We start from the raw sequence: 57,208 nt of genomic DNA, 5'->3' as shown, positions 1-57,208 counted from the left end.
GCCACTTGCTCGGCGTGGCGTTGCGCATTGCACGGAACAAGGCCCTGGCCGAAGACATCGTGCATGACGCATTCATCAAAATCTGGCGCGGTGCCGGCAGTTTCGACCCCGCGCGCGGCTCGGCCCGTGGCTGGGTATTCAGCGTGACCCGGCACCTGGCGCTGAACGGGGTGCGCAACCATTACCGGGAAGTCCCGCTGGGCGAAGAGCACGAGCAAAGCACCACCGATACCTTCGAATTCAGTGCACGTACCGGGCAGATTCACACCTGCCTGGCGCAGCTCGACCCGGTCCGTCGCACCTGTATCCTGCATGCCTATGTCGACGGTTATTCCCACAGCGAAATCGCCCGGAAACTCGACACCCCGCTGGGGACCGTCAAAGCCTGGATCAAACGTAGCCTCGCCGCGCTGCGGGAGTGCATGGCATGAACAGCCCGTTGGATGAACTCGCCAGTGAATATGTGTTGGGCACCCTGCCCGCCGAACAGCGCGCCGAGGTGGAACGACGCCTCACCCACGACGCCGAATTACGCGCGGCGGTGGATGCCTGGGAGCAGCGCCTGCTGCCCCTGACCGCGTTGGCCGAGCCAGTGCCTCCCTCCGCCGAGCTGTGGCGCCGCATTGAGCGTGCCATCGGCCAGGCCCCCGCTCGTTGGTGGGACCTGATTGTCGTGTGGCGCGGACTGGCTGCTGCCGGACTGGTGGCCACCCTCACTTTGGCCACACTGCTGATGATCCGCCCGCCCGCCGCTGAGCCGTCCTTTGTAGTGGTGCTGATGGCACCGCAAAGCCAGGCACCGGGCTGGGTGATCCAGGCCAGCGATGACCAGCGAATTCAGTTGATTCCGTTGAGCGTGATGGAAGTGCCTGCCGACAAGGCCCTGGAGTTCTGGACCAAGGCGGATGGCTGGCAGGGGCCGGTGTCCCTGGGGCTGGTCAAGCCGGGGCAGACGCTGTCGCTGCCGCTGGACAAACTGCCGCCGCTTACCCACGACCAGTTGTTCGAGATGACCCTGGAAGACGCACGCGGCTCACCGACCGGCAAGCCCACGGGGCCGATCCAGGCGATCGGCCGCGCGGTCAAGGTGCTTTGATCAGCTGACGCTGGGCAACCACACCCGAAAGCGCGCGCCACCCAAGGGCGACGCCAGGGCCGTCAACGTACCGCCCTGGGCTTCCAGGGCGCGTCGGCTGATGGCCAGGCCCAGGCCGAAGCCGCCCGTGGCGCGGTCGCGGCTGCGGTCGAGACGGTAGAACGGTTCGAAAATGCGTTCGCGCTGGTCCGGCGGAATGCCGATACCGTCGTCATCCACCCAGATTTCACAGCCCCTGGGACACACCTTCACGCCCACCTGGATGCGTTTTTCGCAGTAGCGCGTGGCATTGCGCAGCAGGTTCTGCAGGGCACGGGCCGTCAGGCGCGGGTCGAGGCTGAAACGCTCTACCGCGCAGTCGAGGACCACGTCGATGACGATCTCGGGGTTCTCCAGTTCGTCATCGACACTGCCCAACACGCTGTCGATAAATTCATCGAGCATCACCTCGACCCGTTCCGGCAGTTGCGCGGGGTTTTGCAAGCGGCTGTAGGACAGCAATTCCAGCACCAACTCGTCCAGCTCGCGAATATGCGCCACCAGGCTTTGCAGGCGCTCGCGGCTGGCGGGAGGCTGGTCTTCGGACAACGCCAGGGCCAGGCCGAAGTCCAGGCGCGTCAGCGGCGTGCGCAGTTCGTGGGACACCGCATTGAGCAAGTCGCGCTGCTGGTTGAGCAGGCGCTCGATGTCGTCGGCCATGGTGTCGAACACCGACGCCAGGCTACCGATGCTGGAACTGGCCGGAATGCGTGTGCGCTCGGTCAGGTTGCCCTGGCCCAAGTGCGCGGCGGTGCTCTTCAGGCGCTCCAGGTCCCGCCAGTGCGGCCGCAGCCACGCCAACAGGCAGGCCAGCAGCGCGGCACCGATCAAGACATTCATCGACCAGTACAACAGGTTCATGTCCAGCGGATCGGGCGGAATGGTCAGCTTGACCACGAACTGCTGGTTGATCGGCGAACTGACTTCCTCCATCCAGCCCCAGTCGCCCAGGCGAATCACCGGTTTGCCCTGCTCCAGCAGTTGCTCTTCTTCCGGGGTGTAGCTGGCATCCTGACGCAACAGCAACTGCACTTTCAGCGGCGCAAAGTCGCGGCCCAACTGCTCGGTCACCTGGGACCAGCGCTCCACCGGCGCACGCAGGTATTGTTTGACGATGAGCTTTTGCGTCCCGCGGGACTGCTCGACGTTGTAGTCGAGGTAGCGATGTTGGAAGACCTGGATCACCAGCTTGGGGATCAGGAAGATCGCCGCACTGTAAGTCACGATGGTGATGAGGTAGAGCCGCAGCAGCACACGAAACATGGATCAGCATTCCCACTCGGAGCGGCTGAACAGATAGCCCTTGCCCCACACCGTCTTGATCTTGCGCGCTTCGCCGGCATGGTCGTCGAACTTGCGGCGCAGCTTGGAGATGGCCACGTCCACCGAGCGGTCGGTACCGTTGAACTCGATACCGCGCAGGCGTTGCAGGATCTGGTCGCGACTGAGCACTTCACCGGCATGCCGCGCGAGCACCACCAGCAGGTTGTATTCGCCGCTGGACAACTCCACCGGCTGGCCGCGCCAGGTCACCGTGCGCTCCGACAGGTCGATGCACAGGTTGCCCATCAGGATCTGGTCATTGGCCACCTGCGGTTCGGACAGGCTGCTGCGGCGCAGCAGCGTTCGCACACGAGCCAGCAGCACACGGGGCTCGCAGGGTTTGGTCACGTAGTCATCGGCGCCCATCTCCAGGCCCAGCACCTGGTCATGGCTGTCGTCGCGGGCGGTGAGCATCAGGATCGGCAGGCCCGCCGAGTCGGCGCGCAACAGACGGCACACCTGCAAGCCGTCGAGGCCGGGCAACATCAGGTCGAGGATCACCAGGTCCGGCGGGTCGAGCCGCGCACGTTCGCGCACATGGTCGCCCCGGCTGAGCACGCTGACTTGATAGCCATTGCGCTCCAGGTAGCTGGCAATCAGCTCGGAGAGTGCGGCGTCGTCTTCCACCAGGAGGATGTTGGGCATACAGATGTTTCCAAAAAATACGATTTTGCAGGATTGTGCAAGGATATACGCCCGCAGCCGGCTGTGGGCCTTGCCTTACATTTCTTCACAGACGCTGTACACAGCTTCACAGCACCCCGATAACCACGACCTTAGGATGCACCGGTCACTATCGGGATAAGAGCATGTCGAAGAATCTGTTTGCGCCGTTTTGCCTGCTGGCCTTCACGCTGGCCTTGACGGGCTGTGGCCGTTCCGACGCCGAGGCGCCGCAAATGCCCCTGGCCAAGGTGCGCATCGAAACCCTGCAAGCCAAGCCGCTGTCCATCAGCAGCGAACTGAGCGGGCGCATCGCCGCGCCGCGCATCGCCGAAGTACGTGCACGGGTGGCGGGCGTGGTGATGCAGCGGGTGTTCAAGGAAGGCCACGATGTGAAACAGGGCGACGTACTGTTTCGCATCGACCCGGCGCCGTTCAAGGCCGACCTGGACAGTGCCCGGGCGAATTTGAGCAAGGCCGAGGCCAACGCGTTCCAGGCACGCCTGCAAGAGCAACGTTACAGCCAGTTGGTGGAAGACAACGCGATCAGTGGCCAGGACTACGACAACGCCCGCGCCGCCGTGCGCCAGACCAACGCCGAGGTCGCCGCCAGCCAGGCCGCCGTCGAACGCGCCCGGCTGAACCTGGGCTACGCCACCGTGACCGCACCGATTTCCGGGCGCATCGGCCGGGCGCTGGTGACCGAAGGTGCACTGGTGGGCCAGAACGAAGCCACGCCCCTGGCGATCATCCAGCAACTGGACCCGATCCACGCCGACCTCACCCAGTCCACTCGCGAATTGAATGACCTGCGGCGCGCCTTCCGCGCCGGCAGCCTGAAACAGGTGGGTCAGGACCAGGCCAAGGCCACATTGATCCAGGACGACGGCAGCCTGTACCCGTTACCGGGCAAATTGCTGTTCGCCGAGATCAGCGTCGATCCGGGCACCGGGCAGATCATCCTGCGCAGCGAGTTCCCCAACCCGGACCTCGACTTGCTGCCCGGCAGTTTCGTGCGGGTACGCCTGGAACAGGCGGTCGACAAGCAGGGCCTCAGCGTGCCGCAACGCGCCATCACCCGCGACAGCGCCGGTGTGCCCATGGTGCTGTTGCTGGACGCCACGCAGACCGTGAGCCAGCAACCGGTGGAACTGGGCGCGGTGATCGACGACCGCTGGGTGGTCAGCAGCGGCCTCAAGGCCGGCGACCGCATCGTCGTCGAGGGTTTGCAGCACGCGCGCCCCGGCGACAAGGTCGAGGTGGATGACAGCCCCGCCCCGCTTGCCCAGGCCACCGGCCATTAAGGATCATTGACCATGCCGCAGTTCTTTATCGACCGCCCGATCTTTGCCTGGGTGGTGGCCCTGTTCATTCTGCTGGCCGGGGTGCTGGCCATCCCGCAATTGCCGGTGGCCCAGTACCCCAACGTGGCGCCGCCGAAAGTGGAAATCTACGCGGTGTACCCGGGCGCGTCGGCCCAGACCCTGGATGAAAGTGTGGTCAGCCTGATCGAGCAGGAGCTCAACGGTGCCGATCATTTGTTGTATTTCGAATCCCAGAGCAGCCTGGGTTCGGCCACCATCACCGCCACGTTCCAGCCGGGCACCAACCCGGAAATGGCCCAGGTGGATGTGCAGAACCGTCTCAAGGCGGTGGAGCCACGCCTGCCACAGGCGGTGACCCAGCAAGGCTTGCAGGTGGAGAAGGTGTCCGCCGGTTTCCTGTTGCTGGTGACGCTGACCTCCAACGACGGCAAGCTTGATGACGTAGCGCTCAGCGATTACCTGGCGCGCAACGTGATGAACGAACTCAAGCGCGTGGAAGGCGTGGGCAAGGCGCAACTCTATGGCGCCGAACGCGCGATGCGCATCTGGATCGACCCGCAGAAGCTGATCGGCTTCAACCTGACCCCGGCGGATGTGAACGCCGCGATCAGCGCGCAGAACGCCCAGGTATCGGCAGGCAGCATCGGTGATCTGCCGGGTACCCACACCCAGGAAATCACCGCCGCGATCCTGGTCAAGGGCCAGTTGTCGACCCCGGCGGAATTTGCCGAGATCGTACTCAAGGCCAACCCGGACGGCTCCACCGTGCGCATCGGCGATGTGGCGCGGGTAGAAGTCGGCAGTCAGGAATACCAATTCTCCACGCGCTTGAACGGCAAGCCGTCCACGGCGGTCAGCGTGCAGCTGTCGCCCGGGGCCAACGCGTTGAACACCGCAACGCTGGTGCGCGCGAAGATGGACGAGCTGTCGCGCTACTTCCCGGCCAACGTGGAATACAAGATTCCGTACGACACCTCGCCGTTCGTCAAAGTCTCGATCACCAAGGTGGTCTACACCCTGCTGGAAGCGATGGCGCTGGTGTTTGCGGTGATGTTCCTGTTCCTGCAGAACGTGCGCTATACGCTGATCCCGACACTGGTGGTGCCGATTGCACTGATGGGCACCTTCGCCACCATGCTGTTGCTGGGCTTCTCGATCAACGTGCTGACCATGTTTGGCATGGTGTTGGCGATCGGCATCCTGGTGGACGATGCGATCGTGGTGGTGGAAACGTCGAGCGGATCATGGCCACCGAGGGGCTGTCGCCCAAGGACGCGACCAAGAAAGCCATGGGCCAGATCACCGGGGCGATCATCGGCATTACCCTGGTGCTGGTGGCGGTGTTTCTGCCGATGGCGTTCATGGCCGGCTCGGTGGGGGTGATCTATCAGCAGTTCTCGTTGTCGATGGCGACGTCGATCCTGTTCTCGGCGTTTCTCGCCCTGACCTTGACCCCGGCCCTGTGCGCCACCCTGCTCAAGCCGATAGCCCCAGGCGAACACCACGCCAAGGGCGGCTTCTTCGGTGCGTTCAACCGGCGCTTCGAACAACTGACCGACCGCTATGAAGGCTGGGTGGCCTACGCCCTCAAGCGCAGTGGCCGTTACTTGCTGATCTATCTGGTATTGCTGGTGGGCCTGGGCTGGATGTTCAGCCGCCTGCCCTCCTCGTTCCTGCCGGTGGAAGACCAGGGTTACACCATCACCGATATCCAGCTACCGCCGGGCGCCAGCAAGAACCGCACGACGCAGGTGGCCGAGCAGATCGAGGCGCATAACGCCAGTGAGCCTGGAGTGGGCGATACCACCATGATCATGGGCTTCAGCTTTTCCGGCTCGGGGCAGAACGCGGCGCTGGCGTTTACCACGCTCAAGGATTGGTCACAGCGCAGCAGCCAGGATTCCGCCTCGGCGATTGCCGACCGCGCCAACGCAGCCTTCAGCGAACTCAAGGATGCGATTGCCTATGCGGTGCTGCCCCCGCCAGTGGACGGCCTGGGCACCTCCAGCGGTTTCGAGTTCCGCTTGCAGGACCGTGGCGGCGTTGGCCATGCGGCATTGATGGCGGCCCGTACCGAATTGCTGGCGGCTGCCGAAAAAAGCCCGATCCTGGCCAACGTGCGTGAAAGCGCCCTGGCCGACGCCCCGCAAGTGCAGCTGGAAGTGGACCGCAAGCAGGCCAATGCACTCGGCGTGTCCTTTGCCGATGTGGGCAATGTACTGTCGTCGGCCATCGGTTCGAGCTACATCAACGACTTCCCCAACCAGGGCCGTATGCAGCGGGTGGTGGTGCAGGCCGAAGGCGACCAGCGCAGCCAGGTGGCCGACCTGATGAAGATCCACGTACGCAACAATGCCGGGAAGATGGTGCCCTTATCGTCCTTCGTCGAAGCCCGCTGGACCCAGGGCCCGACGCAATTGACCCGCTACAACGGCTACCCCGCCATTGCGATCTCCGGCGAAGCGGCGCCGGGGCACAGCACCGGCGAAGCGATGGCGGAGATCCAGCGCCTGGTCAACCAGTTGCCGGCAGGGCTGGGTCAGGAGTGGACGGGCCTGTCATTGCAGGAACGCCTGTCGGGCAGCCAGGCGCCGTTGCTCCTGGGCTTGTCGTTGCTGATCGTGTTCCTGTGCCTGGCGGCCTTGTATGAAAGCTGGTCGATTCCCACATCGGTGCTGCTGGTGGTGCCGCTGGGAGTTCTCGGTGCGGTCATCGCGGTGGCATTGCGCGGCATGCCCAACGATGTGTTCTTCAAGGTGGGCTTGATCACCATCATTGGCCTGTCGGCGAAGAACGCGATTCTGATCATCGAATTCGCCAAGGATCTCTATGACCAGGGCGAAGACCTGCTCGACGCCACATTGAAAGCCGCGCGCTTGCGCCTGCGGCCGATCATCATGACGTCGCTCGCCTTCATCCTCGGCGTAGTGCCCCTGGCAATCGCCACCGGCGCCAGCTCGGCGAGCCAGCAGGCGATTGGTACCGGGGTGATCGGAGGGATGATCACGGCGACCCTGGCGGTGGTGTTCGTACCGGTGTTCTTTGTGGTGGTGATGAAACTGGTGAAGAAACGCCCCCGCCAGCCTCATTCTTGAAGAGGACACGGTCAACAATGTGGGAGCGGGCTTGCCCGCGAATGCGTAGTGTCAGGCGATACCTATGTCACTGGCCCTCCGTCTTCGCAGCGATGCGGCGACCCGACAAGCCAGCTTCCAAAGGGGATCTCCGTTGTTGAGGAGAAAGTGCCCGGCGCGATGGACCTGCTGACGGTGTTTTTCCAGCCGCTGCAAGCCCCCTGTGGGAGTTGTCGAGCCCCGGCGAGGCTACGAAGGCGGTGGGTCAGGTGGCATCTGTGCCAGTAGTGCCGCCGTCTTCGTAGGCGAGCCAGCTCCCACAGAGGTTATGGGTCGTGTTCGGGATCAGGTACAGTCTGCTGACACATAGTCAGTTGTGAGCCGCCATGTCCTTCCTCGCCCGCACCCATCCTCGCCTCTCCGCCGCTGCCGTACTGGGCATTGCCGTGGGCTTGCTGGCGCCGGCCGACACCGTCATCAGCAAAATTCTCATCGGCTGGAACGCCGGCGTCTGGACCTACCTGCTGTTGATGCTGTGGCTGACCATTCGCGCCAAGGCGCCGGACGTCAAGCGCATCGCCGAGGTAGAGGACGAAAACGCCGGGCTGGTGCTGTTCATGGTGTGCATCGCCGCAATTGCGAGCCTGGCCACCATCACCTTCGAACTGGTGGGCAGCAAGGACCTGGCAACCTCCGAACGCCTGTTGCATTACGGCTTTACCGGGTTGACGGTGATCGGCTCGTGGCTGTTGATCGGGGTGATCTTCAGCGTGCATTACGCCCGCCTCTATTACACCTGGGACGGCAAGGAACCCGCCCTGCGGTTTGCCGAGGGCCTGACGACCCCCAACTACTGGGACTTCCTGTACTTTTCCTTCACCATCGGCGTGGCCGTGCAGACCTCCGATGTGGGCGTCGCCACCCGGGATATGCGCAAGGTGGTGCTGGGGCAATCGTTGATCGGCTTTCTGTTCAACACGGCGATTTTGGGTTTCTCGATCAACATCGCCGCCGGGCTGTTCGGCTGACGCTGCACAAACCTTCTAGACGCCTGACGAATGCCCGGCGCCCAATAGCCTCACGTATTCCCGACCCGGTGATTTATGGCCGCGCACAATTGGATCGACCTGTCCCAGGACGCCGACACCGGCATCGAGACCCTGCGCGCGCATTTCGAGGGTCACGCCTACGACCCGCACTGGCACGACAGCTATCTCATCGGCGTCACCGAGCAAGGCGTGCAGCAGTTCAATTGCCGTCGCATCCGCCACCACAGCGTACCCGGCCAGGTGTTTCTGGTAGAACCCGGCGAACTGCACGACGGCGACGCGCCCACTGTCGACGGTTTTACCTACCATATGCTCTACCTCGACCCGCAGTGGTTGTCGCGGGAAGTGAGTGCGGTGTTCGAGAAGGCACCGGCGAACAGCCTGCTGAGTGTTGTCAGCACGTTGATCAATGATCCACGCCTGGCACACGCCACCAGCCATGCCTTCCAGACCCTGCACAGCGGTGAACTGCGCATCGTGCGTCAACGTGCCATGGACCAGTTGTTGGAACAGCTCACCGGGCAACTCCATTGGCGCTCTCGCTACCGCGACGACCCGCGTCTGCCGCTGGTAGCCCATACGGCTCGAGAATACCTGCATGCGCACCTGCACCAGGACGTGGGCATGGATGACTTGGCGCTGGCTTGCGGTGTCGATCGCTTCCGCCTGACCCGTGCATTCAAGAGCGCATTTGGCCTGCCGCCCCATGCTTATCTGGTGCAATTGCGCCTGGCCCGCGCCCGGCACCTGCTGGCCAAGGGGGAGCAACCCGTCGACGTGGCGATTGCCTTGGGTTTTGCCGACCAGAGCCACCTGGGCCGCTGGTTTGTGCGTGCCTATGGCCTCACGCCCGCTGCGTACCGCAAGCGCTGCTCAAATCTTCCAGACAGGTGACACGCCCGCTTGTGAAAATCGACGCCCTCGATGATCTTGCGGAGTCTCCTGCGATGCTGGCGTTTATCTTGTTCGCCTTTGTTGCTTCAATTACCCCCGGCCCCACCAATATCCTGGTGTTGAGTCACAGCGCACGTTACGGCTTCAAGGCGGCGTTGCCGATCATACTGGGGGCTTGCGCGGGTGCAGCAGGGATCGTGCTGTTGGTGGGCAGCGGCGTCGGCCAATCCCTGGTGCAGGCGCCCCGGGTACACGCTGCGATGCAATGGCTCGGCGTGGCCTGGTTAAGCTACCTGGCGTGGCAGATATTCAGCGCACCCGCGCAGGCCATTGATGTACCGTCCGCGCAAAAGCGACTGGGTCTGAGAAGTGGCGCCAGCCTGCAGTTGATCAACCCCAAGACCTGGATGATGGCCTTGGCGGTGGTCAGTGTGTTTGCGAGTAACGGAGCGGGTCGCCAGGAGCAGGTGTTAACGTTGTCGCTGGTATTTTTTTTGACTGCCTTGCCCTGTCTCATGACCTGGGCAGTACTGGGCGCGAGTTCGAGTAGGGCGTTGCGCTCGACAACGGCCATGCAATGTTTCAACCGTTGCATGGGTTTGCTCCTGCTGGGTTCAACTTGGCTGAGCGCACTCCTCTCATAATAAAAAAGACCGCGTTATCAACTTACTACGTCAACCTGCGCAAAAAGGAGCAACAGGCACGGATTGCCATGGTGTGTACCTGTTAGATCTAACAGTTTACAGGGCCGGCACGCTGTTATCTGATGCTCGTACAGAGCCCTCGATGACTCTGGAACGCCTACATCATCGGCCAAGGAGAAGTCATCATGCCCGCAACTGCCCAAGCACTAACGTCAGCCCAACAAGCGAAAATACTGCCTAAAAAACGCTCGGCAATCGGTAAGTATGAAGTCATCATCAATTCACAGCCTGAAATCTTTCAAACAAAAACCCTGGTGCATGATGCCCAATACGCCATCTATAAGCTAAAAGGACGGCAGGCGGACAACACGACAATCATCAAGGAAATACTCATTCAGTTACCCAACACCACTCGCCCCGCCAGCATAGATCTGGCCAAGCAGGATGAGCATGGTGCGCAGGTTTGGTTCTCGGCCAAATCACCCGACGGGCATTACACCTTGAAGTGCATTTCAGGGACATTGATCATTTCAACGATATCCGGTGGTCCCCTTGCGATGAAAGGTTCACTGGCTGCGCTTACTGAGAAGACGACCTTCGGGCAAGAATTTTTCGTCCAGGTTTCCTTTGACCTAACGACCTGATGATGTCACTGCACAAGCAAACAAACGCCCGTCTCTTTCGAGACGGGCGTCATAAACGGGTAAGCGCTTACCAGGTGTAACGAACACCAACGTTGGCGCCCCACGGCTGTTCTACTTTACCGCCGCTGCTGTGTTCGAGGTCCGCATGCAGTTGCAGGTTTTTCGAGAGTTTCACCGCGACACCCGCTCCGAATTCAGCGCGAGAGCCGGAAAGGTCGTTGTTGAACACATTGTTGTTCACCTCAACCTTATTGTTATTGGCAAACTCATGCACCATCGCTGCACGTAAGTAAGGCTGCAGTACACTGCCGCTGTCGAGCTGGATATCACGCCCTACTGTCGCACCTGCCTTGGCCATGATCGAACGCGTACGCTCACCGTTGGCTTTGAGACCGTTATCCAGGTTGTAATTAGCCCCCTGGATCACTACCGTAGACATCTGGGCGTAAGGTTCTACGAAGAAACCATCGTCCAATTTGATGTTGCGACCCACTTCAGCGGACAGCCCACCCCCCGTGTTGCTGTAGGAGCCTTTGGTAGTGGTGCGGTCGCTCAAGCCCACCTTGGACTCGTTGTTGAATCGGTTGACCTTCGCCACCGCATCAAAGTAGAAACCACTCTCTTCGTCCATCCAGGTGGCATAAGCACCCACGTAGTAACTCTTCACGTTGCCGGAAGTACCACGGTTGAGGTCCAGATCCGAGGTACTGTGACCGGCCATCACACCTACCAGCCACTGGCTGTCGGTTAGCGGCATATCGGCACCCAGCGTGAAGCCTTGCTGATTCTGTTTGTAGCCCACGCCTGTGCCCTCGGCGACTGTGTATTTATTGCCGTAAGCACGTACCCACATGCCAGCCTGACCAGGCTCGAAACGCAACTCACCCATACGCGTACGCAAAGACGTTGCTTCGCCATACCAAACGGTCGGAGCCGTGTTGAACAGTGCCAGGACCGAACGGGTGCCCGGGCTGATCACGCGATTGTTAGGGTCGAGGAACCAGTCGGTACCTTCCTTCTTCAAACCGTACGAATAGGCCCCTACGTCCACCACATCACCGACCAGGGAAAAGTTCGCGTCACCGCCGCCGGTATGCACCACGCGGATTTCTTCCGGGTTGACCGGCTCAGCACCACTGGCCGCGAGCAACAGGCTGTGATCGCCCGTGGCGTTCCCGGTGATGTTCAGGAAGTCGGTGGTGCCATTGGCAAAATCGGTCCCCATTACGAAGGTACCGTTGCCATCGAGGCTATCCAGATCCAACTGGTAAAACGCATCGGTATCACCGAATTTAACCGTACCACCTGCCAGGCTGAGAGCGCCTACCTGGCTGTCGCCGGTCATCTCCCAATAGGAGGCGTCGCCCACGCTGAGCGTAGAGACATTCTGCAACTGCCCCGTCAGGCTGGCGTTATTTTGCAGGCTCAGATGCGCAGTGCTGCCGGCCTCGACTATCACATTTCCCGTCAAGTGGCTGTTGTTTACGTTCATGGTGGCCGTTGCGCCGCCATCCACTTCCAAAATCGTGCCATTGCCGCCGGTCAAGGTGGACCCATTGCGCACCTCAATCTCGACAGTCGGCATATCCCACGGACTACCGCTGACCAGAATGGCCGAACCGCTGCGCCCTTCGACATGGGAATTATCCAGCACCAAATGGCCGACATCGTCGCCGTTGGGTTGGTTGCCCACCACAACACCGTTCTTGCCACCGATCACAGTGCTTTGACTGGCAGTTACCGTCGCCGCACCGTCCAGCCAGATACCAAAACTGTCAGCGCCGGTGCCTTCCACCAACGTGTTTTGATTGAGGTGCAACTCACTGTTGCCAAAAACCAATGCGCCGCCGAGCGCGCCCTTGATCGTGCTATTGAATACGTTTGCAACGCCCCCCTTGAGGGAGTCGTAGCTCTGAAATGCCTGCAGACCGAAATTCGAATGGCTGATCAGGTTACTGTTGGTAATCGTCGCATTACTATCATCCAGGCGCACTGCGCCCCACAACGTATTGTTCGACTCAACGTGCGCGCCATTCAGGTCGACGGTGGAGCCCTGGGTGGCGCGAATGTCGTCCACTCGGCTGCCAGCATTTACGATCAGCGCCGAATCATTGACCACAATACGATCTGCAGTAGCGCCATTGAGCGTTAATACAGATTTGTCATCCAATTGCCAATCATTGACAACTTCGCTGCTATCAATGGTTTTTTCTTCGCCGATTAAATGGCCTGCCTGTGCAGTCGTTTGAACCGATACAAACATAAAAAACGAAAGTGTTGGAACTTTCATCATCTTGCTCAAGGGTTTGAGCTCGAAGTTAGCTAACATAGACATGGTGTTCACTCTTTGGGTAGAGCCTCTGAAAACGGTTTGGCTCGTTCTCTCGGAATGGAGCCTTGCCGGTGCGACGCAGAGGTTACGCAGCGAACATACCCAACACTGTAGGAATAATCTGAGTAACAAAATTGAACGTACTGAAGTGATAAAAGCACTGACCCCATCAGGTGAAACACGCAGGAACAGCCAATCCAGACAATGAACAACTGGCAGATGCACAACAGGGAAGCCAATGCTTCCCTGTTGTTTTTCATTTGAGTAACGTTAAGGGAACGCAATACCGTCGCAATACGAGTCAGCCTCCGAAAAAATCGTATACACCTCTGCCATAGCCCCGTGACCGGTCGCCCCACTCGAAAGTACTGTCGTATAAGTCATCTCGATCGGCCCATAAACTGCCTGCGCCAGGAATGGGCGGTAAGGCACCCGGACAACCCGGTCGGTGGTCAAGTCAGCGGTGTTGACTGTAATGGGGACAGCCAGCGTGAATGGGCCTGTCGGAAGCGCCGGGTGCTGGTTAGTCAAGGTAAGGTTTATCGTCAATGTATTACCCGCCACCAACCTTGTGTCGGCAGGAATCACGACCTCGACATAATGGGTCGTGGCCGGCGATGGGTCGGCTCTCAACGATGCACACGTCCAAAGACCAAAGGCGAGGTTACCGAACTCAGCAGCATCGAGTTCTTCCGTCACTGCGTCGATCACGTCCACAAGGGTGTCAAGGGACAGGTTCTCATTGGTCGTGCCGGGGCCGGTAACAATGTAACGCACCGGTATGTCCAGGCCATTGCCGTGATTGACTACCAGGCTCCAAGGCACCGTGAAGGTGAAATCCCCGGTTATCGTGCCACCCAGGTTGAACGGTCCGACTCGCTCGCGGCTGGCGCCCCACTCCACCCAGATATCGTTCATGCCGTGGGGCAGCGCAGCGACGGTCCAGAGTGGAATGGTGATGGTGACCGGTTGATTCGCATGGGCGATTCGCAGCGTGTTCAATTCGGTGGATCCTGCACCGAATACCTGCAGCAGATTCAAATTGGGGTTTGGGTCACCTGGCTCAAGAGTGCCTGGCAGTGTTGCCCCTTCCACCGAAAAATCAATTCGCCGGGTGATCGGGGGAATAGGGATAAACAGGCCATTGCGTTCAATGCGACCGTCAAACGTGACTGGCATCGGGCCCAGTGTCGCCGTGTAGGCGGCCTTTAGCGCAGCGTTCAGACCGTAACCAGTATTATCGAAGGTCACCGGGAACGTAATGAGCGCGGGAGATTGCGCGAGATAGGGTTGTGCTGCCACGCGCATTTCGTACAGGTCCAACCCTGGAACAGCATTGGGGTGATCAATGACTAAAGCTGTAATTCCCGCGACATAGTCATCTATATCGAGCAAATCATCCGTACTACCGCCATCGGGTGCATCAGCCAAGGGGAAGAACAAGGGAAAAGGCACCGGATCGGGCAACAGGAGCACCGTGCGAGAGTCTGCAATAGAGGGCCGACTGAGGTTACCGGCAAAGTCTTCAATGACGTAAATAAGGTAATACAGCCCACCGAGGACAATCGTCGAAGAAGGTATCAAAAAAGTGGCACCTGCCGCGGTCATGGGCACCCCGGCACCGCTGACCAGGCTAGCGGGAGTCGGGAACATATCCGGACCAAAGTAAATATGGACACGATCGCCGTCTTCGAATCGGCCGCTCACAGGGCCGTAGGAATTCGCAGGGATACCTACCTCCACGCCGTCATGAGTTGCCAGAAAAGCACTGTCAATTACCGTTCCCACAGGAACGTTGTCGAAGGTGGGAACGTCCGGTTGCTCCCTCGTCAGCGCTACGGCGTAAGGGGCAATGACATCCACATTCAGTGGGCAAGGGAAGGATTCCTCGCCGGTTGGACCTGGCACGCCTCCCGCATTTCGGTACTGAACCGTCCTGAGTTCGTAGCGGTTGTGAGCAAACTCCGGCGCGGGTGCAGGCACAAACTTGTCAATCGTTGTGATCGGGGGATTCGGCGGAGCGGGTGTGCTACCTGGTTCAATCTGGAAGGGAGGCAGGAGAACAGTCCAGGGCCCTGTGCCACCCGAGGTTGTACGCCACTCGATACTGATCCAGTCATTTCTTAGCGTAACAGCTCCGACACGGCACTCCACGGTGATGCCAACACTCGCATTCGAATGATGAATCAGGCCGTCCGCGGTCCTGATTGTCTCAGCAATGGTGGGCGCATTAACAATCAGCGGCGCTTTGGGGCTAGTGACGATTGGATTGCTGCTCATTTTTTGCTCTCCTATGCATTTTAAGTAGGCGTCGCCTAAACACTCCAAAGTCCCCAAGGGCCGACATCATTGTTTCAACCCGATGAACAACTGACCGATATCCAAACTGCGGCAACACTGCTCCAACTGCCAGTGATTCAGATCCTGGTCGAAGGCTTTAAGAACGCTGCGGCCACGCTCCTGCGGTGATAGCGGCCGGATCAAGGCTCCGGTGCATCGCCATCAATCCAGCAATACAGCGTGGGTGGATCCGTTGTAATTACCACCCGATCAAATCTCGTGTATCTGAACGCAGATATCCCCACCACGATCTCTCCCCTGGACACCACGAAGCAGGCCCTGCCCCCCGCAGTGTCTTTCAGTGGTCGAATCACACGTTCGACGTCGAGGATGTCGAACGTGTAGCCCCCCGCGTCGGCCACTGCATCCCAAAAATGCGTGAGGGTCAGCGCGGTATCGGAAATTGGGTTTTGATCTGGCGCGCGGGCATACCCCTGAAACCGCATCGTGAGCAAATCCCCGTGCGCGAAAGCAGGATCCGCATCAATAAGAACCTGGACCCTGGTCCACATCGGCGGCTGGCTGGTGCACGTTATGTAATACGCGTGATGCGTTTCTGCCTGCGGAAAACGTGGGCGGGCAAATAGGATGGGGGGCCCCGTCAGCTGAAGCGTCGCCTGTGCTACTTGAGAGAATTGCGGGTTGAGATTGCCCGCATAGTCCTGCAAGCGATAGAAACAAAAAATCAGCAGGGCACCCGGGAAACTGCGAAATACATCCGCAGGAACAAGCACACTGATCGGCCCGGTTGCATTCGCAATTGGAGGAGAAATCAGGGTTGGAGCACCTGTTGGCAGCGTGTCCATATCTGAAAAATAAAGCAGGACTCGGTCATTTGCTGCCCGCCCTGAGTAGGCCTCTGGAATTTGCATCGGCACAAAAGGGTTACTGATCAAATAGGCGTCGGTAATGGGATCAGCGGGATAAATGGCGGGGGCAAGCAGACCGACTCCGGGGAATTCCCGGTCGATCGTAAACGTTATGCTCTCAGACGGTTCAAACGTCGGGTTGGACGGGTCCAGGTTGTGGACGCGAAAGCTTAATTCAACCACTGCACTGCTCAACAAGTAACTGGCAGGGATGGTTGCGTAAAGTGGAAACGGTGTGGTGTCTAGCACCTCAATGGTTGATTCCGGGACATCAATGGGGTTCGCACCGACCACATGCCAGACAAATACAACGTATTGACGCATTCCAGGCGGTCTGATGGGCCATGGTATTTCAATTTCTACTTCCAAGTCAGTGTCGTTATACAACGCAGGAAGCACATTGCCCGGCAGTAGGCGAATCACGTCTGGCGCATCCAGAACCAACACCCCGCCTGAAGGGGGTCCACCAACATTTGCCTGGCCTGAGCTTGAAGCTTTCATCCCAACCTCCTGTCCATTCACATCGTGCTTGCAGCAACAAAGTGAGGGTGTTTGAGGTTGATTGAATACCTGAAGCACGCTTGCGGATACTGTCAGAACTCACAGGTAGCTCTACCGTTTGTCGCGGTCCATCAAAAGGATGAGCTTTCTTCTGGTTCGAGATTGTTTTGACAACCCGGCCCGACCGATGCGCTTCTGAAACCGGTTTCAAGCCTGGTGGCGTGCAACACCGAAGGCTTAATCGCAAATACCCTGGGCCATCACCTCGACCAATTGCTCGAACTGCAAAGGGAGATGTTCCTGGTGCTGGTGGATCGTAAGGTCGACCCCTTGCAGGAGTCGACTCCTACAAGGGGGGGCTGTCAGATCACGAACCGCGCCACCATCGCGTTCAGGTCCACCGCCAGGCGCGACAGCTCATGGCTGGCCGCACTGGTCTGGTTGGCACCGGCTGCCGACTGGGTCGCCAGGTCACGGATGTTCACCAGGTTGCGGTCCACTTCGCGCGACACCTGAGCCTGCTCTTCCGACGCGCTGGCGATCACCAGGTTGCGCTCGTTGATCAGGCTGATGGACTGGGTGATCTGCTCCAGGGCCACACCGGCGGCACGGGCCATTTCCAGGGTGTTCTGGGTGCGCTGGTTGCTCTGCTGCATCGACTGCACCGCTTCGCCGGTGCCGTTCTGGATGCCGGCGACCATCTTCTCGATCTCCTGGGTCGACTGCGCCGTGCGATGGGCCAGGGCCCGCACTTCGTCGGCCACCACCGCAAAGCCGCGCCCGGCCTCGCCTGCCCGTGCCGCTTCGATGGCGGCGTTGAGCGCCAGCAGGTTGGTCTGTTCGGCAATCGCGCGAATCACGTCCAGCACTTTGCCGATGTCACGGCCCTGGGTGGCCAGACCTTCGATCAGGGTGGCGGTGTTTTGCACGTCCTGGGTCATGGTCTGGATCGCGCCGACGGTTTCCACCACGCGATCACGCCCTTCCCGCGCGGCCTGGTTGGACTGGCCGGAGGCTTCGGAGGTCGACACCGCGTTGCGCGCCACTTCTTCCACGGCTGCGGTCATCTCGTTGACCGCCGTGGCGGCCTGGTCGATTTCGTTGTTCTGTTGTTGCAGGCCCTTGGAGGCTTCTTCGGTCACGGCGCTCAGTTCTTCCGCTGCCGAAGCCAGTTGCGTGGCCGAACCGGCGATGTGCTGGATGGTCTGGCGCAAGTTGGCTTGCATGGTAGCCAGGGCGCCCAGCAAACGTGCCGGTTCGTCCTTGCCATCCACGTCAATAGTTTTAGTCAGGTTGCCGCTGGCGATGGTTTCGGCCACCTCCACCGCTTTGCGCAATGGCGTAACGATGCTGCGCGTCAGCAACCAGGCCAGCAGGACAGTCAGCAGCGCGGCAACCACCGACACGGCAATCACGCCGCTGATCGCACCCTGGTAGCTCTGCCCGGCCTCCTCGTCGGCCTCCTTGGCGTCGGCGGCGTTGATGGCGATCAGTTTGTTCAGTTGTTCGCCCATCTGGTCGGTGCCGTCCTTGATACGGGAATTGATCAGGGCGCGCATCTCATCGACCTTGTTCTGCCTGGACAGCGCCAGCATCTCGGCCTGGGCCTTCAAGTAGTTCTCCAGCGTGGCCACGAACGTCTTGTATAACGCCGCTTCTTCGGTGCCGGCAGGCAGTGCCGCATAGCCGGCCTGGGCGGTTCTGACCTTGTCGGTCAAGACGCCCATGCGGGTTTCGGCCTCCTGCAGGCCGGCAGGCTCGCGGTTGACCAGCACACGGAACGACAGGATGCGCAGGCGCAGGACGTTTTCCGTGATGTTGCCAAGGTAGGTGACGCTGGGCAGTTGTGTGGCGCTCATGTCCACCGAAGACTGACGAATCTGCGTCATGCGGTTGACCGCAAACACCCCCAACAAAACCACTAACAACGCAATGAACGCGAAACCGAGGAAGGCTCGAGGGGCAATATTCAACTGACGGAGGGACATAGGGGCTGCTCTCAAGAAGTAGTGTTTGCGAGCTTCCCTGCCGCGAAACGCTCAGTCAGCGTCAACGCGCCGCTCTGAGCTTTGGTCGCCACTGTTGTCATTGGTCTGTGGGCCTAAACCAGATATCGGCAGGGCCCGGGATTTTATGCAGGGTCTTCATAAATAATTTTTTACACTTCTGACGACCGGTCATTTCTGGCATCCTGCGCCTCCATTTTCTGACCCGAGCCCGCATTTTGTCTGACGCTCAAGCCCCCCGCCCGCGCTATAAATCCGACCTGATCTACGGCCTGGAAGACCGCCCACACTTCACGGCGGCGATTTTTGCCGCGCTGCAACACGTGCTGGCCAGTTTTGTCGGCATCATCACCCCGACCCTGATCGTCGGCGGTGTACTTGGCCTGGAAAGCGAAGTGCCGTACCTAGTGAGCATGGCGCTGTTCGTATCGGGGTTGGGCACCTTCGTGCAGGCGCGCACGTTCGGCCCGGTGGGCTCAGGGCTGTTGTGCCTGCAAGGCACCAGCTTTTCGTTTATCAGCGTGATTCTCAGCGCCGGATTCATGGTCAAGGCACGAGGCGGCGGCACCGATGAAATCCTCTCGACCATTTTTGGCATCTGCTTTTTTGCCGCGTTTATCGAAGTGGTGCTCAGCCAGTTCATCGGCAAACTGCGCAAGCTGATCACCCCGGTGGTGACCGGCACCATCATTACGCTGATGGGCCTGTCGCTGATCAAGGTGGCGGTCACCGACATGGCGGGCGGTTTCGGTGCCAGCGACCTGGGCGCCGCCGGCAATATGGGGTTGGCGGCCCTGGTGCTGCTGACCATCGTGGTGCTCAACCGCTTCAACAACGCGTTTTTGCGCCTGGGCTCGATCGTGATCGGCCTGACCCTGGGGTTCGTGGTGGCCTGGTGGCTGGGCGGTGTGGACATGGCGGCGTTGCCCCAGGTGCCGCTGATCAGCGTGCCCGTACCGTTCAAGTACGGTTTTTCGTTCGACTGGGTGGCGTTTATCCCGGTGGCGGTGATTTTCCTGATTTCCCCGCTGGAAGCGGCCGGTGACCTGACCGCCAATTCGATGATTTCCCAGCAGCCTGTCAAGGGCCCGCTGTACATCAAGCGCATCAAGTCGGGCCTGTTGGCCGACGGCCTCAACTCGGCGATGGCCGCCACCTTCAACAGCCTGCCGATGGTGACCTTCGCCCAGAACAACGGGGTGATCCAACTGACCGGTGTGGCCAGCCGCTACGTGGCGTACTTCATCGCCGGCCTGCTGGTACTGCTGGGCCTGTTCCCGGTGATCGGCGCAGTGCTGCAACTGATGCCCAAGCCGGTATTGGGAGGCGCGACGCTGATCATGTTCGGCACCGTGGCGGTGGCCGGGATCAAGATCCTCGCCGAAGCCGGGTTGCACCGACGCAACGTGCTGATCGTGGCGATTTCCCTGGGCATGGGCCTGGGCGTGGCCGCGGTGCCGGAAGTACTGCGCGAACTGCCCAAGGCGCTGCATAACATTTTCGAATCGCCGATCACCGTGGGTGCGTTCTGTGCAATCCTGCTGAACATTTTCCTGCCGGAAGAGTTCATAGAGCTGGAAGAGGATGAATTCGATCCGGAGTCCTCTACCCTCAAAGTGATGCAGGATCCGGACGTCACAAAATAGGAGCACCCCGTCGATGCGCAAGCTCATGGTTCTATCGTTACTGCTGCTGACCCTGAGCGCCTGCGCCCTGTTCCCCAATCGCGACCCGGTGAACATCAACGTGGTGGGCATTGAGCCCCTGCAAAGCCAGGACCTGGAAGTGCGCTTCGCCGTCACCTTGCGGGTGCAGAACCCGAATGAAACGGCGATCGACTACAACGGCGTGGCGCTGGACCTTGAGGTCAACGGCCGGCCTCTGGCCTCCGGGGTAAGTGACCAGAGCGGTACCATACCGCGCTTTTCCGAGGCGACGTTGAAAGTACCGGTGAGTGTTTCGGCGTTTTCCGTGCTGCGTCAGACCCTGGGGCTCAGCCAGACCCAGAGTTTGAACAACCTGCCCTACGTGCTGCGCGGCAAGTTGGCCGGTGGCCTGTTTGGCACCCAGCGTTTTGTCGACCGTGGCACGCTTGACCTGCCGAACACAGCCACTTGGTGATCGCCATGCAACCGACGCTCTACACCGAACGATTGATCCTGCGCCCACTGACCCTTGACCATGCCGACGCCATCCAGCAGATATTTCCCCACTGGGAAGTGGTGCGCTACCTCAACGACAAAGTGCCCTGGCCTTACCCCGCTGACGGTGCGCGCAGCTTTCTGGAAAACGTGGCCTTACCCGGCATGGCACGAGGCGAACAATGGCACTGGGCGATCAGCCTGAAGGACTCACCTGACACGTTGGTCGGCAACATCAGCCTGTTCGATACCGAAGACGACAACCGTGGCTTTTGGCTCGGCCAGCCATGGCACGGCCAAGGGTTGATGACCGAGGCTTGCGCGGTGGTGACTGACTATTGGTTCGGCGTGCTCGAACGCCCGGTGTTGCGCGCGCCGAAGGCAGCCCCTAACCAGGGCTCGCGGAGGATTTCCGAACGTGGCGGCATGCGCTTGGTCAAGACGGTTGAAGGCCACTTTGTCGAAGGCAGTTTCCCACGGGAAATCTGGGAAATTACCCGCGAAGAATGGCTGAACTCCAAATCCTCCAATCCATGAAGATCCACTCTGTGGCTTGTCGGATCGCCGCACCGCTGCGATGACGGCGGCATTGCCAAAAGATATGTCGGCTGACCCACCGCTTTCGCGGGCAAGCCCGCTCCCACAAGGGATTGATGGTGGTTGGAAAAACGCTGCCAGCAGCGCCATCGCGCCGGGCGCTTTCTTGCCAACAATAGAGCGCCCACATTTTCCCCACCCTATTGTCAGTCCTTGATGAAGCGCACGCCCGGTTTGGCCCGCTCATCCACACTCAACTCGAACACATCCGGCCGCGCATAGTGCCCCACCACGTCATAGTCATACCGCGCCCGCACCAATTCATCGGTGTCGATCCGCGCCGTCAACAGCCCCGCTTCCCCCACCAGTGGCCCGGCCAGGATGTCGCCCATGGGCCCGACAATCACACTACCGCCGGCAATCAATGGACGGTCTGACGGCCAATTGGCAATGTCTACACCCAGCGCGTCCGGCGAAGCCTGCACCTGGCACGCGCTCACCACAAAGCAGCGGCCTTCATGGGCCACATGGCGCATGCTCACCTGCCACATTTCGCGTTCATCCACGGTGGGTGCACACCAGATGTCCACGCCTTTGGCGTACATGGCCGTGCGCAGCAGCGGCATCATGTTTTCCCAGCACACGGCGCCGCCGATACGCCCTACCGCCGCGTCGATCACTGGCAATGTCGAGCCGTCGCCCTTGCCCCAGATCAGACGCTCGGTGCCGGTGGGCATCAACTTGCGGTGCTTGGCCACCAAGCCACCGGTAGGCTCGAAATACAGCACCGTGCAATACAGTGTGTTGCCACTGCGTTCGATCACACCCACTACCAGGCTTGCGCCCGTGCGAGCCGACAAGCCGGCCAAGGCGTCGGTCTCGGCGCCGGGCACATCGATGGCATTGGCAAAGTAGCGAGCAAAGGCTTCGCGGCCTTCCGGCAGGCGGTAGCCCAGTTGAGTGCCGAAGGCTTCACCTTTGGGATAGCCGCCCAGCAGCGCTTCTGGCATGACCACCAGTTGCGCGCCGCTACGGATTATTTCGTCCTCGTAGCCGAGGATTTGCGCCAGGGTCTCGCCCTTGCCGCCCGGCAAGGCACCGATTTGCAAGGCCGCCACAGTAGATACAGGCATTACGATCACTCCAACATCGGGGGGGGTTGCCCATTCTCCGGCCAGCCAGGATCATGAATAAAGCCCACCTCAGTGCTGAATGATATGAACCAGATAAATATCGCCCAAATTGACCTGAACTTGCTGAAAACCTTTGAAGCGCTGCATGACGAGTCCAGCGCCAGCCGCGCCGCCGTGCGTCTGGGCGTGACGCAGTCGGCCATCAGTGCAGGGTTGCGGCGTTTGCGCGAGGTGTATGGCGACCCTTTGTTCGTACGCACCGGACGTGGACTGGCGCCGACATTGCGCGCCAATCAGTTGAAACCGGTGATCAGCGAGGCACTGGAGCGCTGCCGGCAAAGCCTGGCCATGGTCAACCCGGATAACCAGCAGTATCAGGGCCGTTCCGTGGTGCTGGGGTTGTCGGATGATTTCGAGATTGCCTACGGCCGGCGCCTGATGGAAGAGATCGCCCGGCGCGCGCCGAAACTGCGGGTAATTTTCCGTCAGACCCATAGCCAGATCGTCGCCGGCGCCCTGCTCGACCGTACGCTGGACCTGGCGATCACGGCGGGCGGCTTTGCCCACGGCAGGCTTAGCCGGCAGGTGCTGGGAGAAGGTGATTACCGTTGCCTGGTGGATTCAGAGCAGGCCAGCATCAGCCTGGACGAGTTCGTCGCCCGTGAACACGTGCTGGTGTCATCCGGTGGGTTTATCGGGATTACCGACGAAGGGTTGGCGGCACAGGGCTTGAGCCGCCAGGTGTGCGCCTCCACCAGCCACTTCGCGGCGCTGCCGTTTCTGCTCAAGGGCAGCCGGGCCGTGGCGACCATCCCGGGGCATGCCGCGCAGGCCATTGCCGACCTGACCGGCCTGCACGTACTGCCCTGCCCGCTGGCATTGCCACGCTACCCGGTGGAGTTGGGCTGGCGCACCCAGGCACAGCTGGATCCGGTGTTGCTGAAAGTACGCGAAGCGATTGTGACGAGCTTTACTTGTTAGCCGCCATCAGCTTGTTGACCTCACTGCGCACCATGTTGGAGAACTCCGGTGGAGACATGCCGTCGAGTTCGGCGCGGACCCACTCGGCCCATTTGCCCTTGCGCTTGGCACGTTCGCCGAACAAGCGCGTCGCTTCGCCCTTGGCCTTGCCCAGGTTGGTTTGCCACAGCTCATAGAGACGGGACTTTTCATCCTCCAGCTCGGCGCGCTCGGCGAGGGTCTTGTTGGCCAGATTGAAGCTCATGTTGAATTACCTGCTGCACAAATGGAGGACATCTTACACTGTAGGTCGAAATTTCCTGATTCGGATTTTGCCCGGAACCACACCCGGGCAAAAAAACTGCAACTTTTGCCGCCGCGCGACACTCCATTGTTCACTGTCACATTCACCTGCAAGGAGACACCCAATGGCTCGCAAATCCGCTGCCCAAGCCGTCGAAGACCAAATCAAGGATCAAGCTTTCAGCGAACTGGCCGCGCTGATCGAGGAATCGGACAAGCTGCTCAAAAGCAGCGCGTCCCTGGTGGGTGAAGAAGGTGAAACCCTGCGCGAGCAGGTCGCCATCAAGCTCAAGCAAGCCCTGGACTCGGTGTCCAACGTGCGCGAGCGCAGCAAGCCGGTGGTGGATGCCACCGAAACCTATATCGGTGGCCATCCGTGGCAGACCGTCGCGATTTCCGCCGGCTTTGGCCTGGTGGTCGGCCTGCTGCTGGGTCGCCGCAACTGATCGACACCGGCTGCGCCTGAACGGGCGCAGCCGGTTTTACTGTCCGGCCAACGCCCGCAAGCGCGCCAACTCGTCAGCATCCACCTCGATACCCCGCTCGTCAGACTTCACCCGCGTACGGTGACGCCGATCCCCCGGCAAGCGCCGCAACCCTGCAGCATGCATCTGCCGCACCAGTTCCTGGCTGCGCTCGGCGAACGATTGCCCGGCGGTCTTGCTCGGGTCGATCACGATCAGCAATTGACCGGTCCACGGCGTGCGCGCACCGGGATGGTCGGCCCAGCTGAATTCGAACGAAAAGTTGCCTCCGGTCAACGCCGCCGCCAGCAGCTCGACCATCATCGACAAGGCCGACCCCTTGTGCCCGCCAAAGGGCAGTAATGCGCCACCTTCCAGCACGGCTTTCGGGTCTTGGGTCGGCTGGCCAAGGCTGTCGACGCCCATGCCCGGTGCCAGTCGCTCGCCCTTGCGCGCAGCGATCTGGACATCGCCGTGGGCGATGGCGCTGGTGGCCAGGTCGAACACGATCGGTGGGCCATCGGCACGGGGGGCGGCAAAGGCAATGGGGTTGGTGCCGAACAAGGGACGGTCGGCGCCATGGGGCACCACGCAGGTCATGCTGTTGACCACGCTCAGCGCCACCAGGCCCTCCTCGGCGAAAGGCTCGACGTCAGGCCACAAGGCGGCGAAATGGTGGGAATTGTGGATAGCCAGCAAGGCGATACCGGCGCTGCGGGCCTTTTCCACCAACAACGGGCGCGCCGCTTCCAGGGCCGGCTGGGCGAAGCCATTGCCGGCATCCACGCGCACGAAGCCGGAGGCCACATCGCTGACCACGGGCACGGCCTTGCCATTCACCCAGCCGCTGGCCAGGGTGCTGAGATAACCGGGGATGCGAAAGATACCGTGGCTGTGGGCGCCATCGCGTTCGGCGCTGGCGCAGTTGTGCGCAAGGATCGCGGCCACATCGTCGCGGGTGCCGTGGCGAACGAAGATGGCGTGGAGCAAAGCCACCAGCTCAGCGAAGCCGATAATGGCGCTAGAACTGTCAACTACCGTGGGCTGGGTAGACATCTGAAGCTCCGATTTTATGATTGGAAGGGGCTACGGGCGTGAAATCCAGACCTGTGATTAAACAACGCGGCCAGCGCCTGCTGTCAATGCCGATCACGGCAAATATCTACCGTCCTGGCCCTCACCTGCCGGTCTAGCCTGTGGATCCATTTTCCCCGGCACTGGAGACCGGACATGGCGCGGGTCAATCCCCCCTATTTTTTCGATGAATTCCTCAGGCCGCACAAACGCAACCAGCCCACACCCCGCGAGCGCCTGCTGGGTTTGACACTCAAGGACCTGGACTGGCTGAACACCCTGTATTACGCCACCGACAAGGCTCGGCAGAACCCAACACTGCGCGAGGCGCCCATGAAGGTCGAGAAGCTGATCCTCAGCCAGGCCGGCGGTGTATCGGTGCCAGTGGCTGGAGTGTTCATGATGAGCCCCAGCCCGGATGAAAACAAAGCCATGCTGTACACCCCCTACGGTGGAATCGAGGTGTTCGACAGCCGTGAGTCACTGCTGAACAGCCTGACAATCGATATCAATAGAAACCCTCAAGACAATGATTTACTTAAATTTATAGCCATAAGAAAGCGCCGTTCCATTGTTCCCGGCACGGCACTGACCTTGACGCCCGAGACGATTGAGGGCGCGGTCATGGAAGACCAGGAGCAATCGATCCAGGCCAGTCAGCAGCAGAACCTGCGCGACATGCTGGAGGCATTGCGCCAGATTCCTTCCCTGCAAGAGATGCTGGATACCCTCCTGGGCATCATGGCACGCGCCGACTTTCCGGGCCTTGATCAACGCGATACGCGCATGGATGTGTACGCCACCGACGCGCTCGATTCGGCCTGGATCGCGTCGATGCCATTGAGCCAGGCACTGTTGCAGTTCTACGTAGCGCAAGAATGGCCCACGGGGCAAACCCGCCGTTTTATCAACCCGCGCCACGTCACCACTGATCACAATCAAACCCAGGCGCGCTGGCACCGCCTGGTGGAACAGACCTGCGGCACGTTCTCGGCGCTGCTCGACAGCCTGCTGCAGACCTACTGGAATACCGAAGTCAGCCCACACCTCTCTCGCCTGGCATTTTTTGCCGAAGTGCTCAGCGCGGCCTTTCGTGCCGACCTGCTGCTCAAACGGCAGGCGGGTATCGTGTCGTCGCAGGACAGCCTTCGGCTGCAAGCCCTGATCTCACCCGGCCAGAGCACCGGTACCGCACACAGCAATGCATTGCGCGTTGAAAAAGTTCGCCTCGACGCCCCCTACCAGCCGGCAGTCGAGCTGGCAGGAACCTTGATGATGGGCGGCAGTCCTGCCTACCTGTATACCCACTCGCGGGGCCTTCAGGTGCTCCGCGACCTCGACGACCTGCAGGCGACCCTGCTCAGCCTGCTCAAGGCCGACGGTCATCAGGATGAGTGGCTCAACTTTCTGTCCCTGGACGAGCGCGCGGTATTTCTCGACCTCGATCCGGTGCGGGTCAGCGGAACACCGATCGACGGCGATGTGTTCAAGACACTGGCAGAAGACATCATGATCAAGCAGTCGAGCAACCTGGAGCATGCGCTGGCGCTGTATCGTCGCAGCGACGGCAATATTGATCCGGGCGCCTTGCTCGACTGTGCCCTGGACGTGCGCAGCCTGCTCGACCCGCGCCTGCGGGCGCTGGACGCAGGCGGGCGCTGGAGTCTCAACCCGGTGTCCCGCCAGGAGGGGCGCCTGGCTACCGTCAAGGCTGAACACGCCAAACGTGCACTGCCTCGTCTGCAGGCCATCGACGCGGCCCTGATGGCCAGTTTCAACAATCCCCCCACATTGCAGGCGCTGACCGCCCATGCGTTGTGCCGGCAATTTCTCGCCCATCACCAACGTCACCTCAGTGACGGAATGCTGGCGGGGCTGCGCAGCGAAAGCGAACTGGCGCGTCTGGACAATACACTGAGCCTGCGGGCCCACGACATACTCCACACGGTGCTCAACCCCGAAAGCCTCGTCCGGCTGACGCGCCACGGCTTGAACGGCTTTTTGCCGGACGCTTTTGGCTTGACGCTGAAGGTGGGCGCCGCCCCCTCCCTGCTGGCCCTGGCCAATTGTTTTGTCCTGACCGAGCGCGGCGGTGTTGACCCCAGGCAGTCGGGACAGGCCCTGCTATGGACACCGGGGCGGGGTCATGAAGCCTTTGCCTCGCTTGACCACCTGCGCGAGACATTGAGCCAACGCCTGAAACATCCCGACCAGCGTCAATACCTGCTGGAAAACCTGCCTGCCAGCCAGTGCGTGCCGCACCAACCTTATGAGCCGGGCCCACTGCAGCGCATCGATGAAAATCTGCTGCACAACCGCCTGCGCAGCTACGCCGACACGGTACACGACGGCATCGCTCATCGGCTGGGCATGGGCCTGAGCGCACGGGCGCTACAGGACAGCCTGGATGATGTGCTGCGGCATGCGCCCCCCACCAACCTCGCACGCGCCGTGGCCCTGGCGCAATCCATCATTCATCGGCAGGCCCTGCCCGCCTGGTTGGGCATGGCCGCGCCCGATGAACAACTGCTGCACGCTCAGTTGCTGGAGCAACAACGCCTCAGTGCTGTCGGAGGGCAGGATTATCTGCATGGCATCGTCCCGTTGCGCGAGCATGTCAACCACACCCTGACAGCACTGCTCAACGCCCGGTTTCCGGAACAGGAGAACAATCCCGACCATGTGCTGATCCCCACGCGGCTGGGGCTGGAGGGCACCGCTCAGACACTGACCGATTTCGCCATGGGCCACTTGCCGAACCTGACGGCCGACCACATTCGCCCGCGCTCCCGTAGCGCTACGCCATTGCCGACGGGGATGGACGGGCACGCCGTGATGCAACTGGTGCAACAGTTGGACCTCAAGTCGTTCTACCAGAAACAGCTCGACACTCACCTGGGCCCCCAGGCGCTTGAGCGGCGTCAACGATGCACGCTGTTCTGTCGGCAACTGCCGTGGCAAGTGTTGCGACACGCCCATGAAGAGCACTTGGAGGAACGATTGTCCGACGCCGCCTGGGGATTCGTCCGGCAGATCTTCGATATGCCCGACGCCGTCGCACGCGATGCCATCAACGGTGTCACCGCCCTCATCCGCCCACTGGAGTTGATCGCCACTGCGGGGGCTGCCGTGGTGCGCGCGACCGGTCTCTACCTGATCGGCCCCCGCCCCGGCGAACCTGGCCCGCAGGTGCTGTACACCCCCTATCGCGCCAGGCGGGTATTACAGGAGTACACCGATGAAGCAGATCTGCTGCGCGAACTCAACAGCCCCGGTGAGTTGCAGGACTGGATCGCGCTGAACCTTGACGCCGCGCATCAGGCGACTTACCGCAATCTCTGGCGGGAGGCGCTGCACGGTTCGGTGCCGGACATTCGCCTGGGCAGCCATCCGATCGCCGGCAGTGCGCTGTTGCGTCTGTTCGACGACAACACCACGCTGCTGAAGCGAATGTTCGAGAACCAATTCGAACCGCTGGGCCGGCGGCAATGGGAGGCGGTGGTACGCCTACTGGAGAAAGGCGCTCCCGGCGCTGTGTCATTCATGGCCGGCAAGCTCGAAATTCCAAATGTACTCTGGCGTAGCTACTCACTGTTCAAGGACGCCGCCGAACACTTGCAACAACGGCGCTGGAACGAAGGTTTGCGCGCGTTTATCCGGGGCGTGGCGCAGATGGCCGCGCTGCGCAAGGAGGCCGATTACTTTTTGCCTGACACCGACGCCGCCCCAGCGCCCACAACCATCAGTGACTGGCTGAAGGCGCCGCCACCCACCGCCGCGCACTGGGGCGACATTGCCCTGACCGCGCCTCTGCGTACACGCCTGCAGCGATTCGAGACCCACAGCGTCGCCCTGAATACCCTGACAAAAAGCCTGTCGACCCATGTTTATACCGACAACTCGACCCGACAGGCCTATGTACCGGTGGCGGGCAAGGTCTACCCGGTCAAACGTGGCGGCACGCGCTGGTGCATACACGACGGCGAACAGCAGGGCCCTTGCGTGCAACACAACGCCGAGGGCAAATGGGTGCTCGATCTCGACAGGCATGACCCGCGCTTCGGCAAGACCCTGTCACGCTACGCGGACCGGGTGAATACCCGCATTGCACAGCGCCAGACCATCAATATCGAAGCCCATGGCATGCGCGAAATTGCGGCGCTGTCCAGCTGGAAAGCACGCTGCATCAATGAAGCGCTGAACGTCGCGACCTACTACGCGGTGACCAGCAAGCGCAACCTGGTTCACTACGCCGGCGAGCGGGATCCTGCCAGCCGTCTGGGGCGCTTTTTCAGCGAACTGTTCGGCGTGCATCGAGTGACGCCAGCACAATTGATCCGCATCGAAACCAGCCTCGATGCCGTGCTCAATGCGCTGGTGGATCCGACGCTGACGCGACCGGACTCGATGCGTTTCGTGACCGGCACCAGCCGCTGGTCTCCGGAAGACACCTACGCGTTCACCCTTCCGGACGACGCCGAACACAAGATCTATCTGGTGGACCGCTTTTTCGACCCCAGGATGGATATCTACCAGAACCGGTTGACCGTCCCCTTCGACATCTCTGCGCATGCCCGCGCGGCCACGTTGATTCACGAATTGACGCACGTGACGTCTCAAACCGAAGACATCGCGTACCTGGACAGCATGCGCCCATTCCATGACCTGATTAACACCAACGTGCTGGGTGCCGCCGTGCTTCGCACCGACCTGCGGGTATTGCGCAGTACCGCGCTGTCCACCCTGACGCCCGTCGATATGCTGTTCAAGAGCTGGGACGCCTACGCCGAGACGTGGGAAGACCTGGGCAGCCATTCACTGACCCGATCAGCGCGCAACACTGTTCTCAAGCTCGCGGGTGCCAAGACCCTGGATGAGGCCAGACACGTGTTCATGAGTGACGAAGACAAGCGCATCGACATCATTCTGGCCAATGCCGACTCGATAGCCTACTTGATCACGCAGTTGGGACGGGAACTGGAGGCAGGGGCCTGAAGCGGCCCCTGGCGAGGGGGATCAGTCTTTTTGATCACGCAGGATATTGCCGGAGGTGCCGTCGATGCGTGCTTCATACACGGTGCCATCGGACTTGCGCCCTTTGACTTCCCAATAGCCATCGTTATCGGCTTCAGCCTGGTAGACCTCGATGTAGCCAGCCTTGGTCTTGGCCACTTCGATAGCCTTCTCGATGGTGATCCAACCCGCTCCGGGCTTGTCTGCCAGGGCTGCGCCAGCGCTCAGCAAGGCGGAGGTTGCACACAGGGCGATTAAGGTTTGCTTCAACATACTCGTACTCCTTGGGGGATGACTGACAAATGTCCTGAATTTTTAGGTGCTTTCAAACGAGAATAAGTTCCAATTGATGTGCAATCGCCATGACGGCTGTTCTCGCCGTCGGCCTGTGGAGGTTAGAATGCGGGAAATCAGGATGAGTCAATGAGCGAAAAGTCCCTTTCAGAAGCCGAATACGACGCTATCACCGACGCCGCCGCGCATTGGTGCATGCGTCTGCATGCAAACGATTGCACGACGGCGGAACGTCAGGCCTTTGAGCAATGGCACGATGCCCATCCCCTGCATGCGTTTGAATACGCGGCCATGCTGGAAATCTGGGACGTCGCCGATCATCTGCCCCGCAGCGCACCTGCACCGATGGTGGTGCCCCTCAAGCCGCGCCGCCGCTTGCGTACCTATGCAGCGGCGGCTGCGATTTGCCTGGCAGTACTGCCATTGGCGGCATTTACCGGTTGGGAAGCCGGTTGGCTGCCGAGCGCCTATCAACGTTTCGACGCCTCGAACGGTCTGCGCCAGATCACCCTGGGCGATGGCAGCCAAGTGGAACTCAACGTCGGCACCGAGTTGGTCTACAGCAATTACAAGGACCAGCGCCGTGTCACGCTGAACAAGGGCGAGGCGTTTTTCAAGGTCAGTCATGACAGCACGCACCCGTTCATCGTGCACGCCGGCGAGGGGCAAGTGCGTGTCACCGGCACCCAGTTCAACGTGTGGAAGTACGAAGACCAGGTTCGGGTGATGCTGCTTGAAGGCTCGGTGCAGATTTCCAGCAGCCCGTTGCACGCCGGTGTCCCCCTGACACCCGGCATGCAGGCCAGCTATCAACACGGGGACGCCAGCCCCCGTGTCGCTGCGATCAACCCCAATGACTCCGCCCTGGCCTGGCGCCAGGGCAAGCTGATTCTCGACAACCTGGCCCTGGCCGATGCGTTGCCGCTGATCAATCGCTACCTGAACAAGCCGGTAATGCTGGCCGATGCCAGTACCGGCGCGATTCGTATCGGCGGCATCTACAACATCAATGAGGTCAACAACCTCGTCCCGTCCCTGCCCAAGGTTCTGCCGGTCTACCTGACCCAGAACCAGGACGGCAACCCCGTCCTCAACGCCATCCCGCGTAAAGCCCCCAAAGGCTGAGCCCTTGTCGTCAGGCCCGGGCGTATACGCGCCTGAAGTGTCCATTTTTTTTACAGCGCCCTGCCCTGAACCGCCCACGGTGTACGGATTCATGCTTTTGTCATGCGCAGTGTTACAGCGTTGATACAGGCAGGTGAAGCGATTGCGCAGTGGCTGCGCAGACAGGCGTTCGAAGGGCGCTGTCTCACGGCTGATACAGCCTCGTGTTCATTTTGCCGCGAACTTTGCGCAACGCTTTGATTAATCAGGACAAATAAAAAGCGGCACGGCTTCTGCTCTATCCCTGACAGCGCTGTTTAGGGTCAGCGCGAAGAATAAGGAAGGCCGCCGTGATGACACTCACTCAAGGTTCGATGAACGTACTGCTGGCCAGCTGTGTACTCAGCGCCAGCATCAGTCTTCCGACCCTGGCGGGTGACGGCGTGATCGTGACAGGCCGCGATGTACAGGCCCACATGTATGGCCGCGCCGCCTTCGGCCCGGACCCGTATCCCCAGACCGCCAATGTGAACCCCAGCCGTGAAGTCCTCGGCGCCCTGTCGGGCGAGCTGAGTGACCGTGACTTCGGCAGCGTCAACAGCGGTTTGAGCATGACTCGCGCACTCCAGCCCACCGGCAACCTTTCCACCTTGAGCGCCACGCAGAACAGCATGTCCACGCTGGGCGCCGGCGCAGCCGCCAGCCGCTCGGGCGGCAGCGGCAGCATGGGCGGACAGATCAGTGATTCGATCCAGCGTGGCCTGGCGCCCCTGAACAACATCGGCGGCATGCTGGGAGGCAAACAATGAACCGTTCCCTGCTCATGCTGGCCCTGCTGACCAGCGCCTCGGTGATGGCGGACAACACTGCCGTGATCAACAACAGCGGCAAGGCCTACCAGGGCAACGTGATGATCAACCAGGCGGCGGGCAATCAGCAGCAAACCACCAACAATCGCGCCGTCGCGCTCGGTGGCCAGGCCACCACCCGCACCATCCAGAGGATGGACGGCACCGTCGACCCTTCCCTGAACGCCAAGGCGGCGATCGAGGGCACCTCTTTTACCAATGGCAACGGCATGTTGGGCGTCAACCAGTCAGCCGGGGCCAATAACCAATTAGTCAATGCGGTGCGGATCAGCGTCAATCCTGGCCCGCAAAGCGTTGATGACAGCGTCCTGTTGCAACAGAACACGACGACGCTGGCAACCGACTCAGGGCTCACCCCCACCACTGGCAGCCGCCAGGTCGTGACAAGCGACCAGGCCTTCACCGGCAGCCGAGGAGTGATACAGGTGAACCAGAGTGCCGGGGTGGGGAACCGAGTGGCTAACACCCTGGGCATCACTATCAAGTAAGCGCTTGGTAGCACTAGCTAGACCGTACCAACACTTAACCAACTAATTAGAAGCAAGGAGAAACACCATGAAACCTCAAATGGCTCTGAAACCAATGGTTTTCGCTCTGGCCGCACTCATGGCTGCTGCTGCTCAAGCAGGTGGTGGCTGGCACCCTGCGCCTCAACCTACCGGCGTGGTTGCCTCAGTGGTTACGGATGTGCAAAACAGCATCGGCAACAAGTATGACGACACCAAAACCGAAAACAACGCTTCTGCCGATGGCTCGGTGACTTTCAACAGCGGTAATACCGGGGTCAACGTTCAAGCCGGCAGTGGCAACCAGGCCGACAACTCGGGCGCGATCTCCAGTGCCAAGGGCGACTTTGCCACCGTGTTCGCCGTGGTCGATGTGAACCAGAACAGCGGCCTGAACAACTTCGTCAGCAAAGGCATCCAGAACAACGCCTCGCTGGATAATTCCGCTAACCATAACTCGGGCAACCTGGGCTACAACGGCCAGGCCGGTCAGGGCAACCAGGGCAAAAACAACCTGGCGATCACCACCGCAGATGGCAAAAACATCGCCGCGGCCGCCAACACCGAGCAAAACTCGCTCGCCAACAACTACCTCAACACTGCGGCCACCAGCCACGGCTATGGCCATGGCAGCAAGCCTCAATACGTGTCGAATAACGCCAGTCTCGACAACTCGGTCAACAACAACGCCGGCAACGTGGGTGTGAACCTGCAATCCGGTTCTGGCAACCAGGCCAGCAACAGCCTCTCTGTAGGCCAAGGCTGCAGCGTCTGCTCCAGCGGCGTGCGCTTCTGATGCAACGAGGGCCTTGGCAACAAGGCCCTTTTTAATTCCAGTGTCCATCAGGTCATACGATCATGCGCCTCGCGACCCTCGCCCTCTTGATGTTGCTCACCGGCCCGACCTGGGCAGGCACCATGGCGATCTCCGCCATGCCTGGTGGTGCAGTCATCTACAAGAAGGTCGAGAGTATCCGGGAACGCCGGTTCGCCAACCTGGTGGAACAGAAAACCGATTTCAGCTGCGGTGCTGCGGCACTCGCCACCATCCTGCGCCAGGGCTACTGGCTGGACGTCGACGAAGACCACGTCATCAAGGGCATGCTGGTCAATGCAGACCAGGACCTGGTTCGCACCCAGGGTTTTTCCATGCTGGACATGAAGCGCTACCTCGAAAGCATCGGCATGCGTGCCCGGGGCTACAAGATCGGGCCGGAAACGCTGGTGACCGTGAAGATCCCTGTGGTGGTGCTGCTGGAAATTCGTGGCTACAAGCACTTCGTGGTGTTGCAGCGCGCGGACAAGGACTGGGTCTATATCGGCGACCCGGTGCTGGGCCACAAGCGCTACGCACTCGATGACTTCGTCAAGGGCTGGAATGGCATCGTCTTCGCCGTACTGGGTGAAGGCTATGACAAGGCCAACGCCCTGCTCGACCCGCCGATGCCGCTGACCGCCAAGAACCAGTTGAATGAGTTCAGGCCCGTAGGCGATGCCGAGCTGATGGATTTCGGTTTCATCCAGAGCGACTTCTTCTAAAAGAAGCGCAATAAGGGGCAGGACGCTCCAGGAGCTGAAGATGAACACTTCCCGTTGGCTGACGGTCTTGTGTCTGGCAGCCTCAATGCCCGCTTATGCTTCATCGGGGTTCAAGCCGATCGAGCTCAAGGATTCGGAAATGGCCGAACTGCGCGGCCGCTACGTAATGCCGGGGCGAATCATCAGCTTCGGTATCGTCATGAGCAGCACCTGGACCAACGCCGTGGGTGACACCATCACCGGCACGGCCAGCATGCAGGTCGACAAGACCACCATCACTCCGCAGTTCTACGTCCAGACCTATGGTTCCTCCGGCACCGGCACCGGCAATGGCCAGCAGCCAACGGGCACCGTCGTCGGTGGCGCCGGCCTGGGCAGCGGCCAGGGCGTGACCCAGAGCGTCCGCGCGGCGGGCGATGGCAACACCGCCAACAACAATGTGGGCATCACCGTCACTGAAAACGGTTTTGCCCCGTCCAATATCGCGCAATCCGGCCAGGTGCTGGTGGCGGGCGGCGTGGTCACCGGCACCAGCGCTGCCGGCGACATTGCGGTTTCCGCCAAGAACGGCGGCCTGCAGATGGCCATTCAGGCCAGGAACAATCAGGGCAACAGCCTTCAACAGATCGGGGGCGGCAACGTGTTGCAGGGGACGGTACTGACCGGCAATACCAACTTCGTCAATAACATCACCCAACTGAATGTCGTGATGGGCAATAACGGACTGAACAACCCGGCGTTGAACTGCAACCTGGATCAACTCAAAGGCCTACGCACTCTCGGTTATTGAACTACGCTGACCCTCGACACTTAAGCATTAGAAAAGGACGGCTTATTTCATGCATCGATCGTTATCGCTACGTGCGGTGGTCTGTTTAAGTACGCTCTTGCCCGCATCCGTTCTGTATGCCGCGCCAGATGCCGATATCGAGACCCTCAAACAGGAACTTCTGGAACTCAAGCAGCGGTACGAAGTGCAACAGAAAGCCCTGGCGGTGCTGGAACAACGGGTGCGCCAGGTAGAGGATCAGCCGGCCACTCCGGCGCCCAAGCGCCTGGCCAAGTCCCCGGCTGACTTTCAGCGAGCCAGCGGCGCGACGGTCGCCGGTACCGGCGCCGCAGCGGCATCGGGCGGTGCAGGTGGCGGCAGTTCCTATGGCCAGGCCCTCAAGGACGATTCGGCGCCCGCGCAAAGCGTCAGCAACCTCTACAACGAGGCCAGCGGCTTTTTCGGCAATGGCAAGTTCAGCTTTGAAACCGGCATCACCTATGCGCGTTACGACGCTCGCCAGCTCACGCTCAACGGTTTTCTGGCACTGGACTCGATCTTCCTCGGCAACATCAACCTGGACCGGATCAAGGCCGACAATTGGACCCTGGACCTGACCGGGCGCTACAACGTCGACAACCGCTGGCAGTTCGACGTGAACGTGCCAGTGGTGTACCGCGAATCCACCTACCAGTCCGGTGGCGCCGGCAACAACGCCAACGCCACCTCGGAAGAATCGGTCAGCCGCGACCCGACCATCGGCGACGTCAACTTCGGCGTGGCGTACAAGTTCCTGGATGAAACCCCTTCCCTGCCGGATGCGGTGGTGTCCTTGCGCGTCAAGGCGCCTACGGGTAAAGAACCGTTTGGCATCAAGCTTGTGCGTTCCACCGCCAACGACAACCTGTATGTGCCGGAAAACCTGCCGACAGGCAACGGCGTCTGGTCGATCACGCCAGGCATCTCGCTGGTCAAGACGTTCGACCCGGCCGTGCTGTTTGGCTCGCTGTCCTACACCCACAACTTCGAAGAGTCGTTCGACGACATCAGCAGCGACGTCAACCAGAAGGTCGGTGGCAAGGTTCGCCTGGGCGACAGCTTCCAGTTCGGCGTCGGTGTGGCCTTCGCCCTGAACGAAAAGATGAGTATGTCGTTCTCGGTGTCCGACCTGGTGCAGCGCAAGAGCAAGCTCAAACCCAACGGCGGGGACTGGCAGTCGGTGGTGTCCAGCGATGCCAACGCTGGCTACTTCAACGTGGGGATGACGATCGCGGCGTCGGATAACCTGACGATCGTGCCGAACCTGGCGATCGGGATGACGGATGATGCGCCGGACTTTACGTTTAGCCTGAAGTTTCCGTATTACTTCTGACTTGGTGGTGGGACGCGGAGCGTCCGGGGAGGCGTTCCCACGCAGAGCATGGGAACGCTCAAGGAAAAGCCCCGCAACGATAAGGGTCGTTGCGGGGCTTTTCGGTTTACCCGCCCTAGCGGATCTGGTGTTTGTGCAGCAACCGGTAGAACGTGGGCCGGGAAACCCCCAGCACGCGGGCCGCGACACTCAGGTTGTCACTGTGCCGGTTGAGCACATCGCATAGCGCCTGGCGTTCGGCGCGGTGCTTGTAATCTTCCAGTGTAGACATCGGGGGCACGATTGCCTGTTCGCCTTGCAATCCCAGATCGACGGCTTCGATCTGTCGCCCTTCGGCCAGCACCAGGCCACGGCGCACGCGGTTCGCCAGCTCACGCACATTACCCGGCCACGGGTGCTGCCCCATGGACACCAGCGCGTCTTCACTGAAACTGCGCGGGCGACGTCCGGTTTCCTGGCTGTAGAAGCGTGAAAAATGGTTGGCCAGCAGGGCCACGTCGCCATGACGGTCGCGCAACGGCGCGGTCACAACCTGCAAGACATTGAGTCGGTAGTACAAGTCTTCACGAAAGCTGCCCTTGGCCACAGCCGCTTCCAGGTCGACGTGGGTGGCGGCCAACACTCGCACATCCACCGGGATGGGTTGGCTGCCACCGACGCGCTCGATCTGTTTTTCCTGGAGGAAACGCAACAAGTTGGCTTGCAGCTCCATCGGCAAATCGCCGATTTCATCCAGAAACAGCGTGCCGCCATGGGCCGCTTCTATGCGCCCGACCTTGCGCTGATGAGCCCCGGTAAACGCGCCTTTTTCGTGGCCGAACAGCTCGGACTGGATCAGGTGTTCGGGGATCGCCCCGCAGTTGATCGCCACGAACGGCTTGGCATGACGTTGGGATTGACGGTGCAGGGTCTTGGCCACCAGCTCCTTGCCAGTACCGCTGTCACCGCGGATCAGCACCGGAGATTCAGTGGGCGCCAACTTGGACAGTAATTTGCGCAGTTCACGGATCGGCCGACTGTCCCCGAGCAATTCATGCTCGGGCTCGTCCACCGCCACGGGGCCCTTGCCGCGCAGCCGCGCCATGCCGAAGGCACGGCCCAGGGTGACCTGAACCCGGGCCACATCGAAAGGCAAGGTATGGAAGTCAAAGAACCACTCGCAGACAAAATCCCCGACGTTCTGCAAGCGCAAAACGTCCTGGGTGAGTACGGCGATCCACTCGGTGCCACTGCGGCCAATCAGCTCCTTGACTGCTTCGGGGCGCTCCAGATGGTAAGGCTGCAGGCGCAGCAAACCCACGTCACAGGAACGATCACCGACCGACTCCAGGGCACAGCTGTCCACTTCCCACCCCGCCGCCCGTAAACCCGGCAATAACCCATGGCAGTCGGCGCACGGGTCGACCACAAGCAAGCGGCGCTGAACGGGTGTGACAACCATGACTAATCCTTGGCGTCAAAATTGTTAAAGTTATTAAGAAACAACGGTTTGTAACGCCTGATGCTAACCCTAGCAAGGTATTGACGCTTCTCTTGTACCGTTTCGCTATAAGTGTTGGCAAAAAGCCATTTAGCTGTATCAGCCGATAAAAAGTTGGCGCGCGCCGAAACTTTCATTCAGCTTTCAAAACAGCCGCTTACATGACTTTGATCAGGAAAAGTTAAAATTTATCGCTCTAACATGTGACCCGTACCCCCGCATCGCGCATCAGTACAAGTAACCCGCCGCACGGTCAGCCCAACCGCCGGCACTCACTTGAATGGGCAATGAGAGAGAAGACCCACATGAACGCCCCGCTCCGCATCAACGAAGCTCTTTTGATCGCAGACCGTGCTTTCCAGCCCTTTCAGTGCGTGGCCTGGCACGATGGACATGGCGCCCTGAGCCTGAGCGTCATCGACCGCACCAACAACCGCATCGGCAGTCAACAACTGTCTTCAAGCGCCTATACCGACCCGGCCCAATTGGAAGACTTGCTGTTGCAAGCCCGCGCCGAGCTCGATAAAGATGGCTACCGGCTGCAATCCTGGGCAATGCCCAAGTAAGCCTGTACAGCAACTTGCGCTCGGAGGGTTCACTGAGCGCAAGTTGCCGCGTTAGAGCAACTATCGTTATTGCGTGGCGAGAATAAACCGTTCGATGGCTTCCGCCGCACCGTCCTCGATATTGCTGCCGGTGACCACATTGGCCTGACGTTTGACGGCCTCTTCCGCCTGCCCCATGGCGATCGACAAGCCGGCGACATGAAACATCGCAGGATCATTGCCACCATCGCCAATCGCCACTGTCTGCTCGAGCGGTACCCCCAGGTGCGCAGCCAGGGTTTTCAAAGCCTCGCCCTTGTTGGCCAGCATGGCCGTCACATCCAGGTACACCGGCTGCGAGCGCGAGACTTGCGCCAGCCCTTGCACCTTCGGCTGTAACCGAGCTTCCAGCTCAACCAGCAGCTGAGTGTTGTTGCTCGCAGCGACGATCTTGTCGACCCGGTCCAGGTACGGCTCGAAACTTTCGACCACTCGCGGTCCGTAGCCCAGGCCATCGGCCTCGCGCGCCACCATGGGCCCGGGCGGATCGCGGCGCAGCCACTCCCCGTCCGCGAACAACCAGACCTCGACGTCCGTTTCCGGTGAAAACAGCGCCAGGGTCACCAGCGCCGCTTCTGCCGGCAGATAGTGCGCCACCAGCACACTGCCATCCGGGTTGATCAGCGTGCCGCCATTGAAGCCTGCCACCGGAATATCGATGCCGAACGCTTCCACCATCTGCAACATGGCCCTCGGCGGCCTGCCACTGGCCAGGCTGAAAAACACCCCGGCGTCGCGCAGCGCGCGCACCGTGTCGATGGTGCGCTGGCTGGGTAGGTGATCGGGACGCAGCAGAGTGCCATCCATGTCACTCAACACAAAACGGATGGGATGAATCGCTGCATCACTCATCCGAGGCTGTGCCAGGTGCGGCCGTCACGGGCCAGCAGCGTGTCAGCCGCCGCCGGGCCGTCCTCACCTGCCTTGTAGGTCTGGATTCCGCCATCCTCCTTCCATGCATCGAGAAAGGGTTGCACCGCCCGCCAACCGTTTTCGATGTTGTCGGCGCGCTGGAACAAGGTCTGGTCACCGGTCATGCAGTCGTAGATCAGGGTTTCGTACCCTGTCGACGGCTGCATCTCGAAGAAGTCCTTATAGGCGAAACCCAACTCGATATTAGCCATTTCCAGGGTCGGCCCAGGCTTCTTCGCCAGCAGATCGAACCACATGCCCTCATTGGGCTGGATCTGGATTTTCAGGTAGGTGGGCTTGAGCTCATCGACATCGGTGTCGCGGAATTGCGCATAGGGCGCCGGCTTGAAGCAGATGACGATCTCGGTGTCGCGGATGCTCATGCGCTTGCCGGTGCGCAGGTAGAAAGGCACGCCCACCCAACGCCAGTTATCGATCATCACCTTGAGCGCCACGAAGGTTTCGGTGCTGCTGTCCGGCGCCACGTTGGCCTCTTCGCGATAGCCCGGGAGCTGTTTGCCGCCGATTTCACCGGCGGTGTACTGGCCGCGCACCGAATTGGCCCGCGCCTCTTCCAGCGACCAAGGACGGATCGCGCCGATCACCTTGGCCTTTTCGCCCCGCACGGCATCCGCGCCAAACGCCGCCGGCGGCTCCATGGCGACCATCGCCAGCAACTGGAACAGGTGATTGGGCACCATATCCCGCAAGGTGCCGGTCTTTTCGAAGAAATTGCCTCGGGTTTCCACACCGACGGTTTCGGCCGCAGTGATCTGCACGTGGTCGATGTAGTGGTTGTTCCAGAACGCTTCGAACAGCACGTTGGAGAAACGGCTGATCAGAATGTTCTGGACCGTTTCCTTGCCCAGATAGTGGTCGATTCGATAGATCTGCTTCTCGCTCATCACCTTGAGCAAGCTGGCGTTCAGTGCTTCGGCGGTGGCCAGGTCGGAGCCGAAGGGCTTTTCGATAACCACGCGACGGAAACCCTCTGCGGTCTCCGCCAACAGGCCGGCGCTGCCCAGGCGCTGAACTACGTCGCTGAAGAAGCGCGGTGCGGTGGCCAGGTAGAACACGGCGTTGTCGGTGCCACTGTCGGCGATTTTCTTGCCGATGTCGGCGTAGGTGCTGTCGTCGAGAAAGTCGCCCTCGACGTAGCTGATGCCTTTGGCCAGTTGGGCCCATAGCTGCGGGTCCAGTGCGTTATCCGCGTTGCCGCGAACCTTGCTCGCGGCTTCGGTGCGAATGAAGTCTTCGAGTTTCTTGGCAAAATCGGCATCGCTGATGGCGTTGTGATCGACCCCTACAATGCGCAGGCCGTCGCCCAGCAGCCCGTCACGGCTAAGGTTATACAGCGCCGGCATCAGCAGACGCTTGACCAGGTCGCCATGGGCGCCAAACAGAAACAACGTGGTGGGTGGAGCAGGTTCAGCCCTGGGTTTCTTGCCGTGGGTGGTCATTTTTTGGGCGTCTCCACGTGACCACCAAAGCCGAAGCGCATGGCAGAAAGCATTTTGTCGCCGTAGGTGCTCTGTTGGCGCGAACGGAAACGGGCGAACAACGACGTGGACAGCACCGGTACCGGAACGGCTTGCTCCATGGCGGCCTCGATGGTCCAGCGACCTTCGCCACTGTCGGCGACGGAACCGGAGTAACCGTCGAGTTTCGGGTCGGTGGCCAGGGCATCGGCAGTCAGGTCCAGCAGCCACGACGACACGACGCTGCCACGGCGCCAGACTTCGGCGATGTCGGCGACATTCAGGTCAAAGCGCTGGTCCTCTGGCAGGTTTTCCGAGTTTTTGGTCTTGAGAATGTCGAAGCCTTCGGCGAACGCCTGCATCATCCCGTATTCGATGCCGTTGTGGATCATCTTCACGAAGTGCCCGGAACCTGCCGGGCCTGCGTGGATGTAGCCGTGCTCGGCGCGGGGATCGGCGCTGGCGGAACGGTCCTTGGTGCGCGGGATGCTGCCCAGGCCCGGGGCCAGGCTCTTGAAGATAGGGTCGAGGCGTTGCACGGTTTCGGTGTCGCCACCGATCATCATGCAGTAACCACGCTCCAGGCCCCAGACACCGCCAGAGGTACCGACGTCGACGTAGTGCAGGCCTTTTTCCGACAGCGTCTTGGCACGACGCACGTCATCCTTATAGTTGCTGTTGCCGCCGTCGATGATTGCGTCACCGTCTTCCAGCAGCGTACTCAGTTCGTTGATGGTGTCTTCGGTGGGCGCGCCCGCCGGCAGCATCACCCAAACGGTGCGAGGCTTTTGCAAACCGGCGACCAGGGACTTGAGGTCGGCGACGCCCGTAGCGCCCTCCTCGCTCAAGCCTTTTACAAAGGCTTCGTTACGGTCATAAACAACGGTGGTGTGCCCATTGAGCATCAGGCGCCGCGCAATGTTACCGCCCATGCGGCCTAGTCCGATAATCCCCAGTTGCATGTGCTGATGCTCCTAACTACTCAAAAAATGTGTGACATAGTTTATAGCGCAATGACGCCAATGAGGGTTAGTCCAGAGCGGATACGTGGAGTTTCATGACAATAAAGTGGCCATCGTTTCACCATCACGGCAGGCAAAGTCACACGACCATCAAAAATAAAAAAGTTCCCTTGATCCAAAAAAGAATTCAGAATTACCTCCGACTGCTGCCGAGAACCTCGACTCAAGCGTTCTGGCACACCGCGACACACCGGCTATTTGCGAGGTAAGCAATGAGCACAGCACAAATGACCCGCCCGCCACAGACCCTCTACGTCACCATCCGCCGTGATGAATTGCGCCAGTTGAAAGACGAGCGCGATCAGTTGCAACAGGAAGTCATGCGTCTACGCTCGCACCTGCAAGGCCAGCTGGATCAGCCGTCCAGTGCGACACCGGCACTCTGCTGAGCCGCGTCATCGTTTTGTAAGATAACCCTTACAAAAATCTCACAAAGTTTTCACACGCCCCTCCCGATACTCCCGGCCCCAACGGCCACCCCGTGCAAGGGTGGCCTCTGTTGCGTGCATCCCTGCGCGCCACTTGGCATTTATCGGGCTGGAGATGGCGATGTTCAAACGCAGCACCACGACTGCGAAAGGCTTTGATTGGTCTGGCCTCGGCTGGCTGTTCCTGTTTTTCTGGTACTTCTCGGGGATTACCCAACTGCTGATCCAACTGACCGGTACTTCCGGCTTCAGTGGTTTCCGTCAGGCCTTCTTCATGAGCGCGCTGTGGTTGGCGCCCATGCTGTTGTTCCCACGCCGCACTCGCCTGCTCGCCGCCTTGATCGGCGTGGTGCTATGGGCGTGTTCCATGGCCAGCCTGGGCTACTTTTTTATCTACCAGCAGGAATTTTCCCAAAGCGTCATCTTCATCATGTTCGAGTCGAACATCGCTGAAGCCGGTGAATACGCCACCCAATACTTTGCCTGGTGGATCGTGCTGGCGTTCATCGCCCACACCGCCGTGGCGATCTTCCTGTGGAGCCGCCTGCGCCCGGTGTACCTGCCTCGCGGTCAATCCTGGCTGGCAGCGGCGGCCATTGTACTGGCCGTGGTGGGCTACCCGCTGGTCAAGCAGATCGCTACCAGCGACAACATGGAGCAGGCCGTCGACCGCTTCGAAACCCGCATCGAGCCGGCGGTGCCCTGGCAGATGATCGTGGCGTACCGTCGTTACACCGAGCAGTTGGACAACATGCAAGGCATGCTCACCAGCGCCAGCCAGATCCCGCCCTTGAAGAACCTCAAGGATAGTATGGCCGGCCAGCCCTCGACCCTGGTGCTGGTGATCGGCGAATCCACCAATCGCCAGCGCATGAGCCTCTACGGCTATCCACGCAACACCACGCCGGAACTGGACAAGTTGCGCGACCAATTGGCGGTGTTCGACAACGTCATTACCCCGCGCCCCTACACCATCGAAGCGCTGCAACAGGTGCTGACCTTCGCCGACGAAGAAAACCCCGACCTGTACCTCAAGACACCGTCGATTGTCAGCGTGATGAAACAGGCCGGCTACAAGACCTACTGGATCACCAACCAGCAGACCATGACCAAACGCAACACCATGCTCACCACCTTTTCCGAACAGGCCGACGAGCAGGTATACCTCAACAACAACCGCAACCAGAATGCTCGCCAGTATGACGGCGACGTACTGGAACCGTTCGCCAAGGCCATGGCCGACGGCGCCGAGCGAAAATTCATCGTGGTGCACCTGCTCGGCACACACATGAGCTACCAGTACCGCTATCCGCCGACCTTCGACAAGTTCACCGACCGCCAGGGCGTGCCTGCCGGGGTCAGCGACGCCCAGTTGCCCACCTACAACAGCTATGACAATGCGGTGCTGTACAACGACTTCGTGGTCTCGAGCCTGATAAAGAGCTACGCGAAGGCCGACCCCAATGGCTTCCTGCTGTACCTGTCTGACCATGGCGAGGATGTGTTCGATTCCGCCGGCCACACCACCCTGGGGCGCAACGAAGGCAAGCCGACTGCGCCGATGTACACCATTCCGTTCATGGCCTACGCCTCACCGAAATGGCGTGAAAACCACGACTGGAATTTTGCCGGCGACCTGCAGCGCCCGTATAGCAGCTCGCAGTTGATTCACACCTGGGCTGACCTGGCCGGGTTGAGCTTCGATGAACTGGACCGCAGCCGTAGCCTGGTCAGCGACAGTTTCAAGCCGCGCCCGCTGATGATCGGCAATCCTTATGAGCGCCAGCAGAAAGGTTTGATCGATTTCAGCCTGATCAAACCCAAGAAGGTCAACACCACGGAAGTCGCGATTCGCGAAGCGGCACCCGCTGCCGGCAAATAACTCAATCACACTTTCCCCCGCCCCAAAGTTAACGAAATCGTTAACTTTGGGCCTGCCTTGAATTAATTCCCACTTAATAAGCCCCGTTCATAGTTGCCCCATGAATCTGATCAAGGACCGACCGGATACCGATCACTTCTAATGGGAACACTGCCATGACCAGCCTGATGACCCTGACTTCCGTTGCCGCCTTTGCAGAAGGCGGTTCGGAGCGTTCGAAGGAGTTCTACAACAACTTCACCTTCATGCAGCAGCAACTTCACGGCACTAACGAGCAAACAGCATCTGCCGACGGCAAGAACTTGCAGCCGACCACGGCAGAACAAGCCGGTGCCGAGCAACAACCGAACAGCTGATTCAACGGTAATACCCTGTGCCACTCCGCTCCTGTGGCAAAGGTTAATTTGGCGCCATTTAATGGCGCCTTTTTTTGTTTTTCATACGGACCCTAGAGCGGTTTGCTCCAGAACAACATGCCGCCATACGCGGGATCGAAGGTCGAATCGCCAAAACCGAACTTGCGATAGGCCGACTGCGCCACCGCATTGCCCTCAAGCACCTCCAGGGTGATCTTGCAGCAACCGCGCTGCCGGGCGATTTCCTCGACCTTCTGCAACATCTTCTGACTCAGGCCCAGGCCACGATAAGCGTCCATCACGACCACGTCGTGGACATTGACCAATGGGCGACAGGCGAAGGTCGAAAACCCTTCAAAACAATTGACCAGGCCCGCCGGCACGCCGCCGACAAACGCCAGCACACTGAACGCATGGGGACGCTTGGCCAACTCGCCCGGCAACTGCTCCAACAAGTCGGCCGGCAGGCCGTGCCCGCCACCCATCGGATCCTCTGCATAATGGTTGAGCACCCGGCCAATGGCTTCGGCATGCACGGGGTTGGTGTAGCTGGCTTGCAACACCAGAATGTCTGGGGTGTCCATGTGCGTCCTCAATCACGACTGCAAGGGAATCGGTTCCCTTTGAGGGGCATGATTGTAAGCGTGGACCCGACAACAGATGAAGGAGATTAACCACAAATCACTGCCTGAAAATGCGAAGGATGCGCACTGCAAAACCCGTGCTGGGGCCGTTTCTGGATTATTTCCTACAGGCTCGAACCAAAGCGGCTCAGTTGCATTTCCTGCAAGCGGCTCAGGGTGCGACGAAAGGGAAACTCCAGGTAACCTTCGGTGTACAAACGTTCGAGCGGCACCTGTGCCTCGATGAATAACGGCACCTTTCGGTCGTAGCACTCGTCCACCAGCGCGATGAACCGCCGCACACTGTCATCATTCACCGACAGCTCCGGCAATTCGCGATCACCCGCCACCACCCGTTCTACGCCATCTTCCGTGCCTCGGGCGATCCGCCCCGGGCGTTTTTGCGCGCTCAGACACGGCACTTCGCCCAGCAGGATCGCCTTGAAGCGGTCACACAACAGCATGAAATCCATCGCCGCCAAAGGCTGCTCGCAAAGATCGGCGTAACGGCACCAGAGCAGCGAGTCGCTGGATTGCACCGTGACCAGTAAGCGATGTCCGACGGCGATCGGGCCACGGGTCACCACCTGCCCTTCAGCCAGTTGCCTGAACAACGTTGCCAGTGCCTCGGGCTGGTTAACCCAGTACCGCTGCACGCCAGCCCCTGGATGCAGGCGATGATCCTCACCGCCATCCACGGCAACCACCTGCATGTGCCGTTCGATCGCGGCAATGCCCGGCAAAAAGCGCTCACGGTTGAAACCATCGGCATATAGCTGACCAGGAGGCTGATTGGACGTGCAAACCATCATCACACCTTCCTCGAACATCACCTGAAACAACCGGCCCAGGATGATCGCATCACCGATGTCATTGACGAACAACTCGTCGAAACACAGCACGCTCACTGCCTGGCTCAGCTCTCGAGCCAGCACCCGCAACGGGTCCTGAACACCGGTGAGCTGGAACGAGCGCTGGTGTACCCAACCCATGAAATGATGAAAATGCTGACGCCGCGCAGGCACGCGCAGGCTCTGGTAGAACTGATCCATCAACCAGGTCTTGCCCCGCCCTACCGGGCCCCACAGGTAGACACCATGGATCGCCGAACCGCCCTGATGCAACGCCTGGTGACACGCCTGCAAGACTTCCACCGCCTGACGCTGAGCATCATCGGTCACGAAGCCCTGTTGGGAGATGGCATATTGATAAGCGGCGAGAGGCGAGTCGAAAGTCATGCCTGCCAGTATGACTTACAGGGAGATATCCAGCCGCGAAATCTTGCCCTGCTCATTCAGGCGAAAGGTATAGCGCAGTTCCAACGGGCTGCCAGGGAAGTTGCCGGACACGATATTGCTGACCAGTACTTTGCCCGTGCGATGCTGCACGTTGAGCACTTCGACACGCGGTTGATAACGGCGCCCGGTGTCCTCCATCCAGCGAGCAATGGCTGCCGCACCGACCTGATGCTGCCCTTCATCGAACACGTTGGCATCCTCGGCAAAGCACTGGGGAATCGCCGAAGTGTCGCCCGCATTGGCCGCCGCGATATAGGCCACGATGGCCGGGGCCAGTTCTGGTTGAGACATGGCACAGCTCCTTTTTTTGATCATTTGTGGCGCCATGCTAAATCAGCGGTGTGTCAGTTTTTGTCAGGAGTGAACGGGCCGGATTCGTTCTGCTCCATCAACTTGCGCCAGCTGCGCAACAGGTCGCTGCGTCGCCCCGGATAGCGCTCGCCCTGGGCGTCGGCCGAAGCCACACGGTCGGTACGAAAGGTGCGGTAGGCACCGCGCAATTCGCACCAGGCCACGATCACTCGCACCTCATTGAGAAAGCCCAGCGCCAGGGGCCAGATCAGCCGCTGGCTCTGGGTCTGGCTGGCGTCTGCGTAATCGATGTGCAACTTGTCCTGACTGCGAATGGCATCCCGAAACACATTGAGCGGTACGCGGTTTTCCGGGTAGCCGAATCCCGGCGGGCCCGGCAGCACCGTGGGGTTGCGCAGGGCTTCCTGGGCCACGGGGTCGAGTACGTCGGCGATTTTCGCCAGGGCATTGGCAGCGGCGCGGCTCAGCACATCATCCCCGCGCTGGTCGACGTAGCGCAGGCCCAGCACGATGGCCTCGGTCTCTTCGGCGTTGAGCATCAACGGCGGCAGGAACAGCCCGCTGCGCAGCACATAGCCGACACCCGCCTCGCCGAAGATCGGCGCGCCCAACGCGGTCAATTCGGCGATGTCGCGATACAGGGTGCGCTCGGACACCTCCAGCTGCGCCGCCAGTACAGCCGCAGTGACCGGACGTTTCTTGCCGCGCAGAGCCTGAAGCAAGGTCAATAGACGAGTGGTACGCGACACGTGGAAGCCACCTGAACGGAAAAGATGGCGCAGCTTAACAGAGGCCCCTGTCAGGAAATGTCAGTAGTCAAAATGCCCCTTGACGGAATAAATGAGCGCGATCATATTAATTACATGTTGCTAAACATTTAATCGAGTCGATCTGTCAGGAGTCTATGCATGCGCAATAAAGTCTTTGGCCGCCGCAGCGGTCTGCAGGTTTCCGAACTGGCCCTGGGCACCGGTAATTTCGGCACGGGCTGGGGCCATGGCGCCGAACGCGATGAAGCCAAGGCGATGTTCGACGGTTTCCTTGAGGCCGGCGGCAATTTCCTCGATACCGCCAACGGCTATCAGTTCGGCCAGGCCGAAAAGCTCTTGGGGGAATTTATCGCCTCGGAACGCGACAACCTGGTGGTGGCCACCAAGTACACCTTGCGCACCCAACCTTCCGATGACGGCACCCTGCGGGTGGGCAACAACCGCAAAAACCTGGTGCGCTCGGTGGAGGAAAGCCTCAAGCGTCTGAATACCGATCGTATCGACCTGCTGTGGACGCACATGAGCGACAACGTCACGCCCATGGAAGAGATTCTGCGCGGCCTCGACGACTTGGTACGCGCCGGCAAGATCCACTACGCAGGCCTCTCCAACTTCCCCGCCTGGCGCATCGCCCGCGCCGATCTGCTGGCCGAAATACGCGGCTTCGCACCCATCATCGGCATCCAGGTGGAGTACAGCCTCGTCGAGCGCAGCGCCGACCGCGAACTGTTGCCGATGGCTGAAGCATTGGGTCTGGGCGCCACACTGTGGTCGCCACTGGGCGGTGGTTTCCTTACCGGTAAATACCGTGAAAGCCAGGGCGACGACCGCGCCAGCAAACTGGGCATACTGGTCCACGCCGAGAAGAGTGCACGTGAAACCGCCGTGCTCGACGCCCTCCTCGCCGTGGCCGCCGAACTGGACGCCACCCCTACCCATGTCGCGATTGCCTGGCTGAGAGAAAAGGCGCGCCGTTCGACCACCACACTGATCCCGATCCTCGGCTCACGAACCCGCGCCCAGTTGGACGCCACCCTCGGTGCCTTGACCGTGCAATTATCCGCCGAACAAGTCACGCGCCTGGACATCGCCAGCGCCATCCCGCTGGGCGTGCCGCACGGCATTATCGCCGAACGTTTCCCTCTCGACATCGGCCTGGATACACCGCGACCGCCGGTTATTTGAGCGCAAAAAAACGGCCTGAACAGGCCACTGAGAAATCAGCGCCACTGGCCGTGTGGTGAGCAGGCTCGTCCTGTCAGCAGTCACGCAGCGGTCTTATTGGGGTCGCTTCGCAACCCAGCGCGGGCAAGCCCGCTCACTACAGAGGCAGTGCACGTTGAGATATTTTTCAGGGCCGCCGAGACCCTTTGTGGTGAGCAGGCTTGTCCTGCGCTGGGCTGCGAAGCGGCCCCATTCGAACCCATGGGTTCTTTCAGGTATGCCGCATTGTCCGGGTTGGGGGCTGCTTCGCAACCCAGCGCGGGCAAGCCCGCTCACTACACAAGGCTCTTGCTGACGACCTCGAACACATCGCTCGACAGTTCGCCGGACGCACGGATGCGCTCCAGCTCAGCTTTCATCAGCGCCTGACGTGCGCTGTCGTATTTGCGCCAGCGGGTCAGCGGCGCCAATTGACGCGAAGCGATCTGCGGGTTGAAGGCATTGAGCTGGATCACCAGGTCCGCCAGGAAGCGATAGCCCGAGCCGTCCGCCGCATGGAAGTTGATCAGGTTCTGCCCGGCAAACGCGCCGATCAGCGCGCGCACCTTGTTCGGGTTCTTGATGTTGAACGCCGAATGTTCCATCAGCGCCTTGACCCGCGCCAGACCGCCCGGCAAGACACTGCCGGCCTGCACGCTGAACCACTGGTCCATGACCAACGGGTTGTCCTTGAAGTTCTCGGCAAACACGGCCAGCGCCTGGGCCTTCTCTGCCTCGAACGGCGAATTCACCAGCACCGCCAGTGCGGTCAGGCGCTCGGTCATGTTGTCACTGGTGTCGAACTGCTCGATGGTCGCCGCCAACACTTCCGGCTTGCCGCTGAGCATCAAGTACGACAACGCGATGTTCTGCAATGCGCGACGGGCGAAATGCTCGGCCGCGGCGACGTACGGCGTCTGCCTGGACAGCTCGCGATTGGCCTGGTATCGCAACCACAGCGCTTCATGCAGATTGTCCGCCAGTTGCTTGCGGGCAAACTCGCGGGCGGCGTGAATGGCGTCCACATCCGCCACCTCACTGATTTCAGTCAGGTACGCTTCGCTTGGCAACGACAGCATTTCCGCGACCATCGCCTGATCCAGGCTATCGTCGCTCAATACCGTGCGCAGCGCGTCGATCAGGCGCTGATCCAGCTTCAGTGGTTGGCCCGCCTGATGCTGCGCGATCAATTCCTGCAACACCTGCACCGACAACTGCTGGCCAGCATCCCAACGGTTGAAGCCGTCGCTGTCGTGCTGCATCAGGAACATCAGTTGGTCGCGGTTGTAGGGGAAGCTCAGTTTCACCGGTGCCGAGAATCCGCGCAGCAACGAAGGCAATGGCTGCTCGGCAATGTCCACGAAGGTGAAGGTCTGCTCGGCTTCAGTCACCGAAATCACACGAGACGCACCACCCGCCGCGGCTTCACCGGCCAGGCGCAGCGCGATACCGGCGCCCTTCCCGTCCAGCAGGCCCAATTCCACCGGGATCACGAACGGCAGTTTTTCCACCTTGTCCGGGGTTTGCGGGCAGCTTTGGCGGAAAGTCAGGCTGTAGGTTTTGGCCGCAGCATCGTAGGACTCGCTGACCACCAGTCGCGGGGTGCCGGCCTGGCTGTACCAACGCTTGAACTGCGTCAGGTCGGCACCGTTGGCGTCCTCCATGGCTTTGACGAAGTCGTCGCAAGTCACGGCCTGGCCATCATGACGCTCGAAATACAGGTCGCTGCCTTTGCGGAAACCGTCGGCACCCAGCAAGGTGTGGATCATGCCGACCACTTCCGAACCCTTTTCGTACACGGTCAGGGTGTAGAAGTTGGAGATCTCGATAAAACTGTCCGGGCGCACGGCGTGAGCCATGGGGCCGGCGTCTTCGGCGAACTGGTGGGTGCGCAGGTACGCCACGTCCTGGATGCGCTTGACCGTGGCCGAGTTCATGTCGGCGGAAAAACCCGAATCACGAAACACGGTGAAACCTTCCTTGAGCGACAACTGGAACCAGTCGCGGCAGGTCACCCGGTTGCCCGACCAGTTGTGGAAGTATTCGTGGGCAACGATCGCCTCGACACGCTGGTGCGCGGCGTCGGTGGCGGTTTCGGCGCGGGCCAGCACGGCGCTGGAATTGAAGATGTTCAGCCCCTTGTTTTCCATGGCGCCCATGTTGAAGTCATTCACGGCAACGATCATGAATATGTCGAGGTCGTACTCGCGGCCATAGGTTTCTTCGTCCCAGCGCATGGACTTCTTCAGGCTGGTCATGGCGTGCTGGCACTTGTCGATGTTTTCCGGTTCGACGTAGATACGCAGCGCGACTTCACGATCAGTCATGGTGGTGAAGGTATCTTCGACGCACCAAAGGTCACCCGCCACCAGCGCGAACAGGTACGCCGGTTTCTTGAACGGGTCTTCCCAAGTCGCCCAATGACGACCGTCTTCACCCGGCCCGCTGGCAATCGGGTTGCCGTTGGACAACAGGATCGGGTAGCGATGCTGCTCGGCAATCACCGTGGTGGTGAACGTGCTCATCACATCCGGGCGGTCGAGGTAATAAGTGATCTTGCGGAACCCCTCGGCCTCGCACTGGGTGCAGAACATGCTGCCGGATTTGTACAGGCCCTCCAGGGCGGTGTTGGTTTCCGGATGGATTTTTACCGTGGTATCCAGGGTAAAAGTCTCACTCTTGGGATGCACCGTCAGGTGACTGTCGGTCAGTTGATAATCTTCGGCCGTCAGTGCCTGATCGGCCAGATTGACGCTCAACAGCTCAAGTTGCTGACCATCCAGCACCAAGGGTGGCAAGCCCGCGCCACGCTCGGGGTTGCGGCGCATCACCAATTGCGCGTGAACCAGGCTGTGGTCCTCGAACAACTCGAAGGTCAGGTGCGTCTCTTCGATCAGGTAGTCCGGCGCCTGATAGTCCTTCAGGTAAATCATCTTCGGTTGTTCGGTGCGCATGGGTGGCATCCTTCTACTGATGCACGGCGAGCTGGTAGGCCGTGTACTTACGAATATTGATCACGCCGGTATCGAAGATCAGGTATTGGCCCTTGATCCCCAGCAGCGTGCCTTCGGCAATCGGGTTCTTGTCCAGGTTGAAACTGACGATCTTGGCCGGATATTGCTCTACCGGGTAGCGGATTTCGAGCGGTTCGATGTCGGTCACAGGCTGGATGGCCTGTAGGCCGAAGCGCTCCTGCAAGCCCAACAGGCCTTCGGCGCAGGCGGCGAAAAGCTCATCACGCACGTGCTTGAGGTCCACCGACGCAGCGTCCCCCTTGAGCAGCGCGCGCCAGTTGGTCTTGTCGGCCACCTGGCTACGAAACAGGTCTTCAACGAAACCCGACTGCTGGCGAGTCGCTACGCGCATGATCGGCAGCGCCTGGCTCGCGCCCTGATCCAGCCAGCGGGTGGGCAGTTGGGTGGCGCGGGTGATGCCGACCTTGATCCCCGACGAATTGGCCAGGTAGACCACGTGATCGGTCATGCAGAACTTCTCGCCCCAGGACGGCTCGCGGCACGTGCCGGCGTCGTAGTGGCAACGCTCCGGGCTCATGATGCACAGGTCGCACTGGGCCAGCTTGGTCATGCAGGGGTAGCAATACCCCTGGCTGAAGCTGGTTTTGGTCTTGCGCCCGCAATGGCTGCAATGGATGGCCCCCAGATATTCGAGGCGCACGTGAGTACCGATCAACGGATTGACCGGCACCTCGGCATCACCCAGGCGAAACGCATATTGAACGGTCGGCTCACCGAGTTGCGCCGACATCTTGCTGACAGCACCGCGACCAATTTCAATCAATGGATCGCATCCGACTTGAACAGGATGTTCGCAATTGGCGCCGACTTGGACGCGCATTCCTGCGGCCCCATGTAGCCGGTGCGCTGGTCTTCCGGCAGATTCTGGATCTCCCAGGCGATTACCGCCTGCAGGGACAGCTCGCGCTGCTCGGCGGTGAGCTTGCGGCCATCGGACCATTTGCCGATTTCCACGGCGAGCTTGAGGCTCTCGTAGATATCCGGCGTGATGTTTTCGATCATTTCAGCAAAAGAGGTCATAAGACGCTTCCTTCTATCAAAGGGCGGCTTTGCGGCGGTTGTACAACCCGCCCAGCAAACCCGTCAGGCAACCGATAAGCAAGCCGCTCAGATGAGCCGCGTTGGCGATTTCGCCGAAACCGATCATGGAGATCAGCCCCGACATGCACAGCACCAGCCAGATCAGCATCATCGCCAGCACCCCGCGAGGCAGACGGTAGGCTGGGTTGGGCGACAATAATTGAAAAATCCAGCAATGCCCGAGCAGGCCGTACAACACGCCGGACAACCCGCCAAACAGGCTCGGGCCGCCGTAGGCGTATTGTGCGTAATTGGAAACCAGGCTGAACAACAGGGTCAGGCCCAGCAGGTTGATACTGCCTTGGCGCACTTCGATGCGCCGGCCCAACTCCCAGTACCACATGCCGTTCATGGCCAGGTGCAGGATGCCGAAGTGGATCAGCATCGGCGTGACCAACCGCCACCACTGCCCTGACGCCAGGCTGTCGGCCAGCGACGTGAACTGGATGTACTCGCCCATCACGCGAAACGGCAGAAAGGTCAGCCAGGCCATGGTTTGCAGGTTTTCACCCAGCAGCGTCAACGCCCCTACGAGGATGCTCGCCAGCAACACCAGCGCCGTGACCGGACTGTGCCGCAGTTGCTGCACAAAACTCGGACGCGTCACCGGCGCCTGTTCGGGAATGTCCAATTGCTGCTCCGGGTCACCGGCAGGAAACCGCTGGTACAACACACGCACGTCGTCGCTGAGGTTTTCCGGTACCCACAACACCTGCTCGCCCGACTCCTCGCTGACGCGATGGGGCACTTGCATGCGTTGCAGCAGTTGGACGAAGCCGCCCAGGTCGACGCTCAGGGGCAGGCGCAATACAGCCACGGCACTCATTGAATGACCTCGGGCCGCTCGACGTCGACCCACACGAATTTATTCGGGTCCAGGCGCGTTTCCTGGTCCAGGCGATACGCCGCCAGCTTGCCGTACAGCACCGCGCTGTAGTCCAGGCAGGCCAGGTTCGGACGGATCGGCGCCGGTTTGCCGCTGCGCCAGTAGTGGCCGACGAACAGCAACGGCTCGTCGACACCGTAGCGCAGCAATGTGTTCTTTTCGGTGGACGACAACGGCATGCGCGCCACCGGCTCCGGCAGGGCGTCCGGTTGAAAGACGATATCGCCGTAGGTCTTGGGGTCGTCTTCCCAGAACTTGGTACGGAAAAACGAACGCGTCAGGCCATCGCCACCCGTCAGCGTCAGGCCATCCGGCAGGCGCATGTCGGTGCCGCGCAGCAGGCGGTCGAACGCATTGCAGGCAAAACTGCCGGGCACCGCGGCCGCTTGCACAAAGTGCGGGTCGATGCAGCCATCGGGAAAAATTGCACGCAGCGGCTCGATCACGCCGGCATCCCAGCACGCATGCACCACCCGGAAGCGACCGGCGTCGACGAACAGCGGCATGTCATAGAACCAGCCGAGGAAGTCATGCCAGTCAGCCGGATGCTGCTCGAATTGCGTCAGGGTTTCATGGATCAGGCGCGCATGGCGTGGCGTATGCTCTCGCACGAACTGCCGACCGCTGCCCGGCGGTGCCGGCGTGGTCCAACCCAGTGCATTGAACTCATGGTTGCCCATGATGCACAGCGCCTGACCGGCCTCGACCATGTCATGGACGATATGCAGCGCCTCGCGGATACGCGGGCCCCGGTCGATGATATCGCCGAGGAACACCGCCATCCGCGACGGGTGGCGCCACACGCCGCCCTGCTTGTGGTAACCCAACCGGTCGAGCAAGTGCTCGAGGGTATGAGCGCAACCGTGCACGTCACCAATCAGGTCGTAGCTACGCGCGGGATCGAGCATCAGTCGCCTCCACCCCCCAAGCGGCTGCCCCAGCCCAGCTTGGTGCGGCACACTTCGTAGTAGTTATGGTCCAGCGGATGGATCAGCCGCAGCTTCTGCGCCTTCTTGCTCACGGTGATGGTGTCACCGGGGGCGCAGGTGAAGTGGTTTTGGCCATCGCAGGACACCTGCGGGTAGATCTGCATGTCTTTGGACACCACGATTTTCAGCTCACTGTTGCCGTCGACCACAATGGGTCGGCTGGACAACATATGGGGGTACATCGGCACGATCACAATGGCATCCAGCTTGGGATGCATGATCGGGCCGCCCGCCGACAGCGCGTAGGCGGTTGAGCCGGTCGGCGTGGCGACGATCAGGCCGTCGGCCTTCTGGCTGCACACGAACTGGCCGTCGATGTACAGCTCGAACTCGATCATCCGGGTGGATTTGCCCGGGTGCAGCACCACGTCGTTCAGCGCGTCCCCCTGACCGATGGCTTCGCCGTGGCGGCGCACTTCGGCCTGGAGCAGGAAGCGGTTTTCCACCAGATAGTGGCCATCGAGCACCTTGGCTACTTCGACTTCCAGCTCATCGGGCCGGATGTCCGTAAGGAACCCCAGGCTGCCCCGGTTGATCCCCAGCACCGGCACATTATGCCGCGCCAGCGCACGGGCGGCGCCCAGCAGGCTGCCGTCGCCCCCCACCACAATCACCATGTCGCACACTTCGCCGAGCATCTTGCGCGACGAGGTCTGCAGGCCGTGGCCCGGGAGAATTTCAGCGATGGTGTCTTCGAGGATCACATGCAGGTGGCGCTCGAGCAGGAATTTTTTCAGTCGGCGGACGGTGTCCAGCACCTGGGTACTGCCCAGGCGACCGATGATGCCGATATTGCGAAATTGCTCCATGGGGCTCCTGCGGGATTCGGGGCGTGGCAAAAAGAAGGATTATGGGCGAAAGGCCGCGTCAGGCAAAACCCTTTGTCGCCGTGAAGGCTTGATGACAACGGTTCTCAGCCACCCACACACAGGTTAAACGGCTATGCTCGGACCATGACTGTGTTCCCCGATCTGCACAACCTGCCCCGCCAACTGCGCCACCCCGAGGTGCGCGACCTGGCGTGGGTGATGCTCGCCCCGCCGATGCTCGCGCAGACACCCTGGCCGCAGCGCCATCCGCTGGCCGGCAGCGACTGGGTGCAGGCCCCGGATCGCCTCGAACGCTGGCTGCGCCAGCTCGACCAGGACAGCAGCACCTTGCAGCAGTGGCTAAGCCTGTCACGCACCCGGCGCCTGGGCCTGTATTACGAGCGCCTGTGGCAGTTCGCCGTGCAGCATGCACCGGGCGTGGAATTACTGGCCGCCAACCTGCCGATCCGCCGCGCCGGGCATACCCTTGGCGAACTGGACATGCTGCTGCGTGATCGCGACGGCGTGCACCACCTGGAATTGGCGATCAAACTTTACCTCGGGCCCCAGGATGGCAACGGTCAGGACACGGCGCAATGGCTGGGGCCGGGCTGTCACGACCGGCTGGACCGCAAGCTGGCGCATCTGGCGCAGCATCAACTGCCGATTTCAATGCGGCCGGAAAGCCGTGAGGCGCTGGCTGCCCTGGATATCCAGCAATTCGATGCGCATTTATGGTTGGGCGGCTACCTGCTCTATCCCTGGCCCGGCCGGGCCGAAGCGCCCATCGGTGCACACTCTCAGCACCTGCGTGGGCGCTGGCTGCATCAGCGTGACTGGCCGGCTTTCGTCGCCGACAGCCCGGCAGGCCGCTGGCAACCGCTGCCCCGGCATGCATGGCTGGCACCGGCGCATTACCTGGCGGATGAAGTCTGGAGCGAGGAGCGCATGCACGGCTGGCTGGCGAATCTGGACCCCATGGCGCCGGCGCAATTGCTGGTGCGGATGGTTCAGGTGGGTGAGGATTGGGAGGAAGCGGAGCGGTTGTTTCTGGTCGCGGACCTTTGGCCGAATGTGCCGGGTGCTGGCTGACGGCTTTTCGGTGTAGTCAAGGACGCCATCGCAGGCAAGCCAGCTCCCACATTTTGACCGTGCCGCCTATC

At 60.7% G+C, this 57,208-nt stretch carries 50 protein-coding genes and 2 pseudogenes (1 of these 52 cut by a window edge); 28 read left to right on the top strand and 24 right to left on the bottom strand.

The window, feature by feature from the left end; all coding sequences use genetic code 11:
• Positions 1-431, top strand: partial view of a sigma-70 family RNA polymerase sigma factor gene (locus tag ACW9IB_RS10500; RefSeq protein WP_457367024.1) — the 3' portion only. It extends 88 nt beyond the left edge of the window; the window shows 431 of its 519 coding nt (coding positions 89-519); its start codon lies off the left edge, out of view; it ends in the stop codon at positions 429-431.
• Positions 428-1,096, top strand: coding sequence for an anti-sigma factor (locus ACW9IB_RS10495; RefSeq protein ID WP_457413536.1), 669 nt, complete (start codon positions 428-430; stop codon positions 1,094-1,096). Before ACW9IB_RS10500 ends, ACW9IB_RS10495 begins: the two co-directional genes overlap by 4 nt.
• On the opposite strand, the gene ACW9IB_RS10490 is transcribed toward ACW9IB_RS10495, so the two are convergent.
• Together ACW9IB_RS10490 and ACW9IB_RS10485 are read right to left on the bottom strand one after the other, a co-directional pair.
• Positions 1,097-2,398, bottom strand: a complete 1,302-nt coding sequence (locus tag ACW9IB_RS10490) for an ATP-binding protein (RefSeq protein WP_457367022.1) — start codon at positions 2,396-2,398, stop codon at positions 1,097-1,099. It lies immediately after the preceding gene.
• Between the two features lie 3 nt (positions 2,399-2,401).
• Positions 2,402-3,103 (bottom strand): response regulator, encoded by a 702-nt coding sequence (locus ACW9IB_RS10485; protein WP_457367021.1) that lies wholly within the window; start codon positions 3,101-3,103, stop codon positions 2,402-2,404.
• A gap of 164 nt (positions 3,104-3,267) precedes the next feature.
• Between ACW9IB_RS10485 and ACW9IB_RS10480 the strand changes: the two genes are divergently transcribed.
• From ACW9IB_RS10480 to ACW9IB_RS10455, 6 genes and pseudogenes are all read left to right on the top strand, one after another.
• Positions 3,268-4,425: an efflux RND transporter periplasmic adaptor subunit gene (locus ACW9IB_RS10480; RefSeq protein WP_457413535.1), complete on the top strand. Its 1,158-nt coding sequence runs from the start codon at positions 3,268-3,270 to the stop codon at positions 4,423-4,425.
• A gap of 12 nt (positions 4,426-4,437) precedes the next feature.
• Positions 4,438-7,541, top strand: a pseudogene (locus ACW9IB_RS10475) (multidrug efflux RND transporter permease subunit).
• A 365-nt stretch (positions 7,542-7,906) separates the two neighbouring features.
• Positions 7,907-8,548 carry a DUF1345 domain-containing protein gene (locus tag ACW9IB_RS10470; protein ID WP_457367018.1) on the top strand — a complete coding sequence of 214 codons (642 nt, stop codon included), beginning with the start codon at positions 7,907-7,909 and terminating at the stop codon, positions 8,546-8,548.
• 75 nt (positions 8,549-8,623) lie between these two features.
• The gene (locus tag ACW9IB_RS10465) at positions 8,624-9,463 is read left to right on the top strand and encodes an AraC family ligand binding domain-containing protein (protein ID WP_457413533.1); all 840 of its coding nucleotides are present in this window, start codon (positions 8,624-8,626) and stop codon (positions 9,461-9,463) included.
• Positions 9,464-9,516: 53 nt separating this feature from the next.
• Positions 9,517-10,107: a LysE family translocator gene (locus ACW9IB_RS10460; protein ID WP_457413554.1), complete on the top strand. Its 591-nt coding sequence runs from the start codon at positions 9,517-9,519 to the stop codon at positions 10,105-10,107.
• Positions 10,108-10,292: 185 nt separating this feature from the next.
• Positions 10,293-10,751, top strand: a complete 459-nt coding sequence (locus tag ACW9IB_RS10455) for a hypothetical protein (RefSeq protein ID WP_457413530.1) — start codon at positions 10,293-10,295, stop codon at positions 10,749-10,751.
• Between the two features lie 67 nt (positions 10,752-10,818).
• Here ACW9IB_RS10455 and ACW9IB_RS10450 read toward each other — a convergent pair whose 3' ends face one another.
• From ACW9IB_RS10450 to ACW9IB_RS10440, 3 genes are all read right to left on the bottom strand, one after another.
• Positions 10,819-13,086 (bottom strand): autotransporter outer membrane beta-barrel domain-containing protein, encoded by a 2,268-nt coding sequence (locus tag ACW9IB_RS10450; protein ID WP_457367014.1) that lies wholly within the window; start codon positions 13,084-13,086, stop codon positions 10,819-10,821.
• 267 nt (positions 13,087-13,353) lie between these two features.
• Positions 13,354-15,363 carry a hypothetical protein gene (locus tag ACW9IB_RS10445; RefSeq protein WP_457413529.1) on the bottom strand — a complete coding sequence of 670 codons (2,010 nt, stop codon included), beginning with the start codon at positions 15,361-15,363 and terminating at the stop codon, positions 13,354-13,356.
• Positions 15,364-15,563: 200 nt separating this feature from the next.
• Positions 15,564-16,793, bottom strand: coding sequence for a hypothetical protein (locus ACW9IB_RS10440; protein ID WP_457413528.1), 1,230 nt, complete (start codon positions 16,791-16,793; stop codon positions 15,564-15,566).
• Between the two features lie 222 nt (positions 16,794-17,015).
• Between ACW9IB_RS10440 and ACW9IB_RS10435 the strand changes: the two are divergent.
• Positions 17,016-17,126, top strand: a pseudogene (locus ACW9IB_RS10435) (transcriptional regulator); the annotation flags it as partial.
• A gap of 29 nt (positions 17,127-17,155) precedes the next feature.
• On the opposite strand, the gene ACW9IB_RS10430 reads toward ACW9IB_RS10435, so the two are convergent.
• Positions 17,156-18,781 (bottom strand): methyl-accepting chemotaxis protein, encoded by a 1,626-nt coding sequence (locus tag ACW9IB_RS10430; RefSeq protein WP_457367011.1) that lies wholly within the window; start codon positions 18,779-18,781, stop codon positions 17,156-17,158.
• Between the two features lie 236 nt (positions 18,782-19,017).
• On the opposite strand from ACW9IB_RS10430, the gene ACW9IB_RS10425 reads away from it, so the two are divergent.
• Genes ACW9IB_RS10425 through ACW9IB_RS10415 form a run of 3 tightly spaced genes read left to right on the top strand, consistent with a single transcriptional unit; the run spans position 19,018 to position 21,477 of the window.
• Positions 19,018-20,445, top strand: a complete 1,428-nt coding sequence (locus ACW9IB_RS10425; RefSeq protein WP_457413527.1) for a nucleobase:cation symporter-2 family protein — start codon at positions 19,018-19,020, stop codon at positions 20,443-20,445.
• 13 nt (positions 20,446-20,458) lie between these two features.
• The gene (locus tag ACW9IB_RS10420) at positions 20,459-20,920 is read left to right on the top strand and encodes an LEA type 2 family protein (protein ID WP_457413526.1); all 462 of its coding nucleotides are present in this window, start codon (positions 20,459-20,461) and stop codon (positions 20,918-20,920) included.
• Positions 20,921-20,925: 5 nt separating this feature from the next.
• The gene (locus ACW9IB_RS10415) at positions 20,926-21,477 is read left to right on the top strand and encodes a GNAT family N-acetyltransferase (RefSeq protein ID WP_457413525.1); all 552 of its coding nucleotides are present in this window, start codon (positions 20,926-20,928) and stop codon (positions 21,475-21,477) included.
• 206 nt (positions 21,478-21,683) lie between these two features.
• Here ACW9IB_RS10415 and ACW9IB_RS10410 read toward each other — a convergent pair whose 3' ends face one another.
• Positions 21,684-22,610, bottom strand: coding sequence for a carbon-nitrogen hydrolase family protein (locus ACW9IB_RS10410; RefSeq protein WP_457413524.1), 927 nt, complete (start codon positions 22,608-22,610; stop codon positions 21,684-21,686).
• 84 nt (positions 22,611-22,694) lie between these two features.
• Here ACW9IB_RS10410 and ACW9IB_RS10405 point away from each other — a divergent pair, with 84 nt between their 5' ends.
• A complete protein-coding gene (locus ACW9IB_RS10405) occupies positions 22,695-23,591 on the top strand; it encodes a LysR substrate-binding domain-containing protein (RefSeq protein WP_457413523.1) in 897 nt (298 codons plus the stop codon).
• Here ACW9IB_RS10405 and ACW9IB_RS10400 read toward each other — a convergent pair.
• The gene (locus ACW9IB_RS10400; protein WP_457367005.1) at positions 23,581-23,835 is read right to left on the bottom strand and encodes a hypothetical protein; all 255 of its coding nucleotides are present in this window, start codon (positions 23,833-23,835) and stop codon (positions 23,581-23,583) included. The genes ACW9IB_RS10405 and ACW9IB_RS10400 overlap by 11 nt on opposite strands.
• A gap of 163 nt (positions 23,836-23,998) precedes the next feature.
• Between ACW9IB_RS10400 and ACW9IB_RS10395 the strand changes: the two genes are divergently transcribed.
• Positions 23,999-24,319 (top strand): DUF883 family protein, encoded by a 321-nt coding sequence (locus ACW9IB_RS10395; RefSeq protein ID WP_457367004.1) that lies wholly within the window; start codon positions 23,999-24,001, stop codon positions 24,317-24,319.
• A gap of 36 nt (positions 24,320-24,355) precedes the next feature.
• On the opposite strand, the gene ACW9IB_RS10390 is transcribed toward ACW9IB_RS10395, so the two are convergent.
• Positions 24,356-25,393, bottom strand: a complete 1,038-nt coding sequence (locus tag ACW9IB_RS10390) for an Ldh family oxidoreductase (RefSeq protein ID WP_457367003.1) — start codon at positions 25,391-25,393, stop codon at positions 24,356-24,358.
• A 174-nt stretch (positions 25,394-25,567) separates the two neighbouring features.
• Here ACW9IB_RS10390 and ACW9IB_RS10385 point away from each other — a divergent pair, with 174 nt between their 5' ends.
• Entirely contained in the window at positions 25,568-30,406 is a 4,839-nt protein-coding gene (locus tag ACW9IB_RS10385) for a dermonecrotic toxin domain-containing protein (RefSeq protein WP_457413521.1), read from the top strand.
• Positions 30,407-30,427: 21 nt separating this feature from the next.
• Here ACW9IB_RS10385 and ACW9IB_RS10380 read toward each other — a convergent pair whose 3' ends face one another.
• Positions 30,428-30,697, bottom strand: a complete 270-nt coding sequence (locus ACW9IB_RS10380) for a PepSY domain-containing protein (RefSeq protein ID WP_457367000.1) — start codon at positions 30,695-30,697, stop codon at positions 30,428-30,430.
• Between the two features lie 150 nt (positions 30,698-30,847).
• On the opposite strand from ACW9IB_RS10380, the gene ACW9IB_RS10375 reads away from it, so the two are divergent.
• The 7 genes from ACW9IB_RS10375 to ACW9IB_RS10345 all read left to right on the top strand — a co-directional run bounded on the left by ACW9IB_RS10375 (position 30,848) and on the right by ACW9IB_RS10345 (position 36,877).
• Positions 30,848-31,843, top strand: coding sequence for a FecR family protein (locus ACW9IB_RS10375; RefSeq protein WP_457413520.1), 996 nt, complete (start codon positions 30,848-30,850; stop codon positions 31,841-31,843).
• Between the two features lie 329 nt (positions 31,844-32,172).
• Positions 32,173-32,631 carry a hypothetical protein gene (locus tag ACW9IB_RS10370; protein WP_457366998.1) on the top strand — a complete coding sequence of 153 codons (459 nt, stop codon included), beginning with the start codon at positions 32,173-32,175 and terminating at the stop codon, positions 32,629-32,631.
• Positions 32,628-33,179 (top strand): adhesin, encoded by a 552-nt coding sequence (locus ACW9IB_RS10365; RefSeq protein ID WP_457413518.1) that lies wholly within the window; start codon positions 32,628-32,630, stop codon positions 33,177-33,179. Before ACW9IB_RS10370 ends, ACW9IB_RS10365 begins: the two co-directional genes overlap by 4 nt.
• Before the next feature lie 67 nt (positions 33,180-33,246).
• Entirely contained in the window at positions 33,247-33,993 is a 747-nt protein-coding gene (locus ACW9IB_RS10360; protein WP_457366996.1) for a hypothetical protein, read from the top strand.
• A 62-nt stretch (positions 33,994-34,055) separates the two neighbouring features.
• Positions 34,056-34,736 (top strand): C39 family peptidase, encoded by a 681-nt coding sequence (locus ACW9IB_RS10355; protein WP_457413517.1) that lies wholly within the window; start codon positions 34,056-34,058, stop codon positions 34,734-34,736.
• Positions 34,737-34,776: 40 nt separating this feature from the next.
• Entirely contained in the window at positions 34,777-35,526 is a 750-nt protein-coding gene (locus tag ACW9IB_RS10350; protein WP_457413516.1) for a hypothetical protein, read from the top strand.
• Between the two features lie 49 nt (positions 35,527-35,575).
• Positions 35,576-36,877 carry a hypothetical protein gene (locus ACW9IB_RS10345; RefSeq protein ID WP_457413514.1) on the top strand — a complete coding sequence of 434 codons (1,302 nt, stop codon included), beginning with the start codon at positions 35,576-35,578 and terminating at the stop codon, positions 36,875-36,877.
• A 115-nt stretch (positions 36,878-36,992) separates the two neighbouring features.
• Here the strand turns inward: ACW9IB_RS10345 and ACW9IB_RS10340 are convergent, their stop codons facing one another.
• The gene (locus ACW9IB_RS10340) at positions 36,993-38,318 is read right to left on the bottom strand and encodes a sigma 54-interacting transcriptional regulator (RefSeq protein WP_457366992.1); all 1,326 of its coding nucleotides are present in this window, start codon (positions 38,316-38,318) and stop codon (positions 36,993-36,995) included.
• Between the two features lie 344 nt (positions 38,319-38,662).
• On the opposite strand from ACW9IB_RS10340, the gene ACW9IB_RS10335 reads away from it, so the two are divergent.
• Positions 38,663-38,923: a hypothetical protein gene (locus ACW9IB_RS10335; protein ID WP_457413513.1), complete on the top strand. Its 261-nt coding sequence runs from the start codon at positions 38,663-38,665 to the stop codon at positions 38,921-38,923.
• A gap of 66 nt (positions 38,924-38,989) precedes the next feature.
• Here ACW9IB_RS10335 and ACW9IB_RS10330 read toward each other — a convergent pair whose 3' ends face one another.
• From ACW9IB_RS10330 to gnd, 3 genes are read right to left on the bottom strand one after another with little or no spacing between them, the layout of a single operon-like run.
• Positions 38,990-39,814, bottom strand: coding sequence for an HAD family hydrolase (locus ACW9IB_RS10330; protein ID WP_457366990.1), 825 nt, complete (start codon positions 39,812-39,814; stop codon positions 38,990-38,992).
• Positions 39,811-41,334 carry a glucose-6-phosphate dehydrogenase gene (gene zwf / locus ACW9IB_RS10325; protein WP_457413511.1) on the bottom strand — a complete coding sequence of 508 codons (1,524 nt, stop codon included), beginning with the start codon at positions 41,332-41,334 and terminating at the stop codon, positions 39,811-39,813. Before zwf ends, ACW9IB_RS10330 begins: the two co-directional genes overlap by 4 nt.
• A complete protein-coding gene (gene gnd, locus ACW9IB_RS10320) occupies positions 41,331-42,314 on the bottom strand; it encodes a phosphogluconate dehydrogenase (NAD(+)-dependent, decarboxylating) (RefSeq protein ID WP_457366988.1) in 984 nt (327 codons plus the stop codon). The genes zwf and gnd overlap by 4 nt, the downstream gene beginning before the upstream one ends.
• Positions 42,315-42,586: 272 nt before the next feature.
• On the opposite strand from gnd, the gene ACW9IB_RS10315 reads away from it, so the two are divergent.
• From ACW9IB_RS10315 to ACW9IB_RS10305, 3 genes are all read left to right on the top strand, one after another.
• Positions 42,587-42,763 (top strand): DUF6026 family protein, encoded by a 177-nt coding sequence (locus ACW9IB_RS10315; protein ID WP_457366987.1) that lies wholly within the window; start codon positions 42,587-42,589, stop codon positions 42,761-42,763.
• Between the two features lie 154 nt (positions 42,764-42,917).
• Positions 42,918-44,684: a phosphoethanolamine transferase CptA gene (locus ACW9IB_RS10310; RefSeq protein ID WP_457413510.1), complete on the top strand. Its 1,767-nt coding sequence runs from the start codon at positions 42,918-42,920 to the stop codon at positions 44,682-44,684.
• Between the two features lie 155 nt (positions 44,685-44,839).
• Complete coding sequence (locus ACW9IB_RS10305) at positions 44,840-45,040, top strand: hypothetical protein (RefSeq protein WP_457413508.1); 201 nt, start codon at positions 44,840-44,842, stop codon at positions 45,038-45,040.
• Positions 45,041-45,132: 92 nt separating this feature from the next.
• On the opposite strand, the gene ACW9IB_RS10300 is transcribed toward ACW9IB_RS10305, so the two are convergent.
• The 4 genes from ACW9IB_RS10300 to ACW9IB_RS10285 form a co-directional block, all read right to left on the bottom strand.
• Positions 45,133-45,624: a GNAT family N-acetyltransferase gene (locus tag ACW9IB_RS10300; protein ID WP_457366984.1), complete on the bottom strand. Its 492-nt coding sequence runs from the start codon at positions 45,622-45,624 to the stop codon at positions 45,133-45,135.
• 164 nt (positions 45,625-45,788) lie between these two features.
• Positions 45,789-46,901 carry a cell division protein ZapE gene (zapE, locus tag ACW9IB_RS10295; protein WP_457413507.1) on the bottom strand — a complete coding sequence of 371 codons (1,113 nt, stop codon included), beginning with the start codon at positions 46,899-46,901 and terminating at the stop codon, positions 45,789-45,791.
• 15 nt (positions 46,902-46,916) lie between these two features.
• Positions 46,917-47,252, bottom strand: coding sequence for a nuclear transport factor 2 family protein (locus tag ACW9IB_RS10290; protein ID WP_457366982.1), 336 nt, complete (start codon positions 47,250-47,252; stop codon positions 46,917-46,919).
• 53 nt (positions 47,253-47,305) lie between these two features.
• Entirely contained in the window at positions 47,306-48,022 is a 717-nt protein-coding gene (locus ACW9IB_RS10285) for a helix-turn-helix transcriptional regulator (RefSeq protein WP_457413506.1), read from the bottom strand.
• Between the two features lie 159 nt (positions 48,023-48,181).
• Here ACW9IB_RS10285 and ACW9IB_RS10280 point away from each other — a divergent pair, with 159 nt between their 5' ends.
• Positions 48,182-49,228 carry an aldo/keto reductase gene (locus tag ACW9IB_RS10280; protein WP_457413504.1) on the top strand — a complete coding sequence of 349 codons (1,047 nt, stop codon included), beginning with the start codon at positions 48,182-48,184 and terminating at the stop codon, positions 49,226-49,228.
• Between the two features lie 314 nt (positions 49,229-49,542).
• Here ACW9IB_RS10280 and pepN read toward each other — a convergent pair whose 3' ends face one another.
• The 6 genes from pepN to ACW9IB_RS10250 are packed head-to-tail and all read right to left on the bottom strand — an operon-like array spanning position 49,543 to position 56,045.
• A complete protein-coding gene (gene pepN, locus ACW9IB_RS10275; RefSeq protein WP_457413503.1) occupies positions 49,543-52,200 on the bottom strand; it encodes an aminopeptidase N in 2,658 nt (885 codons plus the stop codon).
• 13 nt (positions 52,201-52,213) lie between these two features.
• Positions 52,214-53,044: a DUF2797 domain-containing protein gene (locus ACW9IB_RS10270; protein ID WP_457366977.1), complete on the bottom strand. Its 831-nt coding sequence runs from the start codon at positions 53,042-53,044 to the stop codon at positions 52,214-52,216.
• Positions 53,041-53,301 (bottom strand): YeaC family protein, encoded by a 261-nt coding sequence (locus tag ACW9IB_RS10265; RefSeq protein ID WP_457366976.1) that lies wholly within the window; start codon positions 53,299-53,301, stop codon positions 53,041-53,043. The genes ACW9IB_RS10270 and ACW9IB_RS10265 overlap by 4 nt, the downstream gene beginning before the upstream one ends.
• 16 nt (positions 53,302-53,317) lie before the next feature.
• Positions 53,318-54,187: a rhomboid family intramembrane serine protease gene (locus tag ACW9IB_RS10260; protein ID WP_457413501.1), complete on the bottom strand. Its 870-nt coding sequence runs from the start codon at positions 54,185-54,187 to the stop codon at positions 53,318-53,320.
• On the bottom strand, positions 54,184-55,158 hold the full coding sequence (locus tag ACW9IB_RS10255) for a metallophosphoesterase (RefSeq protein WP_457367047.1): 975 nt from the start codon (positions 55,156-55,158) through the stop codon (positions 54,184-54,186). The genes ACW9IB_RS10260 and ACW9IB_RS10255 overlap by 4 nt, the downstream gene beginning before the upstream one ends.
• A complete protein-coding gene (locus tag ACW9IB_RS10250; protein WP_003217892.1) occupies positions 55,155-56,045 on the bottom strand; it encodes an NAD(+) kinase in 891 nt (296 codons plus the stop codon). Before ACW9IB_RS10250 ends, ACW9IB_RS10255 begins: the two co-directional genes overlap by 4 nt.
• 144 nt (positions 56,046-56,189) lie before the next feature.
• On the opposite strand from ACW9IB_RS10250, the gene ACW9IB_RS10245 reads away from it, so the two are divergent.
• Positions 56,190-57,137, top strand: coding sequence for a DUF1853 family protein (locus ACW9IB_RS10245; protein WP_457413500.1), 948 nt, complete (start codon positions 56,190-56,192; stop codon positions 57,135-57,137).
• Positions 57,138-57,208: the final 71 nt, after the last annotated feature.

The sequence above is a fragment of the Pseudomonas sp. SDO524_S393 genome (assembly GCF_054071875.1).
The sequence above is the reverse complement of the archived record's forward strand: the minus strand, read 5'-3'. Positions and strand labels throughout refer to the sequence as shown.

Coding starts and splice junctions, on each gene's coding strand:
- ACW9IB_RS10495 (WP_457413536.1), top strand. CDS start 428: ATGAACAGCCCGTTGGATGAACTCGCCAGTGAATATGTGTTGGGCACC.
- ACW9IB_RS10490 (WP_457367022.1), bottom strand. CDS start 2,398: ATGTTTCGTGTGCTGCTGCGGCTCTACCTCATCACCATCGTGACTTAC.
- ACW9IB_RS10485 (WP_457367021.1), bottom strand. CDS start 3,103: ATGCCCAACATCCTCCTGGTGGAAGACGACGCCGCACTCTCCGAGCTG.
- ACW9IB_RS10480 (WP_457413535.1), top strand. CDS start 3,268: ATGTCGAAGAATCTGTTTGCGCCGTTTTGCCTGCTGGCCTTCACGCTG.
- ACW9IB_RS10470 (WP_457367018.1), top strand. CDS start 7,907: ATGTCCTTCCTCGCCCGCACCCATCCTCGCCTCTCCGCCGCTGCCGTA.
- ACW9IB_RS10465 (WP_457413533.1), top strand. CDS start 8,624: ATGGCCGCGCACAATTGGATCGACCTGTCCCAGGACGCCGACACCGGC.
- ACW9IB_RS10460 (WP_457413554.1), top strand. CDS start 9,517: ATGCTGGCGTTTATCTTGTTCGCCTTTGTTGCTTCAATTACCCCCGGC.
- ACW9IB_RS10455 (WP_457413530.1), top strand. CDS start 10,293: ATGCCCGCAACTGCCCAAGCACTAACGTCAGCCCAACAAGCGAAAATA.
- ACW9IB_RS10450 (WP_457367014.1), bottom strand. CDS start 13,086: ATGTCTATGTTAGCTAACTTCGAGCTCAAACCCTTGAGCAAGATGATG.
- ACW9IB_RS10445 (WP_457413529.1), bottom strand. CDS start 15,363: ATGAGCAGCAATCCAATCGTCACTAGCCCCAAAGCGCCGCTGATTGTT.
- ACW9IB_RS10440 (WP_457413528.1), bottom strand. CDS start 16,793: ATGAAAGCTTCAAGCTCAGGCCAGGCAAATGTTGGTGGACCCCCTTCA.
- ACW9IB_RS10430 (WP_457367011.1), bottom strand. CDS start 18,781: ATGTCCCTCCGTCAGTTGAATATTGCCCCTCGAGCCTTCCTCGGTTTC.
- ACW9IB_RS10420 (WP_457413526.1), top strand. CDS start 20,459: ATGCGCAAGCTCATGGTTCTATCGTTACTGCTGCTGACCCTGAGCGCC.
- ACW9IB_RS10415 (WP_457413525.1), top strand. CDS start 20,926: ATGCAACCGACGCTCTACACCGAACGATTGATCCTGCGCCCACTGACC.
- ACW9IB_RS10410 (WP_457413524.1), bottom strand. CDS start 22,610: ATGCCTGTATCTACTGTGGCGGCCTTGCAAATCGGTGCCTTGCCGGGC.
- ACW9IB_RS10405 (WP_457413523.1), top strand. CDS start 22,695: ATGAACCAGATAAATATCGCCCAAATTGACCTGAACTTGCTGAAAACC.
- ACW9IB_RS10400 (WP_457367005.1), bottom strand. CDS start 23,835: ATGAGCTTCAATCTGGCCAACAAGACCCTCGCCGAGCGCGCCGAGCTG.
- ACW9IB_RS10395 (WP_457367004.1), top strand. CDS start 23,999: ATGGCTCGCAAATCCGCTGCCCAAGCCGTCGAAGACCAAATCAAGGAT.
- ACW9IB_RS10390 (WP_457367003.1), bottom strand. CDS start 25,393: ATGTCTACCCAGCCCACGGTAGTTGACAGTTCTAGCGCCATTATCGGC.
- ACW9IB_RS10385 (WP_457413521.1), top strand. CDS start 25,568: ATGGCGCGGGTCAATCCCCCCTATTTTTTCGATGAATTCCTCAGGCCG.
- ACW9IB_RS10380 (WP_457367000.1), bottom strand. CDS start 30,697: ATGTTGAAGCAAACCTTAATCGCCCTGTGTGCAACCTCCGCCTTGCTG.
- ACW9IB_RS10375 (WP_457413520.1), top strand. CDS start 30,848: ATGAGCGAAAAGTCCCTTTCAGAAGCCGAATACGACGCTATCACCGAC.
- ACW9IB_RS10365 (WP_457413518.1), top strand. CDS start 32,628: ATGAACCGTTCCCTGCTCATGCTGGCCCTGCTGACCAGCGCCTCGGTG.
- ACW9IB_RS10360 (WP_457366996.1), top strand. CDS start 33,247: ATGAAACCTCAAATGGCTCTGAAACCAATGGTTTTCGCTCTGGCCGCA.
- ACW9IB_RS10355 (WP_457413517.1), top strand. CDS start 34,056: ATGCGCCTCGCGACCCTCGCCCTCTTGATGTTGCTCACCGGCCCGACC.
- ACW9IB_RS10350 (WP_457413516.1), top strand. CDS start 34,777: ATGAACACTTCCCGTTGGCTGACGGTCTTGTGTCTGGCAGCCTCAATG.
- ACW9IB_RS10345 (WP_457413514.1), top strand. CDS start 35,576: ATGCATCGATCGTTATCGCTACGTGCGGTGGTCTGTTTAAGTACGCTC.
- ACW9IB_RS10340 (WP_457366992.1), bottom strand. CDS start 38,318: ATGGTTGTCACACCCGTTCAGCGCCGCTTGCTTGTGGTCGACCCGTGC.
- ACW9IB_RS10335 (WP_457413513.1), top strand. CDS start 38,663: ATGAACGCCCCGCTCCGCATCAACGAAGCTCTTTTGATCGCAGACCGT.
- ACW9IB_RS10330 (WP_457366990.1), bottom strand. CDS start 39,814: ATGAGTGATGCAGCGATTCATCCCATCCGTTTTGTGTTGAGTGACATG.
- zwf (WP_457413511.1), bottom strand. CDS start 41,334: ATGACCACCCACGGCAAGAAACCCAGGGCTGAACCTGCTCCACCCACC.
- gnd (WP_457366988.1), bottom strand. CDS start 42,314: ATGCAACTGGGGATTATCGGACTAGGCCGCATGGGCGGTAACATTGCG.
- ACW9IB_RS10315 (WP_457366987.1), top strand. CDS start 42,587: ATGAGCACAGCACAAATGACCCGCCCGCCACAGACCCTCTACGTCACC.
- ACW9IB_RS10310 (WP_457413510.1), top strand. CDS start 42,918: ATGGCGATGTTCAAACGCAGCACCACGACTGCGAAAGGCTTTGATTGG.
- ACW9IB_RS10305 (WP_457413508.1), top strand. CDS start 44,840: ATGACCAGCCTGATGACCCTGACTTCCGTTGCCGCCTTTGCAGAAGGC.
- ACW9IB_RS10300 (WP_457366984.1), bottom strand. CDS start 45,624: ATGGACACCCCAGACATTCTGGTGTTGCAAGCCAGCTACACCAACCCC.
- zapE (WP_457413507.1), bottom strand. CDS start 46,901: ATGACTTTCGACTCGCCTCTCGCCGCTTATCAATATGCCATCTCCCAA.
- ACW9IB_RS10290 (WP_457366982.1), bottom strand. CDS start 47,252: ATGTCTCAACCAGAACTGGCCCCGGCCATCGTGGCCTATATCGCGGCG.
- ACW9IB_RS10280 (WP_457413504.1), top strand. CDS start 48,182: ATGCGCAATAAAGTCTTTGGCCGCCGCAGCGGTCTGCAGGTTTCCGAA.
- pepN (WP_457413503.1), bottom strand. CDS start 52,200: ATGCGCACCGAACAACCGAAGATGATTTACCTGAAGGACTATCAGGCG.
- ACW9IB_RS10265 (WP_457366976.1), bottom strand. CDS start 53,301: ATGACCTCTTTTGCTGAAATGATCGAAAACATCACGCCGGATATCTAC.
- ACW9IB_RS10260 (WP_457413501.1), bottom strand. CDS start 54,187: ATGAGTGCCGTGGCTGTATTGCGCCTGCCCCTGAGCGTCGACCTGGGC.
- ACW9IB_RS10250 (WP_003217892.1), bottom strand. CDS start 56,045: ATGGAGCAATTTCGCAATATCGGCATCATCGGTCGCCTGGGCAGTACC.
- ACW9IB_RS10245 (WP_457413500.1), top strand. CDS start 56,190: ATGACTGTGTTCCCCGATCTGCACAACCTGCCCCGCCAACTGCGCCAC.